At 68.5% G+C, this 55,008-nt stretch carries 57 protein-coding genes and 1 pseudogene (1 of these 58 only partly in view); 26 read left to right on the forward strand and 32 right to left on the reverse strand.

Features of this window, described 5'->3' with window-relative positions; all coding sequences use genetic code 11:
• On the reverse strand, window positions 1-936 hold the 5' portion of the coding sequence (locus tag QOM21_RS01310) for a molybdopterin-dependent oxidoreductase (protein WP_407555543.1). It extends 357 nt beyond the left edge of the window; 936 of the gene's 1,293 nt are visible here — the first part of the coding sequence; the start codon lies at window positions 934-936; the stop codon falls past the left edge of the window.
• Window positions 937-1,386: 450 nt separating this feature from the next.
• On the opposite strand from QOM21_RS01310, the gene QOM21_RS01315 reads away from it, so the two are divergent.
• From QOM21_RS01315 to QOM21_RS01335, 5 genes are all read left to right on the forward strand, one after another.
• Window positions 1,387-1,770, forward strand: a complete 384-nt coding sequence (locus QOM21_RS01315) for a VOC family protein (RefSeq protein WP_407547634.1) — start codon at window positions 1,387-1,389, stop codon at window positions 1,768-1,770.
• Window positions 1,771-1,856: 86 nt separating this feature from the next.
• On the forward strand, window positions 1,857-2,582 hold the full coding sequence (locus tag QOM21_RS01320; RefSeq protein ID WP_407547635.1) for a dienelactone hydrolase family protein: 726 nt from the start codon (window positions 1,857-1,859) through the stop codon (window positions 2,580-2,582).
• Window positions 2,583-2,814: 232 nt separating this feature from the next.
• Window positions 2,815-3,375, forward strand: coding sequence for a hypothetical protein (locus QOM21_RS01325; protein WP_407547636.1), 561 nt, complete (start codon window positions 2,815-2,817; stop codon window positions 3,373-3,375).
• 440 nt (window positions 3,376-3,815) lie between these two features.
• Window positions 3,816-3,938, forward strand: coding sequence for a hypothetical protein (locus QOM21_RS01330; RefSeq protein WP_407547637.1), 123 nt, complete (start codon window positions 3,816-3,818; stop codon window positions 3,936-3,938).
• Window positions 3,939-3,942: 4 nt separating this feature from the next.
• Window positions 3,943-5,241, forward strand: coding sequence for a YcaO-like family protein (locus tag QOM21_RS01335; RefSeq protein ID WP_407547638.1), 1,299 nt, complete (start codon window positions 3,943-3,945; stop codon window positions 5,239-5,241).
• 80 nt (window positions 5,242-5,321) lie between these two features.
• Here the strand turns inward: QOM21_RS01335 and QOM21_RS01340 are convergent, their stop codons facing one another.
• The gene (locus QOM21_RS01340; RefSeq protein WP_407547639.1) at window positions 5,322-5,792 is read right to left on the reverse strand and encodes an HIT family protein; all 471 of its coding nucleotides are present in this window, start codon (window positions 5,790-5,792) and stop codon (window positions 5,322-5,324) included.
• A 192-nt stretch (window positions 5,793-5,984) separates the two neighbouring features.
• Between QOM21_RS01340 and QOM21_RS01345 the strand changes: the two genes are divergently transcribed.
• Complete coding sequence (locus QOM21_RS01345) at window positions 5,985-6,884, forward strand: phenylalanine 4-monooxygenase (protein WP_407547640.1); 900 nt, start codon at window positions 5,985-5,987, stop codon at window positions 6,882-6,884.
• Between the two features lie 158 nt (window positions 6,885-7,042).
• On the opposite strand, the gene QOM21_RS01350 is transcribed toward QOM21_RS01345, so the two are convergent.
• Window positions 7,043-8,305: an MFS transporter gene (locus QOM21_RS01350; RefSeq protein ID WP_407547641.1), complete on the reverse strand. Its 1,263-nt coding sequence runs from the start codon at window positions 8,303-8,305 to the stop codon at window positions 7,043-7,045.
• Between the two features lie 511 nt (window positions 8,306-8,816).
• On the opposite strand from QOM21_RS01350, the gene QOM21_RS01355 reads away from it, so the two are divergent.
• Window positions 8,817-9,578: a GNAT family N-acetyltransferase gene (locus tag QOM21_RS01355; RefSeq protein ID WP_407547642.1), complete on the forward strand. Its 762-nt coding sequence runs from the start codon at window positions 8,817-8,819 to the stop codon at window positions 9,576-9,578.
• Window positions 9,579-9,634: 56 nt separating this feature from the next.
• Here QOM21_RS01355 and QOM21_RS01360 read toward each other — a convergent pair whose 3' ends face one another.
• The 7 genes from QOM21_RS01360 to QOM21_RS01390 all read right to left on the reverse strand — a co-directional run bounded on the left by QOM21_RS01360 (window position 9,635) and on the right by QOM21_RS01390 (window position 16,380).
• Entirely contained in the window at window positions 9,635-11,008 is a 1,374-nt protein-coding gene (locus QOM21_RS01360; protein WP_407547643.1) for a phenylacetate--CoA ligase family protein, read from the reverse strand.
• On the reverse strand, window positions 11,005-11,661 hold the full coding sequence (locus QOM21_RS01365) for a TetR/AcrR family transcriptional regulator (RefSeq protein WP_407547644.1): 657 nt from the start codon (window positions 11,659-11,661) through the stop codon (window positions 11,005-11,007). Before QOM21_RS01365 ends, QOM21_RS01360 begins: the two co-directional genes overlap by 4 nt.
• A 161-nt stretch (window positions 11,662-11,822) precedes the next feature.
• On the reverse strand, window positions 11,823-12,986 hold the full coding sequence (locus QOM21_RS01370) for an oxygenase MpaB family protein (RefSeq protein ID WP_407547645.1): 1,164 nt from the start codon (window positions 12,984-12,986) through the stop codon (window positions 11,823-11,825).
• A gap of 25 nt (window positions 12,987-13,011) precedes the next feature.
• Window positions 13,012-14,064: a polyprenyl synthetase family protein gene (locus QOM21_RS01375; protein WP_407547646.1), complete on the reverse strand. Its 1,053-nt coding sequence runs from the start codon at window positions 14,062-14,064 to the stop codon at window positions 13,012-13,014.
• The gene (locus tag QOM21_RS01380) at window positions 14,057-14,296 is read right to left on the reverse strand and encodes a polyprenyl synthetase (RefSeq protein ID WP_407547647.1); all 240 of its coding nucleotides are present in this window, start codon (window positions 14,294-14,296) and stop codon (window positions 14,057-14,059) included. The genes QOM21_RS01375 and QOM21_RS01380 overlap by 8 nt, the downstream gene beginning before the upstream one ends.
• A gap of 547 nt (window positions 14,297-14,843) precedes the next feature.
• On the reverse strand, window positions 14,844-15,545 hold the full coding sequence (locus QOM21_RS01385) for a 2-phosphosulfolactate phosphatase (protein ID WP_407555544.1): 702 nt from the start codon (window positions 15,543-15,545) through the stop codon (window positions 14,844-14,846).
• An 88-nt stretch (window positions 15,546-15,633) separates the two neighbouring features.
• Window positions 15,634-16,380 carry a phosphotransferase family protein gene (locus tag QOM21_RS01390; protein ID WP_407547648.1) on the reverse strand — a complete coding sequence of 249 codons (747 nt, stop codon included), beginning with the start codon at window positions 16,378-16,380 and terminating at the stop codon, window positions 15,634-15,636.
• 284 nt (window positions 16,381-16,664) lie between these two features.
• Between QOM21_RS01390 and QOM21_RS01395 the strand changes: the two genes are divergently transcribed.
• On the forward strand, window positions 16,665-17,336 hold the full coding sequence (locus tag QOM21_RS01395; RefSeq protein ID WP_407555545.1) for a HEAT repeat domain-containing protein: 672 nt from the start codon (window positions 16,665-16,667) through the stop codon (window positions 17,334-17,336).
• Between the two features lie 23 nt (window positions 17,337-17,359).
• Window positions 17,360-18,364 carry a MerR family transcriptional regulator gene (locus QOM21_RS01400; protein ID WP_407547649.1) on the forward strand — a complete coding sequence of 335 codons (1,005 nt, stop codon included), beginning with the start codon at window positions 17,360-17,362 and terminating at the stop codon, window positions 18,362-18,364.
• A gap of 367 nt (window positions 18,365-18,731) precedes the next feature.
• On the opposite strand, the gene rph is transcribed toward QOM21_RS01400, so the two are convergent.
• The 7 genes from rph to QOM21_RS01435 all read right to left on the reverse strand — a co-directional run bounded on the left by rph (window position 18,732) and on the right by QOM21_RS01435 (window position 26,178).
• Window positions 18,732-21,341, reverse strand: a complete 2,610-nt coding sequence (gene rph / locus QOM21_RS01405) for a rifamycin-inactivating phosphotransferase (RefSeq protein WP_407547650.1) — start codon at window positions 21,339-21,341, stop codon at window positions 18,732-18,734.
• 899 nt (window positions 21,342-22,240) lie between these two features.
• Window positions 22,241-22,978 (reverse strand): VOC family protein, encoded by a 738-nt coding sequence (locus QOM21_RS01410; RefSeq protein ID WP_407547651.1) that lies wholly within the window; start codon window positions 22,976-22,978, stop codon window positions 22,241-22,243.
• 166 nt (window positions 22,979-23,144) lie between these two features.
• Window positions 23,145-23,795, reverse strand: coding sequence for a LysE family translocator (locus tag QOM21_RS01415; RefSeq protein WP_407547652.1), 651 nt, complete (start codon window positions 23,793-23,795; stop codon window positions 23,145-23,147).
• A 243-nt stretch (window positions 23,796-24,038) separates the two neighbouring features.
• Entirely contained in the window at window positions 24,039-24,707 is a 669-nt protein-coding gene (locus tag QOM21_RS01420) for a class I SAM-dependent methyltransferase (RefSeq protein WP_407555546.1), read from the reverse strand.
• Between the two features lie 267 nt (window positions 24,708-24,974).
• Complete coding sequence (locus tag QOM21_RS01425; RefSeq protein ID WP_407547653.1) at window positions 24,975-25,517, reverse strand: GNAT family N-acetyltransferase; 543 nt, start codon at window positions 25,515-25,517, stop codon at window positions 24,975-24,977.
• Window positions 25,510-25,941 (reverse strand): RidA family protein, encoded by a 432-nt coding sequence (locus QOM21_RS01430; protein WP_407547654.1) that lies wholly within the window; start codon window positions 25,939-25,941, stop codon window positions 25,510-25,512. Before QOM21_RS01430 ends, QOM21_RS01425 begins: the two co-directional genes overlap by 8 nt.
• Before the next feature lie 33 nt (window positions 25,942-25,974).
• Window positions 25,975-26,178 (reverse strand): hypothetical protein, encoded by a 204-nt coding sequence (locus tag QOM21_RS01435; protein WP_407556024.1) that lies wholly within the window; start codon window positions 26,176-26,178, stop codon window positions 25,975-25,977.
• Between QOM21_RS01435 and QOM21_RS01440 the strand changes: the two genes are divergently transcribed.
• Complete coding sequence (locus QOM21_RS01440) at window positions 26,149-26,352, forward strand: hypothetical protein (protein ID WP_407555547.1); 204 nt, start codon at window positions 26,149-26,151, stop codon at window positions 26,350-26,352. The genes QOM21_RS01435 and QOM21_RS01440 overlap by 30 nt on opposite strands.
• Complete coding sequence (locus QOM21_RS01445; protein WP_407547655.1) at window positions 26,277-26,603, forward strand: LysR substrate-binding domain-containing protein; 327 nt, start codon at window positions 26,277-26,279, stop codon at window positions 26,601-26,603. The genes QOM21_RS01440 and QOM21_RS01445 overlap by 76 nt, the downstream gene beginning before the upstream one ends.
• Window positions 26,604-26,872: 269 nt before the next feature.
• Here QOM21_RS01445 and QOM21_RS01450 read toward each other — a convergent pair whose 3' ends face one another.
• The gene (locus tag QOM21_RS01450) at window positions 26,873-28,090 is read right to left on the reverse strand and encodes an erythromycin esterase family protein (RefSeq protein ID WP_407547656.1); all 1,218 of its coding nucleotides are present in this window, start codon (window positions 28,088-28,090) and stop codon (window positions 26,873-26,875) included.
• Window positions 28,091-28,148: 58 nt separating this feature from the next.
• On the opposite strand from QOM21_RS01450, the gene QOM21_RS01455 reads away from it, so the two are divergent.
• Both QOM21_RS01455 and QOM21_RS01460 read left to right on the forward strand, forming a co-directional pair.
• Entirely contained in the window at window positions 28,149-28,892 is a 744-nt protein-coding gene (locus QOM21_RS01455; protein WP_407547657.1) for a TioE family transcriptional regulator, read from the forward strand.
• A 355-nt stretch (window positions 28,893-29,247) separates the two neighbouring features.
• Window positions 29,248-29,853, forward strand: coding sequence for a lipoprotein (locus tag QOM21_RS01460; RefSeq protein WP_407547658.1), 606 nt, complete (start codon window positions 29,248-29,250; stop codon window positions 29,851-29,853).
• 234 nt (window positions 29,854-30,087) lie between these two features.
• On the opposite strand, the gene QOM21_RS01465 is transcribed toward QOM21_RS01460, so the two are convergent.
• Entirely contained in the window at window positions 30,088-30,549 is a 462-nt protein-coding gene (locus tag QOM21_RS01465) for a MarR family winged helix-turn-helix transcriptional regulator (RefSeq protein WP_407547659.1), read from the reverse strand.
• Between the two features lie 102 nt (window positions 30,550-30,651).
• On the opposite strand from QOM21_RS01465, the gene QOM21_RS01470 reads away from it, so the two are divergent.
• The 3 genes from QOM21_RS01470 to QOM21_RS01480 all read left to right on the forward strand — a co-directional run bounded on the left by QOM21_RS01470 (window position 30,652) and on the right by QOM21_RS01480 (window position 32,717).
• Window positions 30,652-31,500: an SDR family oxidoreductase gene (locus tag QOM21_RS01470; protein WP_407547660.1), complete on the forward strand. Its 849-nt coding sequence runs from the start codon at window positions 30,652-30,654 to the stop codon at window positions 31,498-31,500.
• 372 nt (window positions 31,501-31,872) lie between these two features.
• Window positions 31,873-32,208, forward strand: a complete 336-nt coding sequence (locus QOM21_RS01475; RefSeq protein ID WP_407547661.1) for a hypothetical protein — start codon at window positions 31,873-31,875, stop codon at window positions 32,206-32,208.
• A complete protein-coding gene (locus QOM21_RS01480) occupies window positions 32,205-32,717 on the forward strand; it encodes a MerR family transcriptional regulator (RefSeq protein ID WP_407547662.1) in 513 nt (170 codons plus the stop codon). The genes QOM21_RS01475 and QOM21_RS01480 overlap by 4 nt, the downstream gene beginning before the upstream one ends.
• 91 nt (window positions 32,718-32,808) lie before the next feature.
• On the opposite strand, the gene QOM21_RS01485 is transcribed toward QOM21_RS01480, so the two are convergent.
• Window positions 32,809-33,924 carry a MerR family transcriptional regulator gene (locus QOM21_RS01485; RefSeq protein ID WP_407547663.1) on the reverse strand — a complete coding sequence of 372 codons (1,116 nt, stop codon included), beginning with the start codon at window positions 33,922-33,924 and terminating at the stop codon, window positions 32,809-32,811.
• A gap of 568 nt (window positions 33,925-34,492) precedes the next feature.
• Here QOM21_RS01485 and QOM21_RS01490 point away from each other — a divergent pair.
• Both QOM21_RS01490 and QOM21_RS01495 read left to right on the forward strand, forming a co-directional pair.
• Window positions 34,493-35,203, forward strand: coding sequence for a hypothetical protein (locus tag QOM21_RS01490; protein ID WP_407555548.1), 711 nt, complete (start codon window positions 34,493-34,495; stop codon window positions 35,201-35,203).
• Between the two features lie 21 nt (window positions 35,204-35,224).
• Window positions 35,225-35,614, forward strand: coding sequence for a VOC family protein (locus QOM21_RS01495; protein ID WP_407547664.1), 390 nt, complete (start codon window positions 35,225-35,227; stop codon window positions 35,612-35,614).
• Here the strand turns inward: QOM21_RS01495 and QOM21_RS01500 are convergent.
• Entirely contained in the window at window positions 35,607-37,151 is a 1,545-nt protein-coding gene (locus QOM21_RS01500; RefSeq protein WP_407547665.1) for a flavin-containing monooxygenase, read from the reverse strand. The two genes, QOM21_RS01495 and QOM21_RS01500, sit on opposite strands and share 8 nt — an antisense overlap.
• 125 nt (window positions 37,152-37,276) lie before the next feature.
• Between QOM21_RS01500 and QOM21_RS01505 the strand changes: the two genes are divergently transcribed.
• Window positions 37,277-38,497 (forward strand): PucR family transcriptional regulator, encoded by a 1,221-nt coding sequence (locus tag QOM21_RS01505; RefSeq protein ID WP_407547666.1) that lies wholly within the window; start codon window positions 37,277-37,279, stop codon window positions 38,495-38,497.
• Here QOM21_RS01505 and QOM21_RS01510 read toward each other — a convergent pair.
• The 3 genes from QOM21_RS01510 to QOM21_RS01520 all read right to left on the reverse strand — a co-directional run bounded on the left by QOM21_RS01510 (window position 38,476) and on the right by QOM21_RS01520 (window position 40,709).
• On the reverse strand, window positions 38,476-39,063 hold the full coding sequence (locus QOM21_RS01510; RefSeq protein WP_407555549.1) for a MepB family protein: 588 nt from the start codon (window positions 39,061-39,063) through the stop codon (window positions 38,476-38,478). The genes QOM21_RS01505 and QOM21_RS01510 overlap by 22 nt on opposite strands.
• Before the next feature lie 106 nt (window positions 39,064-39,169).
• Complete coding sequence (locus tag QOM21_RS01515) at window positions 39,170-40,093, reverse strand: RNA polymerase sigma-70 factor (protein ID WP_407547667.1); 924 nt, start codon at window positions 40,091-40,093, stop codon at window positions 39,170-39,172.
• A 142-nt stretch (window positions 40,094-40,235) separates the two neighbouring features.
• Window positions 40,236-40,709, reverse strand: a complete 474-nt coding sequence (locus QOM21_RS01520; RefSeq protein ID WP_407547668.1) for a carboxymuconolactone decarboxylase family protein — start codon at window positions 40,707-40,709, stop codon at window positions 40,236-40,238.
• Between the two features lie 75 nt (window positions 40,710-40,784).
• Between QOM21_RS01520 and QOM21_RS01525 the strand changes: the two genes are divergently transcribed.
• On the forward strand, window positions 40,785-41,138 hold the full coding sequence (locus QOM21_RS01525; RefSeq protein ID WP_407547669.1) for a hypothetical protein: 354 nt from the start codon (window positions 40,785-40,787) through the stop codon (window positions 41,136-41,138).
• Window positions 41,139-41,160: 22 nt separating this feature from the next.
• Window positions 41,161-41,592 (forward strand): cytidine deaminase, encoded by a 432-nt coding sequence (locus QOM21_RS01530; RefSeq protein WP_407547670.1) that lies wholly within the window; start codon window positions 41,161-41,163, stop codon window positions 41,590-41,592.
• A 468-nt stretch (window positions 41,593-42,060) separates the two neighbouring features.
• Here the strand turns inward: QOM21_RS01530 and QOM21_RS01535 are convergent, their stop codons facing one another.
• The 6 genes and pseudogenes from QOM21_RS01535 to QOM21_RS01560 form a co-directional block, all read right to left on the reverse strand.
• Entirely contained in the window at window positions 42,061-42,624 is a 564-nt protein-coding gene (locus tag QOM21_RS01535) for a hypothetical protein (protein ID WP_407547671.1), read from the reverse strand.
• Window positions 42,625-43,019: 395 nt separating this feature from the next.
• Window positions 43,020-43,490: a pyridoxamine 5'-phosphate oxidase family protein gene (locus QOM21_RS01540; RefSeq protein ID WP_407547672.1), complete on the reverse strand. Its 471-nt coding sequence runs from the start codon at window positions 43,488-43,490 to the stop codon at window positions 43,020-43,022.
• A 362-nt stretch (window positions 43,491-43,852) separates the two neighbouring features.
• Entirely contained in the window at window positions 43,853-45,259 is a 1,407-nt protein-coding gene (locus QOM21_RS01545) for a peptide MFS transporter (protein ID WP_407547673.1), read from the reverse strand.
• A 98-nt stretch (window positions 45,260-45,357) separates the two neighbouring features.
• A pseudogene (locus tag QOM21_RS01550) lies at window positions 45,358-46,635 on the reverse strand (NAD(P)/FAD-dependent oxidoreductase); the annotation flags it as partial.
• Window positions 46,636-46,647: 12 nt separating this feature from the next.
• Window positions 46,648-46,800, reverse strand: a complete 153-nt coding sequence (locus tag QOM21_RS01555) for a hypothetical protein (protein ID WP_407547674.1) — start codon at window positions 46,798-46,800, stop codon at window positions 46,648-46,650.
• Between the two features lie 70 nt (window positions 46,801-46,870).
• Window positions 46,871-47,443: an XRE family transcriptional regulator gene (locus QOM21_RS01560; RefSeq protein ID WP_407547675.1), complete on the reverse strand. Its 573-nt coding sequence runs from the start codon at window positions 47,441-47,443 to the stop codon at window positions 46,871-46,873.
• A gap of 227 nt (window positions 47,444-47,670) precedes the next feature.
• On the opposite strand from QOM21_RS01560, the gene QOM21_RS01565 reads away from it, so the two are divergent.
• A complete protein-coding gene (locus QOM21_RS01565; protein WP_407555550.1) occupies window positions 47,671-48,792 on the forward strand; it encodes a serine hydrolase domain-containing protein in 1,122 nt (373 codons plus the stop codon).
• A gap of 161 nt (window positions 48,793-48,953) precedes the next feature.
• Window positions 48,954-49,733 carry a MerR family transcriptional regulator gene (locus tag QOM21_RS01570; RefSeq protein WP_407547676.1) on the forward strand — a complete coding sequence of 260 codons (780 nt, stop codon included), beginning with the start codon at window positions 48,954-48,956 and terminating at the stop codon, window positions 49,731-49,733.
• A gap of 82 nt (window positions 49,734-49,815) precedes the next feature.
• Here QOM21_RS01570 and QOM21_RS01575 read toward each other — a convergent pair whose 3' ends face one another.
• Window positions 49,816-51,201, reverse strand: a complete 1,386-nt coding sequence (locus QOM21_RS01575; protein WP_407547677.1) for an NAD(P)/FAD-dependent oxidoreductase — start codon at window positions 51,199-51,201, stop codon at window positions 49,816-49,818.
• A 64-nt stretch (window positions 51,202-51,265) separates the two neighbouring features.
• Between QOM21_RS01575 and QOM21_RS01580 the strand changes: the two genes are divergently transcribed.
• From QOM21_RS01580 to QOM21_RS01590, 3 genes are all read left to right on the forward strand, one after another.
• Window positions 51,266-52,462 carry a glutamate--cysteine ligase gene (locus tag QOM21_RS01580; RefSeq protein ID WP_407547678.1) on the forward strand — a complete coding sequence of 399 codons (1,197 nt, stop codon included), beginning with the start codon at window positions 51,266-51,268 and terminating at the stop codon, window positions 52,460-52,462.
• A 231-nt stretch (window positions 52,463-52,693) separates the two neighbouring features.
• Window positions 52,694-53,443: an SAM-dependent methyltransferase gene (locus QOM21_RS01585; RefSeq protein ID WP_407547679.1), complete on the forward strand. Its 750-nt coding sequence runs from the start codon at window positions 52,694-52,696 to the stop codon at window positions 53,441-53,443.
• 338 nt (window positions 53,444-53,781) lie between these two features.
• The gene (locus QOM21_RS01590; RefSeq protein ID WP_407547680.1) at window positions 53,782-54,021 is read left to right on the forward strand and encodes a hypothetical protein; all 240 of its coding nucleotides are present in this window, start codon (window positions 53,782-53,784) and stop codon (window positions 54,019-54,021) included.
• Between the two features lie 109 nt (window positions 54,022-54,130).
• On the opposite strand, the gene QOM21_RS01595 is transcribed toward QOM21_RS01590, so the two are convergent.
• Window positions 54,131-54,802 (reverse strand): GPP34 family phosphoprotein, encoded by a 672-nt coding sequence (locus tag QOM21_RS01595; protein WP_407547681.1) that lies wholly within the window; start codon window positions 54,800-54,802, stop codon window positions 54,131-54,133.
• Window positions 54,803-55,008 lie beyond the last annotated feature (206 nt).

Here is a 55,008-nt window from a genome sequence, read left to right on the forward strand (position 1 = left end):
CAGCACCTGTTCGCGGGTGTAGGTCACTTCCCGGCCGTCACCGCGTACGACGAGCCGCCAGTCGTGGCCGATGTCGCGGGCGCTGATGCCGACGCCTGCGGCGGTCTTGTTGACCTGGAAGCCGTTGGGTCCCGTGCCGGGCTCCTGCCCGTGCGGGGCCAGCAGCGCGGTCGGGCGGAGGGAGCCACCGATGCTCTGGCCCGCCGTCACGATGAGCAGTCCGAGCGAGCCGGCCCCCACCAGGCCCAGCGCACCGCGCCGCGACATGGTCGGCTGCGCCGGATTCGGGGTCACCAGCCCGGTGTCGTCGGCAGGTTCGGACCGGGTACGGCCAATCGGCGTACGCAGCTCGGTACGCCAGCGGCGGCTGCGCAGGGCCCTGTACATGACGGGAATGCGGAAGGCGATGTGCACGATGAAGGCGCCGATGAACACCCAGGCGCCGTAGAAATGGAGGGTGTAGAAGGACCCGGGAAAGATGTAGTGCAGCTGGATGTTCAGCACCCCGGTGACGAACTCGAACAGCGCACCGCCCACGAGCAGCAGCAGCGAGAGCCGCTCCAACGCCTGGCTCGGCGAGCGCAGCGGTGGCCAGGAGAACAGCTTCGGAATCACCGACCACAGCTTCGCCAGCAGGATCGGGATCAGCACCACGCCGAGCGTGACGTGCACCCCTTGGGTGAGGCGGTAGAGCCAGTAGGGGCTGGTGGGCCAGGAGAAGAGGTAGAAGCCGAGCCAGCCCTTGTCCGGCGTGTGGTCGTTGCCCGGCGCCAGGTTGGGGTTGTAGGCGGCGTAGGACAGCAGACCGGTCACGAACAGCACCGTGATGCCGCCCAGTAGGATCAGCCCGAACACCGACGTCAACCAGGGCCCGCGCAGCGGACTTCGCCAGAACGCGGGGCGTGTCGGGCCGGGTGGCGGTGGACCACCCGGCAGACCGGGCAGACGCCGGTGGCCGCCCTCCTGGACTGCGGAAGCGCCGTGAGGCGGGGCTCCTCTGTTTGTGGGTTCGGGCTCGGGGACTCCTGCGCGCGGCGGCCCGCTCGGCTTCGCCTTGTCAGGCCGCGGAGCGGCGGGAGGGCTTGGCTCGTTGCCGCTGTCGTTGGGCTCCATCCCGATCCCTTCACCGTGCCCACGGCGACCGGTCCGCCGGGCGGGGACAACGGTATGCGTCGACGGGAGGATTTCGGGTGAACCTGGATAAACAGGATTACCATCCGGCCGCGAGAATTACGAGTTTCCGAGGCCGCGAAAGCGCGAGGTCCGCCAGGCCGGACCGGCGGTGCGTGGCAAAATATCGACGCTGCGGCCAGGCACCCGAGCTGTGTGCGATGAATGAGCGCAACTCGGTGGCGGCTGGAAGGGAATTGAGGGAAGCTCGCGCGCATGGTTTCAGTGGTGCAGAACGTGGCGATCGACTGTGCGGATGCCTACGAGCTGGCCCGGTTCTGGAGCAGGGTTACTGGCCGTCCGGTGAATCCGGAGGACAAACCGGGTGACCGGGAGACGCAGGTGCAGCTGGCGGAGGGCCCAGCGCTGTACTTCAACCAGGTCCCCGAGTCCAAGAAGGTGAAGAACCGGATCCATCTGTGTTTGCGCCCCGAGACCGCGCGTGAGCGGGAAGTGGAACGGCTGCTGGGACTCGGTGCCACCTTGGTCACCGACCACCGGAATTCCGATGGCTCTGGCTGGGCAGTCCTTGCCGACCCCGAAGGCAACGAGTTCTGCGTGCTTCGCAGCGAGTCCGACCGCGCCGCGATGAATTCCTGACACTCGCGGGCTGTCCGCAGCCGTGCTGTTCCGCCGGCGGTGAACGCCGGCCCGACCGGGCTCAACCATCCCTACAGTCCAGTCGCATGACGACGATCACCACGCGCACGATCGAGTATCCGGCGGACGGCCTGACGATGATCGGGCACCTCGCGCTCCCGGGCGGTGTCGGCCGCCGGCCCGCGGTGCTGCTCGGCCCGGAGGGCATGGGGCTCAGCGACGTCGAACGCCGCCGGGCCGATGCTCTCGCCGAGCTGGGATACGTGGCGCTGGCCTTCGACATTCACGGCGGGAGCTATTTGGGCGACCCCGAGGAGATGCTGGACCGCTGCATGCCGCTGCTCGCCGACCCCGACCGGATGCGGGGCATCGGCCACGCGGCACTGGACGTCTTGCGCGCCGAACCGCGGACCGACCCCGACCGGATCGCCGCCGTCGGCTACGGCACCGGAGGCGCAATCGCGTTGGAACTCGGGCGCGACGGCGTCAACCTGCGCGCGATCGGGACAGTCAACGCAACTACCACGGGCCGACCGGGCGAGGCGGCACGCATTCGCTGCCCGGTGTGGGCCGGAGTCGGGTCGGAAGACCCGATCATGCCGCCCGCGCAACGGGACGCGTTCACCGCCGAGATGCAGGCCGCGGGCGTCGACTGGCGTCTCGTGGTCTACGGCGGCGCCTTGCACGCCTTCCACCACCCGCCGGTCGACCACACCGTGCTCCCCGGCGTCGGCCACCACCCACAGCACGCGCAGCGGGCCTGGCGCGACATCGTCGACCTGCTCGCCGAATGTCTGGCCGTAGCGGAGTGAGCTGGTCGGCAAGCTCGATCGCGGGCCGCGAACCAGGCCGGTCGACCGCCACCCGCTGCGGTTGTTGAGGCATCACCGCAGCTCAGCCTTCAGCGCACGGGGCCTCGCGCAGCAGCACACACGGACTCGGGGCCTCTATGAAGCCCCCACCCCCCTGGGCCGGCCCGGGAACCGTTTCCCCGGATCCTGCGTGACCTCTTGACGAGTTGTCGGCTGGCGGTGAGGGGACCACATGAGAGCGCGGACTTTGATGAGCGTGGCGGTAATGGGCTGTGTGGCGCTGCTGGCGTCCGCGTGCGGTCCTGCCAAAGCAGAGGAGGACGCGGACGCGAAGAATTCGCAGCCGTCCGCGTCCAAGCGGGCCGAAGAGCCATCGGCTACGCCGTCCACAGCGCCTCCGACCGAGAAGCCTTCGGCCGAGCCACCCGGCGACCGACCCGCGCCCAGGACGAAGGAGGGCGCGATCCAGCGGTACGAGCAGTACCTCCACGCCCTGGGCCGGGAGGACATCGACACGGTCTGCGAAGTGGCCGGGCCCGCCGCGAAGAAGGCAGAGGACCAAGGGATCGGCCCGTGCACATCGACGTACGCCACCGTGTTCCAGATGATCTCGCCCGCGCAGAAGCAGGCACTGAAAACCGCGACGGTCGACCCGCAGCGCGTCAACGTGCGCACGCCCGACAAGATCGAGATGCCGGTCCAAGCGGTCAATGCCTCCGCCACCTTCTCCGAGAGCGACCTCGGCAGCTACACCTTGGAGTACCTCAAGAACGATTGGTTCATCACCGACTGAACCCGGCACGTCGCACGTGGAGCCGCCCGACGGACGGCTCCACCCGCACCGCCACCCGGCGGTCGACCGCCGACCACGAAGCTGGTGTTCTGGGGCACCGTCCACCACCCTCAGGCCCATCCCGCATTCCGAGGCCGCTGCGTCGGCTCTGCGCTGATGCGCCCGCTGCCGCAGCCGGCCCACGGCGAACTGGTGCTCGATCAGCTCCATTCGCGCCCTTGGGCGAAGCGGGGCGGAAGGACGTCTACAGCCGGCTCGGATGGCGCAACGTCGGGCCAACCGACCTGGGGCCCTCCGCCTCGCGCCCAACGATCCCCGGGACGAGATCCTGAGGCTCCTTGATTCCCACTTTCACCCCTGGACCTGTCCGTTTGCGTCGGGCCTGCCGGCATCCCACACTCGAAAAAACCCAAAACCGCCGATAGCAGGAGGTATATGTCATGGGTTCGAGTACTGGAGACATGGCTGTCGCCGGTCAGCCTGAGGACGTGGAGCTGACCGACGAAGAGGCGTTCTTGGCAGGTGAGTTGGGCATTGCCGAGCCGTCCGACGAGGACGAGTAACGGCGTGCGCCCGGCGGAGGAGGGCGAGGGCAGCGGCCAGTTCCGGTTGGCCGATGCACCCACACTCCCCCCGCCGGGCCCCACTGTTTCTCCAGGAGCAGCGCGAGCGCTGGAACTCGCCGCGCACGACTTAGGGCTACGTCCTGTCTGGCAGAAGCAAGCCGAAGCGCCCGGCATCGTATCCATCTGGAGATGCGAGCTCTCAGAGCGCGGCGACACCTCCCCGCATCCGACTGCGGGCATCGGTAAGGCGCAACACTCTTCGGAAGCGCGCTTGCGGGCCCTCAGTGAAGCTCTGGAACGATTCCTCACCGGTCCGGTGAGCCTGGAGAACACACAGATCCATTTCGCCCCCGCCCGAGAACTGGCGACAGGGATCCTCGCCGACGAGGCGAGCGCCCCGCTTCTGGAAACGCTCGCGCACAGCGAGCTCGCCTGTAGCCCCTACCAGTCGCTTCACCCCGGCCGGGACGAAGTGAATATTCCGCTCTACCTGGGTGCGCCGTGGTACGCCGCGCCGAACGGAGAAGCGCACCGCGACCGGGTCGGTGATGAGACGGACTACCGCGCTCTCTCCCGGTACTCCGTCAGCTCCGGATACGGGCTGGCGCCCACGGATGACCTGGCCACCGTGCACGCCCTGTTGGAAACCGTCGAACGGGACGCCTGCTCCCTTCTGACGCTTCGTGTCCTCGCCTCCGGCAGGCCACTGTCCGTCGTAGACCCGGACTTGCTGCCGGGGCACCTCGCACTCCTTCGCGCCCACGCCGAGAGAGAAGCCGGGGTCCGCATCCATCTGCTGGACGCCACCAGCGATCTGGGCATTCCCACCGTCCTCGCTTACTGCCCTCCGCGCGATGGCGTGGCGTACCTACGTGGACAAGCCGCCGCCTTCACATTCCACCAGGCCGTAGCGGGCGCCGTGACCGAGCTCCTCGAAACCGCCGTCGCCCGGCGACACACCCCGCCCGAACCGATCCCGCTCTCCTCTCTGGAGCCATACCCGGTACTGCACCGTTGCGCGCGCTTCGACCTCACCGACGCCCTACGAACAGCGCGCCGCACCCCCTTCCTGAACTCCATCTCCCCGCCCCCACCTGGCGAGGAGCTTTCAGTGCTCATCGCCCGCCTGGAAGCCCACGGATTTCGCGCTCACCGACGCAGCATGATGCCGCCGCCCCGTGCAGGGACGCCGACAACCGGCCTGAGTCTCGTGCACACGGTGGTCCCGGGTCTGGAACGGTTCTTCGCGATCCTGAAGGGCGCCCTGATCGTCCCCGGCCCTCGGGGGCGGTGCCACTAGGGATCGCTGAACAAACCTGCCTCGAAGCGCTGCATTGCGGCTGTCGAGTCTCGTTTCTGGCTCAGATTCCGTGATGCGGGCTACGGAGCAGCGTTCGGGTACCCATGAAGTCGAGCCCGGAGGGAGTGGGCTACTTCGTCTGCCTGATCAGCCGTTACCCGCTCCTGCTCCGGTCGCCGGAGCAGCTCGAAAATACCCGTCCCACGATGCTCTGGTTGCAGATCTGCCATGCGCGGAACGATGTGGAAGTGCACGTGCGCGAAACCTTCGGCTTCTGCGAATTGGACGACGTAGGTCTTGGCGCAACCGGTCACGTTCCGAAGGGCACGGGAGAGCTTGACCTGCCACACCCCCAGGGCCGATGCCTCAGCGTCGGTGAGGTCATGCACCGCGGCAACGTGGCGGCGAGGCAGCAGCACCAGCCAGCCCGGCACCGCGGTGTTGAAGTCGTGAACCACCCGCCAGTGCTGGTCATACGCCACGCACTCGCGTGGCGGAAGGTTGTCGAACTCTGCTTCCTTGCCGCATGCGTAGCAGTCGGGAGTCGTCATGAACGGAGATCGTAGAACCGCTCGCTGCGAAACGCCTGTCGGCCTCGGACACCAGTCACGCCAGGAGAAGTCCCTTCCTCAGGAGTGAGCCGGAATCTCCCCGGACGGTCCACACGCGCCCGGGTGAGGGGGCGCGTGTGAACCGTCCGGGGAGCCAGGTGACGGTCCACGATGTTGTTCATGATCGATTGGATGAGTCTGACCCCGCTCGACGCGGGCGGGACCACGGTGGGCCGTGCCGAGGAGCACCCCGGCTTCGCGGATCCGGACTACGTGCGCCGCAGGAATCTGATTGCTGACCGCGCGGAGGGCCGCCAGGTGGGCGAGCCGTCACCCGAGGTCCACTACACCGAGGCCGAGCACGCCACCTGGCGCGCCGTACACAAGGCGCTGTGGCGAGCCCAGGACCACTGGGCCTGCCGGGAAGTGCTGCGGGCCCGGGAATCCGCGCCGATCCCTGCCGACGGCGTCCCGCAGCACGAGGAGGTGTCCGACCGGCTCGAAGCACTGACGGGATTCCGGTTCACGCCGGCGGGCGGGATCGTGCCGAACAAGCGCTTCCTGGGTGCGATGGTCGATGGATATTTCCACGCCGTTCAGTACGTGCGGCATCCCGCTATGCCCCTGTACACGCCGGAGCCGGATGTCCTGCACGACGTGTTCGGGCACGGCATCCACCTCGCGGATCCGTTCTTCGCCGACCTGTACCGCACGGTGGGTCGTGCCGCGGCCCGGGTGGATACGGCAGACGCGCTGGATCTGATCAGCCGTGTTTACTGGTTCACCCTCGAATACGGCGTCACCCTCGAAGAACGGCTGCCGGGAGCATACGGAGCGGCGCTGCTGTCATCCTTCGGCGAACTCGGGCGCTTCGCTCATGCCGACCTGCGGCCGTTCGACCTCGCCGAGATGGCCCGCCTGCCGTATCAGGTAGCCGGTTACCAGCCGGTCCTCTTCACGGTCGACTCCCTGGCCCACCTCGCCGAGCTCCTCCATGGCTTCCTCGACGACTTCGACGAGACCACCCAAGAGCGCTACCGCCTTCCCGTCCTGTCCGAGCGCGGTTTCATGGCGCGTCCCAGCGGCCGATGACGGCGAGCGGCCGCAATGCCGCTCTCGTGGACCCCGGAGTTCGGCAGCGGTCGCGGTTTGAGGGATGCGGCGCTCCGCCCTGGCACTCCCCCGGCCAGCCGGCGTCGCCGTCCGGGCTACCTACGGCTGCCACCACCGCAATGCGGGGACACGGCGAGCTACCCCACGTTCTTTTCGCTGATCGGCGCCGTTTCGGCGATGGCGGGCAGAGCGGCGTTCTCCGTCGGGTGACCGGGGCGGTCTTCTCGGATGGCGAGCATCGTCAGCATGCCGAGCAGCGGGCCGACGGCCAGTGTCGCGAACGCGGCGAAGAACGAGTGTGTCGCCTGGAACACCACACCGAGCACTACAGGCACCACGGTGCTGCCCAGCTGCCAGAACGCGTTCGTGGCGCCGGCCGCCGATCCGGCCAGGCGTACCCCGGACAGCTGTGGGATGAGAGCGACCATCAGCGGGCTGTAAACGTAGGCGGCGATCCCGAGGAACGGCGCTGTCCACAGGTACGCGGTAAGACTGTCCGCCGTCCCGAACAGCAGCAGCGTCACCACGAACGAGCCGAGCACGAGCACTGTGGGCACCTTGCGCCGCCCGCCGAACAGATCGGTCACCAGACCGATGAAGGGCTTGGCGGCAACGGCTGCGACGGCGAAGATCGCCACGACACCGCCCGCCTGCACCGGCGAGAGGCCGCTGCCCTTGGTCATCAGCGCATTGGCCCAGGTGATGAAGCCGTAGGTGCCCCACAGACCACCGAAGCCGGCAAGGCCGAGCAGGAGCAGATCGCGGTTGCGCACGAGCGGCCCGACCTTCGGCAACCGCCTCGGCTCACGTTCGGCACCGGTCCCGTTGCGCAGGAAAACGAAGCACAGGACTGCGACGGCCATCGAGGCCGTACCGAAGACGTGGTACGAAGCGCGCCATCCGGAGGATGCGATGAGACTCGGCACGACTGCGTTGGCGATCACCGTGCCGAGCGATGTGGCCGTCATGAAGACGCCCATCGCGAATCCTCGGTCCTGGGACCGGAACCACTGGGAGATGAGCTTGACCCCGGCCGAGTAGTCACAGCCCGCGAAGAAGCCGATGCATGCCTGGAATGTGATGCCGAGAGCGGCCGACGTGCTCTCCCCGAAAAGGATCATGAAGCCGCCGGCGGCGAACAGTGTGCCGGAAATGACCACGCGCCCGCCGAGCCAGTCGGTCAGCACACCACCGCAGGCATTGGAGATCACATAGCCGATGTAGTAGCCGGTGGCGAACACGCCGAGCCCTGCTATGGAGACGCCCAGGTGCTCGCCGACGGCGACCGATGCGGGCCCCCACGTCGATCGGTCGACGGCTGTCATGGTGAAAGCCGCCCATGACAGCAGCAGCACCGCCCAGCGATACGGGCGGCGCGCAGCCATCGAGGTGGAACCCACGATCACGCACTCCATTCCTGCGGACAGGTCCGCTCAACACGGGCCTGTCCCCGTCTGCCGTCGCCGCAGCGAACCGAGAAGGCCGCGATGAAGCCTCTTGGCCGGCCACCCGCCACAACACGACTCCCCACAGGAGGGAAGTCTCCCCTGCGGTCCGTCGATCACGGAAGTTCCCCTCGCAGCGCAGCTGCCCCCGGCCAGTTGCCGCCCTGGCCCACGACCTGCCTGAACGGTTTCGCATCGCATCGAGCACCTGGCGCGCCCCACGCCGCGGCAATGGCTCGGCGGGGCGCTCCATGGTCCGCGACGCCATGGACATAGGGCGCGCGGGCCCCGAATTTGCCCTCCGGCAGGGGCCCTGTGCCACAGTGGATCGTCCGGTCGGCCGGAGCGCGCCGTGTGCGCAGCCGCAGCCTCAGCCGGGCTCCCCATATTCCAGACGGATGGTTCGCGTCGCGCGCCCCTGCGCGCGTCCGGCCGCCCTTCCCCCTTACGTCCCCTTCAGAGAGCGATGCAGGCAACGACTCTTGCCCCCAGGGCCACAGACATGTTCCACCAGAACCTGGAGTTCCGGGCTGGTTCCGCCCTGCTGCGCTTCGGCGCGGCTCGGCAGCGTACGGCCGACCGGATCAGCTGGTCCGGTGACGGTGCCGCCGCCTGGCTCGACGACGCCCGCGGCCATGTGTGGAGTGTGGGCGAGCCCGAGTCCGCCGCCGGCCTCGTTCTGCGTGCCGCCCATGGGCTGCCGGGCCGGGTGCGGGAGTTCACCGGTCCCCGAGGCACCGAAGTGCTGGCCGGCCGCCATCTGCCGGTGACCGATGCCGTCGAGTGGGTCTTCCGCTGGACGCTGGAGGAACCGGCGGTCCAACGGGCCGAGGAGCGGGTGACCGAGCTGGACGAGAGCCGGCACGAAGAGCTGCGAGCCTTTCTCGACACCCACAGTCCGGGGCACTCGACCGGTCCCGGTTCCGCCGGCGTCAGCGTGTGGGCCGGGATCCGTGACGCCGACGGCCACTTGGTGGCCTGCGGTGCCCTGAGCAGCCTGCGGGACAGCGGCGCACCACTGATGGCCTCCGTGGCGACGGATGCCCGTCTGCGTGGCCAGGGATTCGGTGCGGCGCTGACCTCGTGGCTCACCCGGTACGCCGTTCGCCGGTACGGGTTCTGCACGCTGTGGCAGCTCGCCGAAAACGCCCCGGCCGAACGGCTCTACAACCGACTCGGGTACCGCAACGAGGACCCCTGCGTGGCCGCGCGCATCGGCACGCACTGACCCCAGGCGGGAAGGGTCGGACGCAGCGTCATGCGAAGGGGCCCTGGTCAGGTGCCCTATCGGTCGAAGGGGATGACCGTTCGGTATTTGCCGCCGGCCGCCTGATGGGGTGGCTCCTCGGCACGCTGGACCGTGATGTGGTCGAGTTTGTTGTCGGTGAGGAGGCGGGTCAGCTCCTGGTGCGCGGTCCGCCACACGTGGTCCGGGTCGGCGTCGGCGGCCGGCAGCAGACGTACGCGCAGCGTCGACGGGGCGGTCTGCTCGACCTGGAACAGCTCGACCCCGGGAGTGCGGTCGAAGAGGGTGCCGAAGGCCAGGGGCGCCAGCTGCACGGAGGCACCACCGTTGGCGGGAAAGGTGAGGATGTCGCCTGAGCGTCCCTGCACGCGAATCGCGGGCAGCGGGTTGCCGCACGGGCACGGTTCGGGCCGGAGCAGGACGCTGTCACCGAGGTCGTAGCGCAGGAACGGCTGCACGCGGTTGGCAAGGTTGCTGACCAGCACGGTGTGCGAGAACTGGCCCGGCGGGGTGGGCCGGTGATCGGCGTCGACCGGTTCGAGCACGGCCCAGTCACTGTTGACGTGGTACCAGCCGTGGGCGCAGCTGTGGCTGAGGTAGGTGCACTCGGTCGCGCCGTACATCGCGCGGACCGTGGTGCGGAAGGCGCGGGCGATCCGGTCGGAGTCGTCCGTGGTCATCGTCTCGCCGGCCGGCTGGATCAGCACCGGGTTGATCCGCAGACGGCCGGCTTCCTGCTCGGCGGTGAGCAGCATGATCGTGCTGGCGTAGCCGATCACGAAGGCGGGGCGGTAGTCGTTGAGCTCGGCCACCAGCTGCGGCATCGGTGTGTGCACCGGGAACGCCCGCAGCAGCTTGCTGCGCCACCCGCCCGCTTGCTGAGTGCGGGAGTACGCGGCGAAGCCGACGTAGTGCCCACCGGTGGCGACGAGTTGGGCGAAGCGCCCGCCCTGAGCCGTTGCCCGGAGGAGGCCGGCAGGACCCAGATTCGAGGCGAGCGCGCGGGAGGTCAGCGCGGCGCCCACTTCCATGTACCGGTCGTCGAGGACGAAGAGGCCCCGCCGGCCGCTGGTGCCCGAGGTGGTGGCCACCATGTGCTTCCCGAGGAACCGCTGCCCGATGCTGTCGGGGTCGTCGCTGAAGGCGCGCACTTTCTCGTACGTGATGGCACGGTCGGTCGCCCAGTCGTCGAAGTTCCCCATCAGGCTCTCCTTGTTGGTGACCGGCAGCAGCGCCGGGTCCTCCACCCGCTCGGGCAGACCGCGGTAGAGACTGCGGTAGTACGGGGAGGTGGCCCGGGCGTGGGCGACCATGTCGGCCAGCCGGTCGCGCTGCCGTCGCGTGACGGCGGGTATCCCCTCCTTGCGGGCCCTGCGGACGTCCCGTCCAAGCCACGCCGTGTTCTCGGTCATCGTGCGGTCCTCCTTCGAGGTACGGGGGCGGTCGACAGCCCGACCTGTCCCAGGACGGCGAGGAAATAGGCTTTGACCTCTTCCGGGCCGGTGGTGTCGGGGTGCGCGGCGAGGTGTTGCAGGGCCAGGCCACTGAGCATCTGCTGGAGGATTTCCGGGTCGCTGTCCGGGGGAAGCTGCCCCGCCGCGCGAGCCCGCTCCAGGGTGGTGCGTACCGCGAGACTGCGGTGGCTGCCGTGCGCCAGGTGGTAGGCGCGCAGCAGGTCGGGGAGGTCGTCGACCGTGCTGTAGAGGCGGCGGATCAGCTTGCGTGCGCGGGGCTTGCCGAGGTGGTCGGCCCAGGCCGTGACCATGCTGTCGATGTCCGGCCAGTCCATCGAGCCAGGGTTCATGTCCCGGTATTCCCACTCGACCGCGCGCACCAACAGGTCGGTCAGGGTCGGGAAGCGGCGGTACACCGTGGCACGGGTGACTCCGGCGCGGCGCGCCACCTGCTCAATACTTGCCGAGCCGACGCCTCGCTCGATGAGCAGATCGAGCGCCGCCGCGAGGATCGCCTCGTCCGCCTCCTGACTGCGTGGCCGGCCGGGAGCCCTCGTGGACGGGGCCGACTCGGCGATGGCGGGCCCTTGGGGATCATTGTCACGCTTCACGACCAATACAATACAGTACAGCTCTGTATTGTATTGAGGAACGGCTCAAACCCGCACCGGTTCCCGGCGGCAAGCCGCCCGTAGGCGGCTTCACCTCTTCCCCACGCCGGAGCCAAGGGAAGAGGTGGGGAGCAGCAACGTCGAGTCAGTGACTGCCGTTCCTACCCGCTGACGGTTGCCGGGGGCGGGGTCCAGCGGCTTGCGGACGGCACGGCGCTGCTGACCCCGAAGTCCTTCTTGAGCTGTTCAGGAATGGCGTAGTGCATGACGCGGCCACGGGTCAGGGAGCTGAGTTCGAAGAGGGTGGTGAAGTGGCCGATTCGGTCCAGCGCCCACGCTCCGAACGGAGACTTGTCCTCGATCGTCTCGAAGATGTTGAGCAGGGCGGGAGCGGCTTTGACGGCGGTGTCCCAGGGGCTGCGGGGCACTTGGAGCCAGTCGGCGCAGGTGTCGCCGATGAGGTAGCGGATGAGGGCGCCGACGACGGGGTCGAACAAGGTGCCGGGGACGACTTCCTCGTAGAGGTCGATGAGCTGGCGCGTGAGATGAGCGCCTTCCTCGCTCGGCCCCATGTGTCGGGTCATGTACAGGTCGGAGAACTCACGGGCGGCCTGGAGGTTCTGGGGGACATGGTTCTGGTCTACGCCGAGCATGGCACCGACGACCCGCCAGGCGTAGTAGTACGCCTCGGCGCCCTGGGTGCTCATGTGGATGCCGAGGCGGTGCAGGGCGTCCAGGACCTGGATGGAGAACATCATCTGCCCGCCGATCATGTCCTCCTGACAGATCGGCGTACCCAGGTCGGCGGCGTCCCACCGGTTCTCGCGTGTGAGGTGGTGGCGGATGGAAGCGTGCAGCAGGCGGACCTTCTGGGCGGCCGGGAGGAAGCGGCCGCCGGCCTCGAAAGCGTCGGGCTGCATGAGGTAGACGGTGAACTGCCCGGTCTCCGCCATCCGCTTGGACGGGTACTTCAGCGAATGGGTGGCCGACAGCAACTTCGCGATGTGCGGCACGACATAGCAGGCGGGCATGGAGGCGAAGGACAGGGCGGTGGAGATGTGCACGTTGTTGTCGATGAAGAACAGCCGAGCCCTCTCCATCTCCTCCCAGTCCACCCAGGCAGGAGGAGCGCTGGTCTCGTGCAGGTATTCCCGGGCGACTTCCGGCAGGCCCTCGGGCAGTTCCTGGCCGACGGTGGAGACGTAGCGCATGAGGGTGTTGAATTTGCCCACCTCCCCGCGCTCGAACAGGGTTGCCACGGTTGCGTCGGCCAGCTCGTCGCCTGCCGACCGCAGCGCGTTCATGGATGCTTGGGTGTAGACCATCGGTGTCGCTCCCAGAATGCGGTGGTCAGTGGTGGCGGGCGGTGGCGGACGTCGCCAGGCCGGACAGGGCACCGCGCGCTTCGGCGGCCAGGTCGGCGTCTGCCAGGGCCTCGTGTGCTGCACGCAGCCGGGCGGTGATCATGTCTTCGACGCGGGCGACGGCTCCGGTGCGGCGAGCGATCGCCCGCGCCCGTTCCACCTGCTGCTCGCTCGGGTTTGCGTGTCCCAGCAGATGGCGCAGTTCGCGGCGCTCCCCCGGGGCGGCGGATTGCAGGGTGTGGGCCATGAGGGCGGTGGGGCGGTTGCCGGCAAGGTCGTCGGCCGGGTTCTTTCCGGTGCGTGCCGGGTCACCGAACAAGCCCAGTAGGTCATCGCGCAGTTGGAATGCCTCACCCAGAGGCAGGCCATAGCCGCTGTAGGCCTCAAGCAGCCTCGGCGGGGCGCCCGCCAGGAGCGCGCCGATGTGCAGGGGATGTTCGACGGTGTACTTGGCCGTCTTGTAGCGGATCACCTTCACCGAGGTCTCCGGGTCCGGCTCGGCGCCGGTGCGCAGGATCTCCAGGCACTCCCCCGCCACCAGTTCGCGGGCCAGCACTCCCCACAGGGGCCGAGCCCTGCTCAGGTAGGCGCTGGGCAGGCCGCATGTGACGAACAGCTGGCCGGCCAGCGATATCAGCAGATCGCCCGTCAGCATGGCCAGAGCCCGGGCACCGGCCTTGGGCCGCGCGTGGTGGGTGAGTACGTCGCGCAGGGCGATGTGCGCGGTGGGCCGGCCGTGCCGCGTACGGCTGCGGTCGATCAGGTCGTCATGGAGGACGGCGGCTGCGTGCACCAGCTCGATCGCACAGGCGGCGCGCACCAGCGCCGCACTGTCGGGCTGACCCGCCCCGCGCCAGCCCCAGTAACAAAACGCCGCCCGGAACCGTTTGCCCTGCTCCGTCGCCACACGTAACTGATCAGCGACCGGCGCCAGGGAGGCATCGATGTCCTCCATCGCCTGCGCTTCGGCGGTAACGAACTCGTCGAGGACTCCATCAATGCGGCTTTTCAGTGCGGCGTGCTCATCCAGTTCAGCCACCGCTGCTCTCCGTCTGGCCGCGACCGGTGACAGTTCGGGCAAGCACCTCCAGGTGAGCCGGCGACGCAGCCGCATACCGGTCCAGGACCAGGCGTCCACGCGCCTTGGTCTCCTCCTGCCCCTCGGTCAGCAGATCCCCGAGGTCAGCTCGGCGCAGTAGGCCGCTCACTCCGCTCAGCGTGCTGCTCAGCCCCGACACGGCCAGATCGGCAAGGCCGGCTACCAGAGCCACAGCATCCCCGGTCAGGCCCGGTCCGCGGCCATCGTGATGTGTCACAGCGTGTCCCCCCTGCATGACAAGTCCGCCCGGACTCCGGCCGGTTGGCGCAGAGCGGCTCAGGCAGCTTCGGCGAAATCCGATTCGAGTGTGACCGCCGATCCACTACCACGCGACCCTTATGCACTATCGAGTGATCTTTCTATAAAGATCCCAAGATTTGGTACCAGAATGAGAACAATGCAGCCCTGCCAAGGCGTGGGCGCCTTCATGTGGAGATCGGCTTCAACAAGGGCGGTGGCCTGGGAGTTTGAGCTTCGCGCGAGCCGTGTGGAGTTCCAGCGTCGGCGGCTCGTGATCCTGAGTTTCTTCTCGCCCGGGGCTGGGATTCCTGAGACGGCGAGGATCTGCCGTTGATCCCCGAGGGAGTGCCCAACGGGGCGCCCGCGCCTCCTCGTGGGAGCGCGCCGCCACTCCCAACCATCGTCATGGGACGTGCAATTGGTGGCACATAACCGGAGACCGCGGCTCTCGCATGGCGAGAGTTGGACGTCACCAGCGATCAGATCGAAGCCTCGCCGGTCAGCGAAGGCACGGCGCACGGACGGAGGACCATGAGCGAGTCCTCCGAGGTCGCCACCATGGCAAACGGGAACCGGTCGAGCTCAAGACAGAGTGCGACGTCTTCAGGATGGGCTCCTTGGCGCACGCCCTCCGCCAGTTCGGCGGCGGCGCGCGACTCGGCAGCGCGGCGGAGGAACTCAGCTGCGTCCTTCACATCCCCGGTGACCCTCCGAGCTATGTAGTGAGCGCACGCCAGATCTTCCTCGGCCTGCCCCTCCTCCCCCGTGACCACGAACGTGACACTGTCACTCCTGCGCGTCCGCAGGAGCCGAGCCGTTGCCTCCGCCACCACGAAGCCGGCGCACAGCACCAGCGGCGCCTCCTTGACCGCAAGGGCGCCGACCGTCCCTGCCGTGGTCTTCTGCACCACGGTCCGTCCGCCCAGGTCAATGGACCGCAGCAGGCCCGGGGAGTTGACGGTGTCGAACCCGGGCGCGGGCGGACCGTCCTTGAGCGCCACCCAATCCGGGTGGCGAGCCTTGAGCGCCAGCGCGTCGTCCAGCGACTCGGCAAGAACGATCTTTTCCGCCCCCTGGGCAAAGGCCCAGGCAGCCACGGTGAAGGCACGCATGACGTCGACCACGACCGCCACGGAAGGGACTTCGGCCAGCTCAGCGATGCCAAGGAAACGAGCGTCCATCCGGTCATGATCGCGCATGCCCGCCCCTGGCCGCCCAGAGAGTGGTGCGCATCACGACGACGTTCTCGGGCATTCGGGCCCGCGCTCCTCACATCCGAGATCTCAGCACGTCGACCTCACAGCCCGGCGCGGACGGGTCGAAGCCGTGCTCGATCAGCCAGCGGACCCCCAGCAGACTTCGCAACGACCACCATGCGCGGATCACGTCGAGGTCGACGGCGGTGCCGTAGCCGGCGATGACGTCGCCGAGGTGCTCCTCGTGTCCTAACGTGAGGGTGGCGAGGTCGTACAGGGCATCGCCCCGGCCCGCCTCGGACCAGTCGATGATGCCCGTGACCTCGTCGCCGTCGACGAACACGTGAGCGATCTGCAGATCGCCGTGCGTGAACGCCGGAGGCCACGGTCGGAGCGCGGCCTGGGCGATCTGGCGATTGCGGGTGACCAGGTCGGCGGGCAGGTAGCCGTCCTCCACCAGCTGCGCGCACTCGCCGTCGAGTTCCGCCGCCAGCTCGTCGAGGTCCCGGCCGGCCCGGCCCGGGCGGGGCGGCAACGGCGCGTCGTGCAGCTTCCGGATGGCGGCGCCGGCCGCGGCCCATGCCGCCGGGGACGCGGTCGACGGCTCGCCGAGGCGGCCGAGCGCCGTCCCCGGGACCTCGGCGATCGCGAGCACGGGCGGCTTGCGCCACAGGATCTTCGGGGTCGGGACCGGCGCCAGGGCCATCGCGTCGACCTCGACGTCGATGCGCGCCTGATCGGCGTCCACCTTCAAGAACACATCGCCGACGCGCAGGGTCGCGCGCTCGGAATGGGCGACGACAACCTTGACCTCATCCATGGCGATCAGTATCCCGAGATGGCCAATCGATGTCGCCGGAGTTATCGCGTGCGAGCGCGTGGCTGAGCACGTCCCGCTGCTCGGCGGCCTCGGGCACGACACCGATGGCCGGCCAGGTCAAGCCACCACTTTTTGTCAGGAGTTCTCGGTACTTCCTCGCCTCACGAGCATCGAAAGGGCTGGCTCGGCGCTCCCCAGCCAGGCAGCAGGTGCCCGACAAGCAGGTTCTGTTTGACCTTGACACAGTGACAAGGCATTCACTGCGTGCCAAGGAGGTGGTCTCAATGACGATCACGACACAGGACACGGATGCGATGCGCGCGATCCAAGGGTTGAAGGACGCCAGTTCGTCGGTGAGACTGCGGGCGGCTCTGGCGGTCGGCACGACGCCTGACCCGCGCTTTGTCGACCCGCTCATCGAGCGCTGCGCGATCGAGCCCGAGTTTTTCGTCCGCGACATGCTGACCTGGGCCCTCACCCGCCACCCGGTGTCCATGACGCTCCCCGAGCTGCTCCGCGAAGTCCGCTCGGAGCGTGCGCAGGCACGGAGCCAGGCGCTGCACACGCTGTCCAAGATCGGGGACCGGCAGGCGTGGCCGGCGATCACACGGGCGCTCCTGTCCGACGCCGATGACGAGGTGGCGCGGAGCGCCTGGCGGACGGCGGTCGTGCTCGTGCCGGAAGGCGAGGAGCCCGCGTTGGCCACGGTGTTGGTGACGCAGCTCGGGCGCGGTGGGCGGGAGACGCAGCTGAGTCTCAGCCGGGCGCTGGTCGCGCTGGGCGAAGTGATGGTGCCGGCTCTGCTGGCCGGGACGACGGCGCCTGACCCGCGCGTGCGCACGCACGCGCTCGCCACCCAACGGCTGCTGCGCGACCCGGACGCCGGATTCGAGTTCGCGATCGAGGAGGCGAAGCGCGCCGTGGCTCTCGGCGAGTCCGGCAAGGAGGGACGATAGGACGTCAGGAGGGACGATACGAAGTGTTGATCGGTGAGGTTGCGCGGCGGTCCGGGGTCAGTGCCCGCATGCTCCGGCACTACGAGTCGCTCGGTCTGGTGCGGCCCTCGGCCCGTACGGGTTCCGGCTATCGGGAGTACTCCGGGGAGGACATCCAGCGGATCTTCCATATCGAGAGCCTGCGGTCGCTCGGGCTGTCGCTGCGTGAGATCGGACGCGCGCTCGACGACCCCGGCTTCAAGCCCTCGGCGCTCGTCGACGACCTCATCCGTCAGTCGCGCGAACGCATCGCTGCGGAGACCGAGCTGCTCACGCGGCTGCGCCGGATCGATGCCGCGGACCCCGCCGGCTGGGAGGACGTCCTCCAGGTCGTCACGCTCCTCCAAGCCCTGGGGTCGAACAGCCCCGACGCGCGCCAGCGCGCTGCCCTCTCCACGGCCGACGTGGTTCCGGTGCCGGTGGAGGCCCTGGTCGAGGCGGCCCTCAGCGAGACGGAGCCGAACGTCGCCGGTGCCCTTCGCTGGGCGCTGGCGCGGTCGGGCGACGGCGTCACGGCGCTGCTGGCGGACGGCCTCGGCTCACCGGTGGCCGCGGTGCGGGAACGTGCCGTTCAGGCCCTCGCCGAGATGCCCGGTGGTGCGGCTACCGCGCAGCTGCGGGATGCCCTCGCGAACCCCGACGTCGTCGTCCGCGGGTATGCGGCTTTGGCGCTCGGGACACGTGGGGTGGCCGATGCGGTCCCGATGCTCATCGACATGATCGTGGACGGAAGGAACGACACCGATGCAGCCGATGCACTGAGCGTGCTGGCGAGCGACACCGCGACTGCGGATCAGATCGCGACCAGGCTCGTCGACCGCCTCGCCCACGACACCACCAATGCCCCTGGACGCGGGCGGCTGACGCAGGCGCTGGCTGACATCCCGGGGACGACGGCGTCACGCGCACTCGTGGAGCTGTCCCAGGACGGGGACCGTGCCGTTGCGCTGACTGCGAGGTACCTCCTTCAACTACGCGACGCACGGTGACGGATCCCCCTCTCACGTCCACTTCAGGATGCTGCGCCGGCGCCCATGGCAACGGGACGTCGTCATCTCAGAGCCAATCGCAACCTTCAGCCGGGCCAACTCGGGCTCAAGCACCGGACTTTCACGAGGAGTGCTGTCCGGTCCGGCGCGCGATCGAGAACGTAGAAAGTGCCTCTCCGCTGCAACGACAGGACCCGCTGAGGGTCCGGCACGTGGCAGCAAAAGAGGCACTTCCCAGGTGAGACCGTTACGCGTCGTATCCGGGCGTCCGCGCGGGCCGCGTTGCGGGCGGCGGTCGCGAGGTGGTCATCAACTGCTCGGCGTTGTTCCGTCGGAAGCTACGGACGGGGCTTCTCGGTGGGGTCGGTCAGGACAGGATCTCGATGTACCCGTCCGTTCCGTGCACGCGGATCCGCTGGCCGTCCCGGATCAGGCGGGTGGCCTGCTCCACACCCACAACGGCCGGCAGGCCGTACTCCCGGGCGATCACCGCGCCATGGGTCATCAGGCCGCCCACCTCCGTCACCAGTCCCGCGATTCCGACGAACAGCGGCGACCAGCTGGGGTCCGTGAACGCCGTGACCAGGATGTCGCCCGCTTCGAGATCGGCGTCCGCCATGTCAAGGACGACGCGGGCCCGTCCCTCGATGGTCCCGGCGGAAACCGGCAGGCCGATCAGGGCGCCGGCCGGCGCGTCGTCGCGCCGGTACGCCCCGGTGAGGGCCTCGCCATCCGAGGTGAGGACCCGGGGCGGTGTGAGCGCGTGGTACGCCCGGAACGCGTCCTTGCGCTGCTGGATGAGCTCGTCATCCAGCACCTGCTCCGAGCGCACGAGATCGTGGAGCTCCTGGAACGTGAGATAGAAGATGTCGTCCTTCTCGGGAAGCACGCCTGCCCGCACGAGACGCTCGGCCTCCTCCAGCAGGGCCTGCTTGTAGACGAAGTAGCGGCTGACGATGCCGTACTTCGGGTACTCCCGGTACCCGATGAAGGTTCTGACCCGGTCGATCATCCGCTTGGCCTCGTCGGCTTTCCGGTCCCCGTCCGGCAGGGCCCGCAAGCGTGACAGCACGTCCTGTTCCTTCTTCTCCGCCTTCTGCCGCCCTTGTTCGAAGCGCCGCTCGGCGGCTCCCGGCTCGAAGTTCCTGACGTTGTCGAGGATCACGGGCACGAGCGTGGTGGGACGCTCGCCCCACCGTGGCCTCGTGATGTCGATCTCGCCGACGCAGCGCATGCCGTACCGGTCGAGGTAGGCCCCGATGGCGTCGCGGGCTTCGGTCCCGCCCGGGATCTTCGCCAGCTCGTCCAGGAACGATTCGTCCTCGACGGACTCGACGCCTTGCAGGAACGCCACCACCTCCGACTGCGGACGGATCACGTCCGCGACGTCGAGCAGCGCCAGTCCCATCTCCGACGTGACGTTGTCCGGCGCGGACAGCGTCAGCGTGTCAGCCGCGTTCTTCTCGCCCAGCCACTCCAGCAGCTGCTCATTGAGCCACCACGTGGCCTCCATCCCCGCCATGATCGCCTGAATGTTCAGTGGATCGCTGAGGACTCGTTTGTGCTCCTCGAAGGCCTCCAGCAGGAAGTCGAAGAGCGCCGGTCCGGTCTTCGTCCGGATGTCGCGCTCCAGCGCGGCGATGGATGCCTCGCTGCGCTCGATCAGCTCGGCGACGATGCCCGGATCGGGCTCGCTCGGGGCGGGCGGGCCGCCGACCGGCGGCCCGCCGGGACCCGCGTCCGGGAGCGACGGGACGAAACCGTCGTGGTCCAGGACGGTCTCCAGGGCATCCCTGACCAGCGGATCCCCCTTCCCCATGAGGTCCAGGAGGCCGGCGCGGCTCGCGGGCGAGCCCAGGCGTCGGGTGACGTCGACGAACAGCCGCCCGCCTGCCTCATGCATCGGCACCATGGCCGTCCGCTGCCACATGGAGAACCCCAGGGGCTTCATGGGATCGGTCATCATCTGCTGATGACCGACGGAGACATAGACGTGATTCTCCTGGTCGTCGGCCTCGGGGATGGGAAAGAGCGTGGTGATCGGCCGGCTCTGAACGATCCGGAAGCCGTCATCGGACAGGCACCATTCGATGTCCTGCGGGCGGCCGAAGTGTGCTTCGATCTGCCGACCCAGCCGCACGAGCTGCACGACCTGCGCATCCGTCAGAGCCGGCTGCTCCTGCCGCTGCGAGTCGATCGCCACTTCCTGCGTACCGCCGGCCGGCAGGGCGTGAACAGCACGCTGCTTGGCGGCGATCGTCCTGGCGACGACTTCGCCGTCTCGCACCTTGAAGACGTCCGGGTTCACCAGGCCGGAGACCAGGGCCTCGCCGAGGCCGAAGCCGGCGTCCACGGTGGCGACCTTCCGATTGCCCGTGACGGGGTCGGCCGTGAACAGGATGCCGGCCGCATGAGGGAGGACCATCTGCTGCACGACCACGGCCATGTGGACCGTGCGGTGATCGATACCGTTCCGCTGGCGGTAGGTCACTGCCCGCTCGGTGAACAGCGAGGCCCAGCACCGGCTGATGTGCTGGAGGATCGCGGTCGGCCCCACGACGTTCAGGTACGTGTCCTGCTGGCCGGCGAAGGAGGCCGTCGGCAGGTCCTCTGCCGTCGCGCTGGACCGGACGGCGTAGGCGGCTCGGTCGCCGAGCTGGGCGAGCGCGCCGGTGATCGCCGCCGCGAGATCGTCCGGGAGGGCAATCCCTTCGATGGTCCGGCGAATCTGCGCGCTGAGCGTGCGGATCGCCTCCCGGTCGTCCGGGTTCAGGCGCGACAGCTGATCGAGTGGATCGGCGATCGACGGCGCTTCCGCCATGATCCGCCGGAAGGCGTCCGTCGTCACGCAAAAGCCGTCCGGCACGCGGATGCCCTCGATCCGCGACAGCCCGCCCAGGTGCGCGCCCTTGCCGCCAACGACCGCGACCTGTGTCTCATCAACCTCTTGAAGATCCAACACGTACTGCTCGGTCATCGCGATACCTCCGAGGCAGCCGTGTTCCGTTCCACTGCGGTGGCCGGTCGAATCACCGGCACCTCCCACTCTTCCGAACCTCTTGTCGAGCACGCCTTCATCCCTGGTTGCCGTCCCCCTGACGAGTCGGCCGTCCGCTCCGCCCGGCCGGGCGTGCACCCCCGCACCTTCACGCCGAGCAGTCGCAACCCCACCGCCGGTCCCCCCACTGGTTCGACGTCACCACGTCCCCCATACGTCGACAACAACACACGCACGTCGTGCCCTCATTTCGGCAGGTAGTGGCATCGGCCGATGATTCTGCGCCGTGACCGGGGCCTTGCCGCAAGCCCCCCACCACGCTATAAATTAAGAGTGGCAAGGAGAGTGCTCTCCTTGCCTTTAGCTTTTGTCGCCCAATGGAATGGAACCGACAACCTTCTCGCGAAGCGGTGGCACGCCGCGGACGGGTACGCGTCGGCGTCGGCCCGGGCATCGAGCGCGCCACCGTCGCCCCGGAGGTCGTCGTGCCACACGAGTGCTGGGCCAAGCTCGCCGAGCGGACCCTTGACGGTCGCCGTGGCTCACATCGGCCGGCACCCAAGCGAACGGCCCCACGCCCACGCTCCCGACGGCCCAGATAGCGGCCCGACTCGCCCTACTGTCCCGGCGCAGCGACGTGATCCTGCTCCTGCGTGCCACTTTGCTCACGCTTTCGCCGGGCTCGGCGTTCGGCAAGTGCTCAGGTATCCGAAAGCGCCTCTGACCAGCAGGAATGAGGATGATCGAGGTCTCGTTCCTGCCCCGGCCGGAGGCGCTTCCCGGGCGAGTGACGAAGGGAATCGGTTGATACCCGCCGGCCGGGGCCCCGACGCCACGCACTGCCCGCACCGCCATGAGGGCGCGGACGGAGTTTCGCGTCAGCCCCGGCCGAGGACGCAGAACTCGTTGCCCTCCGGGTCGGCCAGGACGACCCAGGAGACATCCCCCTGACCCACGTCGGCCCGTTTCGCGCCGAGGCCTTCGAGCCGGGCGACCTCCCTGGCCTGGTCCTCGACGGGGTCGGACATCACGTCGAGATGGACGCGGTTGCACACGACCGCCTCGTCGGGCGTGCGACGGAACTCCAGGTACGGCCCGACGCCCTCGACGGAGCGCAGCAGGGCGCGGTCGTCGGTCAGCTCGTGGACGGTCCAGTCGATCGCCTCGCCCCAGAACCGGACCATGGCCCGAGGGTCGGCGCAGCTTACGACCACAGCAGCTATCGGCCCGGTGTCCCGGTAGAGCTCCCGGGGCTCCAGGACGCTGAACACGTTGCCCTCCGGGTCGGCCATCACCGTCCACGGCGCGTCGCCCTGGCCCACATCGGCGGGCGTCGCCCCGAGCTCCTTCAGACGTGCGACCAGCGCGGTCCGATGGGCGTCGGAGGTGGTGGCGAGTTCGATGTGCACGCGGTATTTCACCGTCTCCGGGTCCGGGACGCGGACGAGATCGATGCAGACGGCGGACGGGTCCGGCCAGTCGAAGCCCACGGGTTCCAGGTTGGTGACGCCGGGCCCTTCGCTGGAAACACCCCAGTCGAGCGCCTCCGCCCAGAACTGGCCGAGCGCCGAGTCGTCCCGAGCCTTGAAGTTCACCTGAACAAGTTGCAGCGTCATGCCGCACACCTTAAGTGACCTCTCCTCGGGCGGGCGTGCGAATTCAAGTGCGTGCCCGCCCCGTTCTGCCGCGGAAGGAGGTCTACCAGCAAGCCGCCACCCAGCAGTTGGTTACGTGAGGGTGGGTGCCCTCAGCACCCAGGTGCCAGCCGTCGGCTGCCATCTGTCAGCGCACGGCGACCATCGGGCCCGTCCGTTCGGTGGCGATCTTGATGGCGAAGCCCGCCAGCGCGGTGCCCATCACATAGCGGTGCAGGCGCTGCCAGAGCGGGTGCCGGGCGAAGAACCCGGCGACGGAGCCGGCCGTGACGATGAAGAACGCGTTACCCGCAACCCCCACCGCGATCTGGGTCAGCCCCAACAGCAGCCCCTGCAGGCCGACATGGCCGCGCTCCGGGTCGACGAACTGCGGCAGCAGCGAGATGTAGAGGATGGCGACCTTGGGATTGAGCAGGCAGGTGAGGAAGCCCATCAGGAAGAGCTTGCGGGGCCGGTCCTGCACCAACTCCTGGGTCGCGACCGCAGATCGTCCGCCCGGGCGGACGGCCTTCCAGGCCAGCCAGAGCAGGTAACCCGCTCCGGCCAGCTTGATCGCCAGGTAGATCTCCGGCACCAGCGCGAAGACCGTGGCGATACCGGCGGACACCGCGAAGAGGTAGACCAGGAAGCCGAGGCCTACCCCGGCCAGCGAGATCAGCCCCGCCCGGCGGCCCTGGGCGATCGAGCGGGAGACCAGGTAGATCATGTTCGGCCCCGGCGTCAGCACCATGCCGAGCTCCACCAGTGCGATTCCCGCTACTGCTCCCAGCCCGATCACAGCACTCCCCCCGTACACGCGTTCACCTGGACGCAACCTAGCAGGCCACGGCCATGTGCGGCTCGGTGTGCCGAGCCGAGACGGCTGTCACCTCGCCACGCCAACTGTCACCAGGATCGAGACCGGCGAAGTCGCGGCACGGGTCGACCCTCACACAGAGACAGACGCGCCATGGAGAACGCCGGCTGCGAGGAGGAGCTGCCCATGTCCGTTCCCTGCCGGGACTGTTGGGCGCGAAGGGGCTCAGCGCAGTCGGCGCGCGCGCAGCACCACGTCGTCCGTGTGGTGCGCGCCGGCGCCACCGTCGGGGGCCACGCGTGGCCGCTGCTCGTCCACCTCCACCTCCCAGTCGTCGTTGAACAGAGTGGCGACCATCGAGGGCCAGACGTAGTCAGCCGGGTCGAACTCGCTGTCGTGCGCGTGCTCGGTGTCCATCCCCGCGTGGTGTACGAGCAGCAGTACGCCACCGGGAGCGACGGCCGCGAGCAGCGCTCGCTCGGCTGCGGCGTCGGGGGTGCGCAGAAGGGCTGGGTACTGTGCGGAGACCAGGTCGAACGAGGCCGGCGGGAGCACCGCCTCCGTCAGCTCGGCGTGTACCCAGCCAACGGTGAGGCCGGCGTCCCGCGCGTGCCCCGCCGCCCGCTCCAGCGCCACGCCCGAGACCTCGAGCGCGGTCACGTCCCAGCCGCCGCGCGCGAGCCAAACGGCGTCGGCGCCTTCGCCGCAGCCGACGTCGAGCGCCCTCCCGGGGGTGAGATCGGCGACCTCGGCCACGAGCGCGCCGTTGGGCCGGCCGCTCCACAGCTGCTGTCGGTCGGCATATCGGTTGTCCCACTCCGCCCGCACGGCGGGGTCTCCGACGTATCCGTCGGCAGACGAGGAGGTGTCGGACGCGGTTGATCCTGGTGTCATGTTGTCAGTCACGGATCCACCGTCGCCCACCGCGTCCCGATCACGCCACCTTTGTTGCCGTACCGGCAAAATGGCGTCCATGGGGCGAGGGGCTGTCGGGCGTGTCGTGCTGAGCGTCATCCAGGCAGGCTCAACCGCCTGCCTGGCCGCCGAGCCGGGCTTCAGCCCGGGGACGGGAGCTGATGCGACGCCTTCCCCACCAGGTACCGCTTCCCCACCAGGTACCGCCGGGCTCGACCTGCCATCCCCTCGTGCCCGAGGCTGGGATCAAGGGCGGTTGAGGCCCCACGTCTCCAGGGCGAAGGGCCTCCCCTTCTCCTCGCCCTTGATCAACGGCACTTCGAGCAGGCTGAAGCCCGCCTTCGTGGCCACGGCGACGCTGGCGGCGTTCTCCGCCTCCAGCTCCAGGATCACCTGCTCCACGCCCAGTTGCTCGAAGGCGTACGCGGCCATCAGCCGCACTGCGCGCGCCGCCAGCCCCTGGCCGCGGTGCGCCGGGCCGACCGCGTATCCGAGTTCCGTGCCTTCGGGGGCGCACCTCAGCATCACCTCGCCCAGCGGGGCGCCGCCGTCGACGGTGATGGCGAGAAGGATGGTGGTGCCCTCCGCCCGCAGCTGCCGGTCCCGGTCCAACCGTGCACGGGCGGCCGCTTCGTCGAAGGGCGAGACGATCGGTGTCCAGTACGCGATGTCCGGGTGGTCGAACAGCTCCGGCATCGCGGCCAGGTCCGCCTCCGTCCAGTCTCGAAGGACGAGCCCTTCCCCGGTGAGCTCGATGTGCTCGGGGAAGGACGGCTTGGTGTTACTCATGGTGAGAGGCCTCCCTGGCGTGTTCAGGACGAGGCAGAATAGCGGCCCGCCGCGCGTACACCTCGATCTCGATCTTCATGCGGGGGTCGGCGAGGCCGCACATGAGCATCGTGGCGGCCGGCTGGACCTCGCCGAAAGTGCGGCGCAGAGCCGGCCAGCAGGGCTCGAAGTCGGCCCGGTCGGGCAGCAGGTAGCGCACCCGCACCACATCGGCGAAGGTGCAATTCGCCTCGTTCAGTGCGGCCTCGATATTGCGCAAGCACTGCTCTGCCTGCTCCACCACGTCGTCGGAGATCGTCATGGTGGCGTAGTCGACTCCGGTCGTGCCGGACACGTGCACCCAGTCGCCGTCGACCACGGCTCGGGCATAGCCGATCTGCTCCTCGAACGTCGAGCCGCTGAGAATTGCACGTCGCTCTGTCATCTGCCGAACGCTAAGTGACCATTTCAGATACGTCTAACAGAACTTCAGACATGGTCTGATATCTCTTCGCGTATGCAGCGCCCTGAACTTCCCGTCCAGCAGTTGCACGCCGACTTCGTCCTGCCAGCCGAGGAACTCCACTGGGACCCAACTTTCGGCCATGCCGCCACACGCCTGGGCATCGCGCAGCCGCCGCTGAGTCAGCAAATCCGCCGCCTGGAAAACAAGGTCGGCCATGCACTGTTCCACCGCGCACCGGGACACATCACCCTCAACCGGCAGGCCGGGAACTCCTGCCCGCCGCTCAGCGTGCCCTCACCGACCTCACCGACGGCTTGGCCGCGGCCCGAGGGTTCGGTGAGGGGCGGGTCGGCCGCCTACGGATTGACTTCGCGGCGTCCCTCGCACTGACCGTCCTGCCCCGCCTGCTGGGCACATTCCGGGAACGGTTGCCCAAGGTACGTCTGGACATCCACGAGATGACCGCCACCTCACTGCAACTCGACGCTCTCCGCGGCCAGTCCATCCATATCGGCCTGCTGCGCGAGCCGCCGGCCGACGAAGCGGAACTCGGATTCAAGACCGTACTCACCGAGCCCGCCGTTGCCGTATCTCCCTCTGCACACCCGCTCGCGACCCAACGAATTGTCAAGGTTGCGTAGTTGAGGGATTCGCCCTTCGTGCTTCTTCCTCGAACTGTCGGGCCGCGCCCAGTGGAATGGCAGACCGTCTGCGTCCTGGTGGATACCGGCCCGGGCGTGTCACTAGCCCCGGCCGGCATCCGGCACATCCGCCTCAAAGGCGTTGCTTCCCGCAGGGCCGAGGCCACCGACAACCACACGCGAGTCTCCGTCGCCTGGCGCAGGCACGACCGAAACCCCTGGTCGCACGCCTCCTGTCGACTGTCGTCAAGGTCCGCCGGACAGGGGCCCTAGCTCTGCGGGACGTCCTTGACGAACACCATGCCGTCACTGTTCGCCAGGTGGGCCGGGTCAAGAGGGGCGTAGCCGAACCAGGGGGATACGCGGAGCGCGGGCCGCGTACCGCCCAGGGCAGTGGCCAGCCGCGGGGCGTCGATGACGCAGCGGTCCTCCGGGAGCGCGTACAGGAGCCCTTCGACCGTGTCCGGGGGCGGGGTGTCGACTCCCTGGTGCCGGATCGTGCCGAGGGCCGTGGCCACGAAGGCGTACTCCTCGCCGAGTTGGGCGCTCACGAGCGCACCGGCGCTCCACCATTCCACCGGCCCCTCCCACATCTGCATCGTGCTCTTCTCCCGTTGGAGATGGGAGTTGTGGGCGTGGATGAATGCCGGGCCCCGAGCGGCGACGGCAAGGAGGTTGCGGGCCATCATCAAATCTCGCAGGGCGCACAGCCGCGCCATGCGGGCCGGCGAGGTGTCGGCCATCCAGTGGTGGTAGCGCAGGAGGCCGGTTGCGGTACGCCCGTACAGGCATGCTCGGTCCCAGTCGTCCCGCGAAGTCTCCGCCAGCAGGTGCGGCGTCTGTGCGTCGAGCAGTGCCACCAGGTCGTCGGCGAGCAGCCGAAGGCGGCCGGCCTCGGCCGACTGCCCCACGGACTGGGACGGGTCCATCATCGCGGCGGGATTGGTCCACCGGTCGTCGACTCCGAGCAGGCGGTCGAGGGTTTCCCCGGTGCAGGGAAGCAGGTCCGCGTCCACCCGGGCCGCGAGGTAGCCGTGGAGTGCGGTGAGGGCCTGCCGTGGGCTCGCGGCGTGGGTTATCTCCAGCGGACCGTCGAAACCGGCGAAGCGGAGCCGCTCGGATTCGGGCCGGCCGTCGTTGTCGGCGCGGACGTTGTGGGCGCGCATCCAGCGCACGAGCTCGCGGTTGGCCGCGGAGGTGCCCCAGCCGTGGCTGATTCCCTGCTCCATGACCTCGTCGAGAGTGCCCGTGCCCGAGGTGACGTAGTCGTCCACGACCAGGCCCATCATGCAGTCGCTCTCGATCGCGATCGTCCGGTACCCCTCCCGCTCGACAAGCTGACGGAAGAGCTCGTTGCGCAGGTCGAGCAGAGCGTCCTCGCCATGGGTGGGCTCGCCCAGGGCGAGCAGCCGAGGCCGGGCCGGGAGCAGTCCCATGACCGCGGCAGCCTCGACGGCGTGGACGGTGTCCTTGATGTCGGTAGCCATGGCTTCAACGGTATCGTTGAACCTCCGGTTGAAACTTTTACGCGATACTCTCGCCGGTATGGGGAGAAACCTTCAAAACGGTGATCGGCTCAGGCCGGTTGACCTGGCCCGTGGGCACGGTCTGTCGACGCAGGCGGTCAGGAATTACGAGGAGGCCGGCATCCTTCCGGCCGCCGGTCGCACACCGCACGGCTACCGCACCTACACCTCTTTGCACGCTGGGGCACTGCGCGCGTTCCTTGCCCTGGTGCCCGGCCACGGCCACCAGACGGCGACGTCGATCCTGCGGGCCGTGAACGAGAACGCGGCCGATGAGGCGTTCCGTCTCATCGACGAGAGCCACGCCCAGCTCCTCGACGACCGGCGGACCCTCCAGACCGTGGAGAGCGCCCTGGGCGACCTGGAACCCGCCCGCGCGCCCGGTGTGGAGTCCGTACCGGCCGTGGTGTCCGGGCCCGGCGACACCTTCATCGGGCCTCTTGCAGACAGACTCGGGATCCGGCCCGCGACGCTGCGCAAATGGGAGCGCGCCGGGCTGGTGCACCCGCGCCGCGACCCGATCACCGGGTACCGCGTCTACGGCGAGGCCGACGTACGGGATGCCCGACTGGCCCACCAGCTCAGGCGGGGCGGCTACCTGCTGGAGCAGATCGCCCCGCTGATCGCCCAAGTGCGGGCGGCCGGCGGTCTTGAGCCGCTGGAGGCCGCACTGCGCGACTGGCACGGTCGACTGTCCTCACGCGGGCGGGCGATGCTGAACGGGGCCGCAGAGCTGGAGACGTACCTCCGCCAGCGCGGATGAGGATTCGGCCGCCCAGCCGAAGAGAGGACGCAACCCCGCAGCAGTGATCCGCTCGCTGCGCCTCGCGGCCCAGCAGCGACGACGCCCTCGCGCGGAGCAAATTTTGCGTACCGGCCCCAAGTCCCCTCCGTGTGCTGCCCTTTCACCGATAGCAGCAGATCCTCATAAGCAGCACCGGAATGCCCGACCGAGCCGCGTAGTGACGAAAGGCAGCCGGCGGTCAGACCTCCGAGCGCCGACAGTCGGTAGATGCCCAGCTGCGACCGGGAGACCACGCCAACGGTGGCGACTCCACTTGTCATATAAGCTTCGGCGACTTTCGTGACTACATGCTCAAAGGTGGGGGATTTCCGGAATGCCCAAGGTGTCACAGGCCGTTGTGGGTGTGGTGGTGGCGATGGGCATACTCAACGGCTGCTCGTTCAGCTGGGGAGGCGACGAGAAGAAGGTCGCCGAGAAGATGCTCGGCGACAAGGGCACAGCCTGCGAACTGCCGGTGCACTTCACGCTCGCGACGTCCTGGAAGGCGGAAGCCATCACGCAGGCGACCGTGGACCAGATGGGCCCGCTCGGCCATCAGGGTCCGCTCACCCCCGCCTGCGAGCTCGACGCCAAGTCTGCCGGGCACACCGGCTTCCTCATCGTGTGGTCCGGCACGAAAGGCGCCGCCGCGCCCGGCAGCACATCGCGCACACTCATGAAGGCGTTCGTCACCGCCGAGAACTTCGCGAGCAACGTCAAGTTTCGCCAGGTCAAGGCCCATAACCTGTCCGCCACCGAGGCCACGTACACCGTCACCGACCTTTCCGCCGGCGAGATCAGGCCCGAGCGCGCACTTGCCGTGATGACCAAGCACGGTGGCGTTGTCATGCATCTCGGCGGGCTCAATGCAGACGAACACAAGGCGATGCTCCCGGCGTTCGAGTTGGCGAAAGAGACCCTCGGCCTTACTGCGAAGTGACGGAGCGATGCCGCCGCGTCCACGGAACTCTCCCTTGGGGCGCGGCCCGCGCACGTGAACCACAGTGCAGACCGATGTTCCGGAGCACTCTCCCGCCCGCCCTGGAGCCTTGTGGTTGTCAGCGCTTCAGCGCGGGGGGGGGCGGCCGATCCGGCAGTTGCCGCCTCACGCCCGGGTGGCCGCCGGATCATTGCAAGGAGGAGCGGGCGCCCGCCCCGATCCGAACGAATCGCCCTACGCGTCCTTGTTGGCCTTGAGCTTTGTCCACACCGTGCTGAGTGCCTGCAGATCGTCCTGGTCGAGGAGGTCGGTGAAGACGGGGGCGAGGCACTCGCGGCGGGTGGCGTCGGCCGCCTCGAAGAGCTGATGGCCCTCGGGGGTGAGAGAAACCTCGACGGACCGGGCGTCGCTGGGCGAGGGCGTGCGGGTGACCAGCCCGCGGCTCTGGAGGGCGTCGACGACGCGCGAGACCTGGCTGCGGCTGAGCATGGTGCTGTTGCCCAGGACCGAGGCCGGAACGGGGTCGGGGCTCGACGCCAGCCAGAGCAGGACCTCGAACCAGGAAACCGGTAGGTCGTGCGCCTTGCTCAGGGCGCGGTCCACGCGGTCCGTCATGACGGTCCCGGCCCAGACCAGCCCGTAGAAGGCGTGGTCGGCCACCGGCATCTCCGCCTGAGTGAGCTTCTTCTTCGGCATGTCATCAGCTTAGCGGTTGCGTGTACGCGCACATAAACCTATGGTGTGTGTACACGCACTTAAACGTGCTGACATCACTCTGCGCTACGAAAGGCCTCACCCATGTCTCCCCAGTCCCCCAAGGTCGCGCTGATCACCGGCACCTCCTCCGGCATCGGCCTCGCCGCCGCTGTCTCCGCCGCACGCGCCGGCTGGACGACGGTCGCCACGCTGCGTGACCTCGGCCGCTCCGACGCCCTGCGCAAGGCAGCCGCCGAGGCGGGCGTGGAACTCGACATCCGCCGGCTCGACGTCACCGACGAGGCTTCGATCACGTCCGTCATCGACGGCGTGCTCGCGGACTACGGGCGCCTGGACGCCCTCGTCAACAACGCGGGCGCCGGTCACCTCGGCACCCTGGAGAACGAGTCCGTGGCTGACGTACGCAAGGTCATGGAGGTCAACTTCTTCGGCGTGCTCAACGTTTCTAAGGCAGCCATGCCCCACCTGCGCGCCTCCGGCGGCCGTCTGATCACCGTCACCAGCGTCGGCGGCGTCATCGGACAGCCCTTCAACGAGGCTTACTGCGCGGCCAAGTTCGCCGTCGAGGGATACATGGAGAGCCTGGCCCCCGTGGCCGCGGCTCACGGCGTGTCCGTCTCCGTGATCGAGCCCGGCGCCGTGGCGACCGAGTTCGTCGCCAATGCCGGCGTCGATCTGGAAACGGTCGTTGCCGATGCCGGGGCGTACGCACCCCAGCTGAGCGCCTACCTGAACCGCATGACCGCTCAGTTCCTCGACGGCGCGCAGACCGCCGAGTCAGCCGCCGAGTCGGTGATCGAGGCTCTGACCGCGGACGAGCCCGCCTTCCGCCTCCAGACCACCGACTGGGCCCGGGGCTTCGTAGGCACCAAGCTCACCGACCTCGACGGCTCCGCGGTCCTGGGCCTCACCAACGGCTGGGTCGCCTGACCGCACCCACCCGGCGAGGGGTCCAGAACGTTGCCATCCCCTCGTCGGTCACGCCGCGGCACACGAGGTACAGACTCTCGGACACCCCCTGAGACCAGTTGTGACCTGGCATTTCAAGGCCATCGGTCGTGCCGGGTGCGGGCGGTGTTCGGCACCGGACATATCGCAGCCCCCGAGCCCCATCCAGCCGCTCCTATTCCGTCGAGATGACTTGGCGGGGCAGGTCTCCCCTGGGCGAAGCACCGGCGCTGATCCGTCGGGCGAAGCACCAGCGTTGCTCCATAGGCGAGCCGGCCTTGCACCCGGTACCCAGGTACAGGTTTACCGTCGGAGGTGTCCCCACTTCGGGGGCGTGATGAGGGGGTGAGCGCTATGAAGGACCTGGCGTGGGTGCCGCAGTCCTGCACACTGCCCATGCAGGAGCTGCCCTTGCGGGTCGCGGAGTGGGATGCGCTGTTCTCCGATCGGCTGACCTCACTGTCGAGGCCCCATCCCCTCCACCTGCGGCTTTACCTTGCAGGCGGGCCAGGCGTCGAAGACCTCGTCCGAGACTTGGTGGGGCGGGAGAGCGGCTGCTGCTCGTTCTTCACCTTCACCACCGCCCCCGGCGAGGAGTTGATCCGTCTGGACATCTCCGTGGACCAGGCACACGAGACGGTCCTGGAAACCCTCGCCTCCCGGGCTGCTGCCGTCGGGGGCCGGCCGTGAGCACGAGCCTGCGCAGTGGGCAGGTCGCCGAAGCTGCCGGGGTGAACATCCAGACGCTGCGCCACTACGAGCGGCGCGGCCTGCTGGCCGAGCCGGAGCGCACCCATGGCGGTCACCGCCTCTATGGCGAGGAGGCGGTGACCGCACTACGAGTGATCAAGGCTGCCCAGCGCCTGGGCTTCACCCTGGCGGAGGTCGCCGAGCTCCTGGAGGCCGGCCGTCACCGGCACGGCCGCCCCGTGGCGGGTCTACAGGACCGGGCCGCGGCCAAGCTCGCCGAGGTCGACGCGAAGATCGCCGACCTCACCACCATCCGCACCACCCTGGCCGCCGCCGTCGACGTGGGCTGCCACGACCTGGCCAACTGCGCCTCCAGCGACTGCTGCCCCCTCCCCTTCACCGACCTCGCCGACAACGACCGGGCCTCCGTCACCCAGGCGCTGTCCGGCCGATCATGTGCGGAGCCAGGTGACCCGAGCAGCGCTGCAGCGGTGGGCGTACCGCGGTAGACGTAGCGCGCTCTAGAGGCCAAGTGTCGCCGCGGCAACATCTACTGATTCCGGCTGGTCAACCCCTTAGCGCCTTCTCGCGCACGATGGTTCAGGCAATGAGCAGGCGGAGGCCGAGCTCCGCCGCGTCGAGGGCGACGAGGTCGCGGTTGCGCTCGGCCCATCGGCCTGAGGACAGGTCGTCACGGAGTCTGTCGACCGCCCGCTGCTCGGCCTCCGGCCCAACCCTGGTCCACACCGATACCGCGCGGCGCACATGTTCATCCAGGTACGCCTCGGGCCGGCGCCAGTGTGCCTCGAAGAAACCGTCAGCGCAGTCCCACGGGATGAGCACCGGCTCGGCGCGACCCCCGATTGCGCGGGTCAGGTCGGCCAGGGACGGCCAGTCGACGAGCAGGTCAGCAAATTCCGGCAGGTAGTCGCGCGTGAGCCAGAACCGCTGAAGCCACCCGGTAGTACTCGCGTCGTAGGTGAACACCACCACGCGGCGGGCCACGCGCCGCATCTCCCGCAGGCCCGCGATCGGATCCTGCCAGTGGTGCACGGTGCTGAAGGCCATCGCGGCGTCGAAGGACTGGTCCTCGAACGGGAGGCTTTCCGCAGCGGCGGCCACACACGTCGCTGCGCCCGCAGGACGCTGCGCCCGCATGACCGCCGACGGTTCCACCGCGGTGACTTCGCGGCCGGGGGGCTCGTAGGAGCCGGTGCCGGCCCCGACGTTCAGTACCGTCCGTGCATCCCCGAGCGCATGCCAGACCCTCGCGGCGATCCGCGGCTCGGTGCGCCGCGTCGCCGGGTATGCGGACCCGATGGCGTCGTACAACTGCGCGCCGAACACCTTCAGTTGCTCCTCCGGCGTCGTCCTGACCCCCATTGACCGTGCCTCCAGTTCCCTGTCCAGGGCCGTCACCATGGCAGCAGCGCGGTCGCGCTGTTCCAGCAGCAGGCCGCGCAGCCGGTGCAGGTGCGCGACGGCGTCGGTGGCCGGGTCGTCAACCAGATCCGCGATCTCGCGCAATCCGAAGCCCAGTCGCCGGTAGGCGAGCACCTCGCGCAGCCGCTCCACGTCGCCCGCCGAGTAGGCCCGGTACCCGGCCGAGGTCCGCGCGGACGGCCGCACGAGGCCGATCCCGTCATAGTGATGCAGCGTGCGGACGCTCACGCCGGCCAGCTCGGCCACGCGCCCCACGGTCAGGTGTTCCTCCACGCCACCGACAATGCGGCATGACGCGACGTGAGGGTCAAGCGCTTCGCTCCTGTTACCGCGCGTGGCTCCACGACTGTGCCGGGCCGGCGGCTTCAGACTGTCGAGGGGTCATGACCACAGCCAAGGCCGTCCGTCTCGTGAGCCCTCGTGCAGGCGAGCGGCCCAGCTCTCTCCCCAGGGGGTGTTCTATGAGGTCGGTGACTCACTGAACAGCCCCGAGCGGTTGCCGGCCTACCCGAGCTGCCTCGGTTCGCCTCCCCCATCCGCCCCCGTGCGTCGACTTGCGGACTCACCAAATGGCATGGCGGTGCAGAGAATCTCGGCGGTAAGGTCCGGCCCGAAGACATGAGGTCCAGTCAGGCTTGGCCATCGATTCGGCTGATCATGAGAGGAACGTTCCGTGGAGGGTTTCGATCCCAAGGCCGGCTTCGGATACGAAGTGTCCAAGCGGTACGACGACGAGCCACGCGGCGACGAGGCCGAGACCGTGGCCTTCCTGGCCAGACTCGCAGGACAGCAGAACGCCCTGGAACTCGCCGTGGGCACAGGTCGGGTCGCGTTGCCCCTGATGCAGGCGGGGGTACGGGCCGTGGACGGGATCGAGCTGTCGCAGGACATGGTCGATCGGATGCGCGAGAAGCCAGGTGGCGATCAAGTCGGCGTGACCATGGGCGACATGTCCCGCGTCACCACCGGCCGCACCTACGGGCTTGCCTACCTGGTCTTCAACACCATCGGCAACCTGCTCACCCAAGAAGACCAGGTCCGATGCTTCCAGAACGCCGCCGGCCATCTCACGGACGACGGCGTGTTCGTCCTCGAATGCCGCATCCCCACCGCGCCCTCGCGCCCTGGTCATCAGTACCTCGACACCGAACAGGTGGGCCTCGACCACGTCGACCCTCGATGCCGGGCAGTACGACCCGCTGACCCAAGTGCTCGACCTGAACCACATCCGCATCAGCAGCGGGGGCATCAGGCTCTCCCCCATCAGGCTCCGCCTGGCCCACCCACCCGAGTTCGACCTCATGGCCCGCATCGCCGGCCTCCGGCTACGCGAACGGTGGGGCGGGTGGAACGGCGAGCCGTTCACCGCGCAAAGCTGGCGCCACATCAGCGTCTACGAACGCACAGACAGCACTGCGTAACAAGCGCCCAGCCAGACACCGCACCCCCACGTCCGCAACAACCAGCCCCCTCTGCCGAGGCGAAAGAGCAACGCGCGCCCGTCGTCCACGATCATGTCGGCGCAGGCTGCGGAGTCATTGAGCGGCCTTGAGCGCACTGGGAGGATCAGGGCATGGCGGACTCACCCATGCGGATCAATGCCCTCATCGTCGATGCCACCGACCCCGCTCGGCTTGCCGCGTTCTGGTCGGAGCTGCTGGGGAGGCCAGTCGTGGACCGTACGGGCCCGTACGTATGGCTGCGGCGCGAGAACGGCCTGGGCCTGGGGTTTCAGCAGATCTCCGAGCCCAAGTCGGGCAAGAACCGCATGCACTTCGACATCAGCTCGCCTGAGCCGGCCGCCGAGCAGCAGCGGGTCGAGGCGCTGGGCGGGCGCAGACTTGAGCAGTACGCCGATGGTGGGTTCCTGGTGATGGCCGACCCCGAGGGCAATGAGTTCTGCATCATCCCGGAAGGCCCGGTCGGGCTCGACGACGAGGGACGGGCGCATTACCTCAGCTGACCGACCTTCGCGGTCGCCCCGTGCGCGAGGGCGTGACCGTCGCCGTCGCATGGGAGGACTCCACCCGGGCGAAATGCAGTTCCGGGTCGGCGACGCTTTCGGCGCGCAGCAGCTTGACGTCCGAGTGGTAGTCCATCGAGGTCAGCCATGGCATCCGGTCGCCCTGCCGGGGCAGCTGGTCGACCGCGCGCTGGATGTAACCGGCGCCGAAGTCGAGGAACGGCCTGGTCGGCATGGCCGGATCGGCCACCTCGGGACGGCAGATGTCGTGGCCGTGGGCGTCCATGTGGGCCAGCAGCCGGCAGAAGTGCTCGCACAGCAGACCCACCTTCAGCGTCCAGGAGCTGTTGGTGTAGCCGATCGAGTAGGCGAGGTTGGGCACTCCGGAGAGCATCATGCCCTTGTAGGCGACGGTGTCGGACAGGCGGATCTCCTCGCCGTCGACGGTGACCTGGACGCCGCCGAACGCCTGCACGTTCAGTCCGGTGGCGGTGACGACGACATCGGCGTCGAGTTCGCGGCCGGATTCGAGCGCCACTCCGTTTTCGGTGAACGTGGTGATCCGGTCGGTGACCACCGACGCCTTTCCTGCGCGGATGGTCTTGAACAGATCTCCGTCGGGAACGGCACACAGGCGCTGGTCCCACGGGTCGTACGGCGGGTTGAAGTGCTCGTCGACCGGATAGCCGTCGGGCAACTGCTTGGCGTTGGCCCACCGGATGATCCGGCGTGCGGCCTTCGGGTACCGCTGGCAGAAAGCCCAGATGAAGCGCTGCTGGGCGATGTTCTTGCGCCGGGTCAGCGCGTAGCCCCGCTCCGGCCCGAGGTACTTCTTCAAGGCGTTGGCGATGGCGTCCTTTTTCGGTACCGGGAGGATGTACGACGGGGTCCGCTGCAGCATCGTGACGTGTGCGGCGGTGTCGGCCATCGCGGGCAGCAGCGTGACCGCTGTGGCACCGCTGCCGATCACCACCACCCGCTTGCCGGTGTAGTCCAGGTCCTCGGGCCATTGCTGCGGGTGCACGATCGTGCCGCCGAAGCGCTCCCGGCCCTCGAAGTGCGGGGTGAACCCCTGGTCGTAGCGGTAGTAGCCACCGGCGCAGAACAGCCAGGCGCAGGTCAGCGTGGTCCGCTCGCCGGTATCGGCGCGCTCGATGTGCACCGTCCACCGCGCCCGGTCGGTCGACCAGGACACGGAGAGCACCTTGTTGTGGTAGCGGATGTGGCTGTCCAGGCCGTTCTCGGTCGCGGTCTCGCGCAGGTACGTGAGGATGCGCGGCGCCGAGGCGATGGATTCCTCATCCCGCCACGGCTTGAACTCGTAACCGAAGGTGTGCAGGTCGGAGTCGGACCTGATGCCCGGATAGCGGAACAGGTCCCAGGTCCCGCCGGAGGCGGCCCGTGCCTCCAGGATCGCGAAGGTCTTCGACGGCAGTTCGGTCTTGAGGTAGCGACCGGCCCCGATACCGGATATTCCGGCGCCGATGATCAGAACGTCGAGATGTTCGACGGCGGGCGAAGCTGAGGCAGCAGACATGGGCGACGACTCCAGACGATGACGTGCGGCTCGCCCATGGTGCAGGGTGGGCATCCCGGAGAACAGGCACAGTGTGCACCGGATCGACACCTGCGTGGTGCAATGTGCACCACTACAGTCGTCGCATGCCGCTGTGGAAAACGCCGTCACCCCGCATCCGGGAACTGATCCGCCAGGGCGCCGAGATCGCACTCGACCCTCGCCCCGAGTGGCTCGCCGAACTCGACGCGGTCACGCTGTCCGGCCAAACGAAGCAGCAGGTAGCGGCAGACCCCGTCCTCGCCGCAGGGACGCGTCGGACCAACCGGTCCAACCTGCTGTTCTGGGCGGCCTCCAACATCCGCGCACCCGGTGAACCGGTGCCCGCGAACGAGGGGGACGCACCCCTGGCCATCGCCCGCGACCTCGTGCGGCGTGGCCTCGACGAATCCGCGCTCGACTCCTACCGGGTCGGCCAGGGTGTCGCGGTGCGGGTGTGGACACAGATCGCGTGCTCGCTCACCAGCGACACCGATGAACTGAGCGAACTGCTGGATGTGTCACTGCGATCCATTTCCGCATTCGTCGACGACACCGTCGCCGCCATCGCGGCGCGCATGCGCATCGAGCGCGGCGAACTCACCCGCGGCACCCACGCCGAACGTCGAGAGATCGTGACCCTGCTGCTCGACGGCGCGCCGATCACCCCCCAGCGCGCCCAGGCACGACTGGGCTACGCCCTGGACGCGACGCACACCGCGGCCGTCGCCTGGACCGACGATCCCGATGCCGACCTCCATCAACTCGACCGTGCCGCGGATGCCCTCGCCGCGGCGGCAGGCCGGGGAGCACCGTTGAGCGTCCTTGCCAGTGCCGCGACCCGCTGGGTCTGGGTCCATGGCCGCCCCGACGCAGTCCACGTCCACGCCGCCATGGACCAGCTGCCCGACGTGCGCATCGCGCTCGGTTCGCCCGCACCCGGCGTGGACGGCTTCCGCCGCAGTCATCTCGACGCCCTCACCACGCAGCAGATGCTGGCCCGCCTGCATTCCACCCAGCGCCTGGCCTCGTACGACGAGGTCGAACTCGTCGCGCTCCTCACCCAGGACCCCGAACACGCCGACCGCTTCGTCAAACGCGTCCTCGGCGACCTGGCGGGAGCGCCGGTGGAGATCACCGAAGCGGTACGCGTCTTCATCGCCGAACAGTGCAACGCCTCCCGAGCCGCCACCCGCCTCTTCACCCACCGCAACACCCTGCTCCGGCGCCTCGCCCGCGCCGACGAGCTGCTGCCGGTTCCGCTGGCCGCCCATACCCTCGATGTCGCGGCCGCTCTCGAAGTCCTCTATTGGCGCGGACGCAACTGATTCCGGTCACGGGGGTGAAAGAGAGCCTGGGCACGGGAAATGTCGACGGGCTCGTCCGCGGGCAGTGGGAGGAAGTGTTCCAGCTGCCAGGTCTGCGTATTGCCGGCTTGGCGGTTGGTGGTGGTCACCCACGGCGGATAGACGCGGAATGCGCGTTTCCCGCCGGAACCATTCGTCGACACGATGCCCCGCTCACGGAGCACATCCCTCGGGAACACGAACTGCCCGAATCGTTCGTCCTCGCGGGTGCTGATCACGAAGAAATCAACGGGATCCTCGGCATCGAAGGGCTGGATCGGACCATCCTCGGACCTCTTCCACACCGTGACGAACTGACCGACCTTCGTCGGGGTCGTCTTGGCCACGCGGAACCTGACCGCGAGGCCGTCCAACGTGAATTCGCACGCCCCGTACTCGGCACTCTCCGCTTCGGGCACCGGCGCCGAGCAGGTGAACCCACTCGGCTCGTAAGCCAACGTTTTCGCCCGTAGGAAGTCGCCAGGGATCCCTCGTGCGCGTGCCCCAGGATCATGGGCGCCGAATTCCGAGGAGACTTCACGTGCCATCGCCATTCCGCCATCGTGCCACACTTCGAACACGCGAACGAATTCACGCCGCCGGGCCGGCCGCCCACTCGGCCACCCCCTCACCCTGGCTGTGCCGACACCGGGCTCACTTCGCCTGTCGCCGGATCTGTCTCACTTCGCCATCGATGGCCCAGGCGTCGGCCACCGGTCCGAGGTGACCGAGCTTGTCAGGGTTGATCACCGAGCGGATGGTCTGGATCTGCGCGTCGAGCACATCGAGGACGAGAGCATGGAGGACCTTGCCGTCCCGGTCGCGGAAGATCGCGCCGGGCTGTCCGTTGACCTCCTGCGGCTCGAACGTCACATCGACCCGGGCCAGCAGCGGGAAGAAGGCGGCCAACAGCCGGGCCACCTTTTCGGACCCGACGACAGCCCTCGCCAGCTGCGGGGCCTTACCACCGCCGTCCCCGACCATCTGCACATCCGCGGCAAGCAGATCCTGCAGGCCGGCGACATCGCCGTCGCGGAGGGCATCGAAGAACCGCGTCGCCAGCTCCTGCCGCTTGTGACGGTCCGCATCGAACCGCGGCCGCCCGGCCTGCATGTGCCGCCGCGCCCGTACCAGCAACTGCCGGCATGCCGCCTCCGAACGCCCCACCGCCGAGGCGATCTCGTCGAACCCGAAGCCGAACGCCTCCCGCAACACGAACACCGACCGCTCCAACGGGCTCAGCCGCTCCAGCAACAGCAGCGCCGCCATCGACACCGAGTCGGCCAACTCCGCCGAGCGCTCCGGATCCTGATAGGGGTCGCTGAGCAGCGGCTCGGGGAACCACGGGCCCACGTACTCCTCCCGCCGCACCCGCGCGGAGCGCAGTACGTCGATCGAGATCCGCGTGACCGTAGCGGACAGAAACGCCTTGACCGACGTGGGCAGGGTCGCCGAGCCGTCGTAGCGCAGCCAGGTCTCCTGCACAGCGTCCTCGGCCTCGCTCACGCTGCCCAGAATCCGGTAGGCGATCGAGAACAGCAGTGGCCGCAGCTCCTCGAACTCCTCGACCTTGCTCACGACGTATCTCCCTTGAGGCTTCCGCCCGACCGCGTTTCCGGCGCGGGCACATTCCGGTGATCTTGTGGTCCGTCGACGGGCTGTGCAACGCCCCCACGCCCGGGGCCTGCGTCAGCGCCCCGGGCGGTTCATCGGTGGCCGTTCAGTGGAACTGCCCGGCCACGTAGTCGCCGGCCGGCTGCTGGGCGATGATGTTCAGCCGGTTCGCCGTGTTCATGAAGGACACGAGGAGCACCAGGGCGGTGATCTCCTCCTCGTCGTAGTGCTTCGCGGCACGTGCCCAGACCTCGTCGCTGACCCCGCCCGCCGCGTCCGCGACCCGGGTCCCCTCCTCCGCCAGTTCCAGCGCTGCACGCTCGGCCTCGGTGAAGACCGTCGCCTCCCGCCACGCCGCGACCAGGTGCAGCCGCACCGAGGTCTCGCCGGCAGCTGCGGCCTCCTTGGTGTGCATATCGATGCAGACGGCGCAGCCGTTGATCTGGCTCACGCGCAGCGCCACCAGCTCCTGCGTCGCGGCCGACAGCGGCGACTCCTTCAGCACCTTGCCCAACGACATGAAGTACTTGAACGCCTTGCCGGCGGTCGGGCTGGCGAAGTAGTTCAGACGCGCATCCATGGTGTGCTCCTCCGTCGTCTCAATGGCTACACCCCTTGAGACGAGACAGCCCGCCCCCCTGTGACACGGACGAATGTGACCTGCATCTCTGCACAGACAGCACACGTCAGCGTCGGCCGCCTGAGCCTCACCGTTCACGATCAGCGCGGCAACCTGCGAAGGGACGCGTCCCGACCAGAGCACGGCTTCCTTCGCCCCAAGGCGGGCTGCACACGCCCCACCACCAAGCCCGAAGGATGCGGCCAGGCGACCGTCACCGTCAGGCAGTCGCAGCCGGTCAACTCCTCGACGGGTGCCGCGAAGGACGCTCGGGCAGCCAACTGGACCAAAACACAGACCAACATGATCCACCGCCAAATCCATTGGCGGAGTTGGCGCATCTCCGATATCCACTTGCTCGGCGTCGCCGCTCCGGGGAACGTCGCCTGAACACCGCACGAAGGCAGGGACGATGACCACACAGGCCCACCACGTCGACCACGAACTCATTGAGGCCGCGGCGCATGTCGCGCGTACGCGTTGCCGGGGCGACAACCACACCATGGCAGCCGCGGCCCGAGCCCGGGACGGCCGGATCATCACCGCCGTGAATGCGTACCACTTCACCGGCGGCCCCTGCGCCGAGCTGATCCTCATCGGCGCAGCAGCTGCCCAGGGCGCCTACGAACTGGCCACGATCGTCGCCGTGGGTGACCGCGACCGGGGCGTTGTTCCTCCGTGCGGCCGGTGCCGTCAGGTCCTCCTCGACTACTTCCCGGCCCTGAAGGTCATCGTCGGCTCGGACGACCACATCCGAACCGTCCTCATCACCGACTTGCTCCCCGAAACCTACGTCTGGGCCGACCACCAGCTCGACGCTGAGCAGAGTGCGTCACCCAGCTAGGGCTAACGCCCGCCCCTCCGGCGACCACACGGAGAGCGGCCATCTGATGCTGCGCCGGCGGCCCGTAGCCAGGCCCCGCCATCCACCCCATTCGGCCCAGGAGCCATTACGGATCGTGCGCCCGGACGTTGGCATCGATATGACGAGCACCAAGATCACTGCCCTTCGCCGCGCGGCCGCGAGCAGGGCCGCCCAGGCTGCCAGCGACCGCGCGGCCGCCGAAGCCGCGACGCGAAAGACGGTGCCGCAGCCGCGTCCCACGACGGGTTCCTCCACCCAGCCGCAGTCATCGACGAGGAGCAGTTGACGCCGCGCGGCAGCTACGGCGCCCCGATGACGGCCTTCCGCCGTACTCGGTAGCCGCCAGGACTGCTGCCCAGGGTGCACGTAGGCGCGGGCGGCGTCGCTCAACGGCGTGCCTCCGCCGTTGTCCATACCGAACTCTTCGAACGTCTCGTATGCGCAGGGTCAGAACAGCCAGGCCAGGTAGGCAGAGATGGCAATTCCCGCGACGGAGGTGAGCGCCAAGCGCTTGGCGATCCAGGCAAGCCGGGTGCTGCGTACCGCTGTGAAGAGGTCCTGCCCCGCGCCCCTTCGCGGCAAGACGCCGCTCGCCGCTACGGGTAGCGCTGCTGAGCCGATCAACAGCCCCAGGAAGGCGAAGGCGATGCGGACCCAAGCCGAGCCCATGCCGGCGACGACATAGCCGCCGCTGCCGTTGCGGACCTGGAGCGTGTCGCCGGGGGCAGCGTCCCGGGTGTTCACTCGGGCGTGCGGATCGTTCGCCAGGCGGCCATCGCTGTCCTCGGCCTCGGCCGGGCGGAAGGTGCCGTAGCAGTGGCGTGTGCCTCCGCGGCCGGCACCTCCGCTGTGACAGTCGCTGACCGTCAGCTTGCCGGCAGTGCCCACGAGGCCGCTCGCGACGGCGGCCTGGGATATGGATACGCCGCAGATGCCGAGGGCCACCAGCAGGCCGATGACGCCGGCGGCGCGACCTGTGATGGTGGGCCGCAGCGCACTTGTGGTTGGCATGGACAGAGCCTATGGCAGCTCCCGCGGGGAGAAACGCCCCGAGGCTCCCTCCGCCCGCTACGACGAGCGGCGCGTCAGCGGGGACGGAGCAGGGCTCCCGCCCGGCCGACCAGGCCCCGACGGTTCCCGCGCAGGTGGTGGGCCCAGGTGGTAGACACCCTCGGTGAGGTATCGCCCTCTCACCTTGAATCACACCCGCATCGAGGATCAGTCTTGACCCCGTACTCCCTGGCGTTCTACGTGGACGTCGTCACCACCGCCCCGATGGGCGCCGAGGAAGTGGAGTGGCGCGCGACCAGGCTCGGTTAACGACGGCACGAGCCCAGGGCCTGCCGCATTCATGCAACTTCCGGGAGTCCCCAGAACAAGTGGCGATGCCCAGTTAGAAATACGCCCTAGAGCAGCCACTTCCCGTCGCGCATCAAGGTCCGCCCGGCCATCTCGGGTACTGTTCCCCACGCCTGCAGCACCTGCGGGGTGACCTGGAAGAAGACGTACGACGGGTGGTCCTTGCGCGGGTCCCAGCCGTCCTTGGCGGCGAAGGCGTCGCCCACCCCGGTCGGAAGCTCCTCCCGGGTCAGCATGCGTGCGGTGCCGTGGACCAGGACCACGTCCCGGGTGTGGCCGAAGGAGAGCCGAACCCGGCCTGAGGCGCACAGGTTTCGTCCGGTCGGGTTGGTGTCGCGAGTGGCCAGCCACACCGCCTCGCCATCCCACCAGAAGGCAAGCGGAACGAGGCAGGGCTCGCCGGCCGCGTCGGCCGTGGCGACCCATACGTCGTTGTCCCGCACGAGCCGTTCCAGCGCCTCGCGCTTGCGCTGCTCCGGGCTGCGGGGGCCGCTGGGACGAGAGTCAGCTGATGTCATGTGGCGAGGTTATGACGTGAAGCGCCAGGCCACATCCGGCGGCGGAACTAGGGCGCAAGGCGGAGAGCGTCCTCATACTGGGCGTAGTCAGCGCAGCCGCACAATGCCGCAGCGGGCGAACAACAGGGCAACAGGGCAACAGGGCAACCGTTGTCTTGTTGTCGGCCCGGCGCAAGCAACTGCTCCTAGCCCACGCCCCGTTGGCGCCAACCGCACATGCACCCATGGCGGCCAGGGTGCCTCCGGAGCGCCTGCTCCGCCGGGTGGCCGTCGCCTCACCGTCCAACCGGCAGGGGGGAGCGGCACTCAGGTGCTGAAGCGACGCCCCGGGCGGCCAGAGCCAGTGCCGGGACGTCGCCCGCTCAGCGCTCCAGCCCCGCATCCAGCAGACGTCCCACGGGCCGGCGCACGGCGAACAGGGTCAGGCCGATGCCGATGCCGCACACGGCGGTAAGGGTGAAGTAGGAGGCGTTGTCGATCTCGGTGAACAGCTGCCCGAGCAGGCCCGCCAGGGACGAACCGAGGGCCAGGGTGAGGAAGTTCAGGCCGACCATCTGGGAGCGGAACTTCGCCGGGCCGATCCGCGTGGCCAAGGACAGCCCGATCGGCCCGACGAACACTTCGGAGGAGCCGGCCGCCATCATGAACAGGAGGATGAGGGCCAGCGGGATATCCGCCTTACCCGTGGCCTCGGAAATGATGAGCAGGAACAGGTAGGCGCAGCCGATCTGGGTGAGTCCGATGGCGACCTTCGCCACGGTCCCGGGCTGGCGCTCCCCCAGGCTGTTCCAGACCTTGGCGATCAGAGGGGTGATGAGGACGGCCGCCAGCGGACTGACGGTCGTGATCCAGGCGACCGGGAACGTCCAGCCGCCGATCTGCAGATCGATGCGTTCGGTGATGAGGATGGAGATCGCGGTGAACTTCTGGAACAGGAAGCCGAAGTACACCCCGGACGCCAGAAAGAGGGGGAGGTATCCGAGGATGCGCCGGCGCTCGTCGCGGCTGACTGCCGACGACGTGGTCATGGTGAGGAAGTAGATGGCAGCCGCCACCAGTGCGGCGACGGTGACCACGGTGGACAGGTTCGCCGCCCGGAGCAGGCCGGTGGCAACGGCAATACCGATGGCGGCGACGCACGCGATGGCCGTCAGGGAAACGAGCGGACGGCGGTTGGCGGGGAGGGGGTTGTTGATGGTGCGGGCGCGCTCGGGGAGCTGCTTCATCGAGGCGACGTACTGGACGAGCGCCGCTCCCATGCCGATGGCCGCCAGCCCGAATCCGTAGTGGAACCCGAGTTCGTTCTGGGCGAGGCCGGTGGTGAGCGGTCCGACCACCGCACCGATGTTGATGGCCATATAGAAGTAGGAAAAGCTGGCATCCCGGTGGCGCTCGTCCTGGCTCTGGTCCAGGACGAAGCCGAAGATCGAGGTGATGTTCGTCTTCAGCGCACCGGTGCCGAGGACGATGCACGTCAGTCCGACGCCCAGCCCGGCCAGACCGGGCGCGAAGGCGAGCACCACATGTCCGCCCGTGATGACGACGGCGCCGTACAGCACCATGTTCTGTGGGCTGACGAGCCGGTCACCGAGCCAGGCGCCGAGGATCTGCGACAGGTAGACGGCGCCGCCGTAGGCTCCGACGATGCCTGCTGCTGCGGCGGGGTCCAGGGCAAGACCGCCGTCGGACAGCGCGTAGAGCAGGTAGAAGGAGAGGATTCCCTGGAGGCCATAGAAGGAGTAGCGCTCCCACAGTTCGGTGAAGGCCATGCTCCACAGGCTGCGTCGGGAGAATCTTCCGGACTCCTCAACCGGTGTGTCGCCGGTCTTGCTGTCAACTGCAGTGGCCGTCTTGTGCGGTGTCTCTCTCATTCGCTGAGTCCTGCCAGTCGTGAGCCGAAGCGGGCGATGAGGGAGGTGTTCTGGGAGTGCCTGCTCTCCTCCCACCGGTCGGCGACGCCGAAGAGCCGGTACATGGTGTGGACGCCGAGCCAGCGAAGGGGTTCGGGCTCCCAGCGTCCGGAGTCGTGGTCGTTCCACGGCAGTTGGGTCAGCGCGGTGCTGCGTCCGGCGGCCCGGTCCAGGAGCGTCCGCGCGGCGAGGTGGGTGGCGGTCACGCCGTGACCGGCGAATCCACGCGCGACGCCGATCCCGGTGGCGGGGTCGAAGGTGATCCCGGCGCACCAGTCGCGGGTCACGCCGATGGCGCCCCGCCAGGCGTGCTCGACGGTGAACTGCACGTCGGGGAAGAACAGTCGGAGGCGGTCGGTCAGGGTGCGTACGGTGCGGGCGTCCACGCTGCCCTGGCCCGGGGTACCGGAGTTGAAGGCGTAGGGCGTGCCGCGGCCGCCGATGGCGATGCGGCCGTCGGCGGTGCGCTGCGCGTAGACGAAGGTGTGCGCGGCGTCGCCCAGGCATTCCCGGCCCTGCCAGCCGATCCGTTCCCAGACCTGCTCAGGGAGCTGGTTGGTCACGATCATCGAGGAGTTGACGGGGATGATGTCGCGTTTACCGAGGCCGCGGGCGTCACTGTCGATCTGTCCGGAGTATGCCTCAAGGCAGGTCAGGACGGTCGTGGCACGAACGGACCCGCGCTCGGTGGTCACGACCCCGGGCGCGAGGTGCGTCGCGCGTGTTCCTTCAAGGATGCGTACGCCCCTGGCTTCCACGACGGCCGCGAGGCCATGGACGAGCTTTGCGGGGTCGATGCGCACCGTGGAGCGGGTGAGCAGGCCACCCAGCGCAGGCCCGATCGCGATCCGCTTCGTCACGGCTTGGGCATCCAGGAGTTCAAGGTCCTCCGTGCGGTATCCATTGGCGAGGTCCGCAGCATGGGTCAGTTCGAGGCGTTTCATTGCGGCTGGGGTGGTGGCCACGCGCAGGTGCCCGCCCCGGTGCTGGTCCGCCTGGATCCCTTCCTCCTCAAGGACGCGGAGGATGGCGTCGATGGCGCCGGTCATCTCCCGCTGGAAGGCCGCTACGGCAGCGGCGCCGTCCTGTCCTCGCTCGCGCGCGGCCTTGGCGTACACGGCCCGGTTGCCGGGGATGAGCGGCGACAGCCAGCCGCCGTTGCGCCCGGAGGCGCCGTAGCCGACCTCTTCGGCCTCCAGGACAGTGATCTTCGCTGCGGGACGGTCCACGGCGGCGTGATAGGCGGCTCAGAGTCCGGTCAGGCCCCCACCGATGACGACGAGGTCCTGTTTCTCCTCGGGCAGACCCGCTGATCGGCGCCGCGCCTGGTCGGCGGGCTCGTCCGCGGCATGGGAGGCCGCCATCCAATGCGAGATCTCGCCGTTTCGATACGCAGTCATGAGTGTCTCCAACGATGGGCGACGCGTGGTGTCGCGGTGGTGGCCGGTGGAGCCGCCCGGGGGCGGGGCTTCAGTAGGTAGGTGGTGCCATCGCCCACAGGACCCGGGCTTCTTCCGTGCCCGTGCTCTCGACGACCCGGTGGGGTTGGCTGCTCAGGTAGTGGACCGAGTCCAGGGCGGAGAGTTGGTGGCGCTGCTCGCCGATCCACACCTCGACCTCGCCGCAGAGGACCAGGAGCAGTTCTTCGGAGCTGCCGTGGGTATAGGGCTCCACGCCGGTGGAGCCGCCCGGGGTGAAGTGGCCGAGGAGCACTTCGAGGTGGTCGAAGGCCCCGGGGGTGAGCTTGATCTTCGTGGCGCCCTCACCGAACGACATGCCGTGGGCGTCGCGGAACCGCAGCACCGGGCCGGCCACGGATCCCCCCTGGTCGAAGAGGTCGCCAACGGTCAATTTGAGCACCTCGCACACCCGCTGAAGGGTGCGCACGCTCGCATTGACCTGGTCGCGCTCGACCTGGGAGAGGTACCCCTCGGTGAGCCCGGACTGGTCGGCCAGGTCCTTGAGAGTCAGATGCAGGGCCCGCCTGCGACGGCGCAGCCGGGAACCGACGCCGGCACGTGAGTCGGCCTGTTCGTTCGACATGGGCGGGAAACTAACAAGGCTTTGGCACCACCACAATGGACAAAGCTCCCATCAAAGATTTCTTTGATGACCATGCCGACCCCTGCCTTCTGCCGTACGCCACCCGGTCGACCCTCGAAGAGGATGTGAGCCAGGTCACAGTTGAGGTTGACCTTAGGTCAGGGTGGAAGCTCCAGGCAACGGCACGACGCCGACCGGGCATCACCCATCTGAAGGAGCAAACCGCCATGTCCCTCACCCTCACCGACCAGGATCGCCCGGAGCTGCAGAAGGCCATCGAGGAGATCGTCGAGTCCGGTATCACCGGGGTGCAGATGCGCGTGCACGATGAGCGGGGGGAGTGGGTCGGCAGCGCCGGGGTGGCCGAGCTGGGCCAGGCCGCCAGGCCGCCGGCCAACGGGCACGTCCGGATCGGCAGCAACACCAAGACCTTCACCGCCACCCTCGTGCTGCAACTGGTGGCCGAGGGAAGGATCGGGCTGGACACGCCGGCAGTTGACTACCTGCCCGAGTTCGGACTGGACCGGCGCATCACGGTGCGGATGCTGCTGCAGCACACCAGCGGGGTGTTCAACTTCACCGGTGAACATAACGCCGATGGCACGGTCACACCGGGGATCCCCTGCACGATCACGGGCAAGGAATGGGTGGTCAACCGGTTCAAAAGCTACCGGCCCGAGGAGCTGGTACGGCTTGCGTTGTCCCATCCTGCTCGGTTCGAGCCGGGGACGGGCTGGAGCTACTCCAACACCAACTACGTGCTGGCCAGGCTACTGATCTCGAAGGTCACCGGCCGCTCGTGCGCCGACGAGACGAAGGAGCGGATCCTGGGGCCGCTCGGCCTGTCGGGCACCGTGGTCCCGGAAACCTCGCCGGAGATCCCCGAGCCGCACGCCCACGCGTACTACCGGTACGAGGACGAGGGCCGGCAGCAGACGGTCGACGTCACCCGTCACAACCCCTCATGGATCTCCGCCGGCGGAGACATGATCTCGACCACCCAGGACCTCCACACGTTCATCTCCGCGCTGGCGGGCGGCGAGCTTCTGCCGGCCCCGCTCCTGGCCGAGATGCGCAAGCCGCACCCCGAGAGCGGATTCGGCCTGGGGATGCGTGTGCAGGACCTGGGCCCCAACGGCGGCACCGTCCTCTTTCACAACGGCGGCGCGGCTGGCCACGCGGCGCTGATGTACAGCACGCCCGGCGGCAGCAAGACCCTGACCGCGTCGCTGAACTATGTGGACGACGCCGACCTGTCCATGGCAGCAGCATTCCTGAACGCGCAACAGAGGCTCGTGGAGGAGGTGTTCTGCGGCGGACAGACGGAGCAGGCTCAGCCGACGAGCTGAACGCTTGCGACCGTACGCCGCGAGCGTCACCCTTCCGGTCGCGCTGACCTCGAACACGAACCGGGGCCACGCCGAGCTCGACGTGGCTCGACGTGGCTCGCCCAAATGCCCGGCCGTGATGCGCGTAGCCGCCGAGCCGGAGCACAAGGCAGGCTGAGCAGATGATGAACGGAGTCACGATCGGGCAGGCGGCGGCATTCGTCGGCGTCACGGTGAAGACGGTGCGGCACTACCACAAGCTCGGCCTGGTCGAGGAGCCACAACGCGACAGCTCCGGATACCGGCGGTACGGATCGGCCGAGCTGTTGCAGCTGGTGCAGGTCCGGACGCTGGCCGCGGCCGGGGTGCCGCTGGCCGAGATCGGGCCTCTGCTCGGTGCCGACGCCACCGGGTTCGCCGCCGCGCTCGCTGACGTCGAGCAGCAGCTCACCGAACGTATCGAGGAGCTGACCGCTCGGCGCGACACGCTGCACCGGCTAGCCGATGGGAACCGGGCTCTGCTGCCCGACCGCGCTGTGGCACTGCTGGAGCGGCTGCCCGGCCTCGGCTTCACCGCGGACGAGGTGGCGGCCGCCAGGGAGGGCTGGGTGCTTGCCAAGGCCCTGGTCCCAGAAGGCTTCGACGACTACCTCGGCAATGTCGAGCACGCCCTCGAAGACACCCGGTTCATCGCCTTGATCAAGCGCGGCGCCGAGGCCGCGGCCTGGGAACCGGGCGACCCGCGCATCGCCGAGCTCGCCACCGCCTTGGCCGAGCACTACCTCGCCAACCCCGAACTGCTGAAGATCGTGACCGGCCTACAGGCCCGTACCGAGGCCGCGACCCGGTACAAGCTGATCGCCTATCACGGCGAAGAGCAGGGATCTGCCGCGGCCCGGGCGCTCGTCGAGGCCAAGCTCCGCTCCGCCGGGATCCGTATCCCCGGACCGCACTCCCGCTGACCGCGCCGCGCTCCGGTCCTTCCGGCTCGGCGACCGGCCGGGACCCGCCCACGGACACCGCCGCTGGACCGGTTGCCCGGATTCATGCGTGACGTAGATGCGGATGGGGCGCGAGGTGCAGGTAGAGCCCGGCCGATGCCTGGCCGGGGTCCGTCGGGAGGGGGACCATGTGGCTCGTGCCGTGGCCACCGAGTCCGCGGTGCGGATGCCCGGCCGGCGGGTTGGTCAGTCTCTCCTGGACCAGCCCCACCGCGTCCTGTTGGGCATCGTGCAGATCATCCGCACCGGTCACGATGTTGAGAAACGATTCATGCAGACGCAGGTCCTGCTGGTCGCGACGGCTGAGCGACTGAGCTCTACGGAAGTAGGCGTCCCGGCCGTCATGGATGCGGTAAAAGGCGCTGACGAGGATGAGGAGCCGTTCGTACGCCTGCCGGTAGGCGGTTTGGTAGAAGCGGCGGGCCGCGATCTCGTCCACGTCACCGCTCAGGACACTGGAGATGGAGGCTGCGCTGAGCAGGGCGCTGTACATCGCGAGGTGCACTCCCGTGGACAGCAAGGGATCGAGGAAGCAGGCGGCGTCCCCCGTGAGGAAGTAGCCGGGTCCACAGAAGCGGTCGGTGACGTACGAGTAGTCACTCTCCACCCTGAGTTGTGAGTCCAAGCGGGATCCTTGGAGTACACGGGTGAGGGTGGAGTTGTCGTCGAGCGCGTCGCGGTAGACGGCTTCGACCGAACCTGCCTCCGCCCGCATCCGGTTGAAGGAGCGGGTGTCGGTGACCAGCCCGACGCTGAGTGTGCCGTCGTGCAACGGGATCGCCCAGAACCAACCGTGGTCGGGAAGGGAGAAGACCCCGATGGCGCCTTCGGGTGCCTGTGGCAGGGGTGCCGCCCCACGCCAGTAGCCCCAGGTGGCCACATTGCGGAAGACGTCATGGAAGCGTCGGGTGCGCAGCTGACGGGCGCCCAGTACTCCGGCGCGGCCCGAAGCATCGATGAGGTATTGGAAGGCCGTCTCGCCTTCGCGACCGTCCTCCGTCGTCCAGGACGCTTTGGCCGCGCGGCCGTCGTGCAGTGCTACGTGCCGTACCTTGACGCCCTCGCGGACATCGGCACCCTGACTGCGTGCGTGCCGCAGCAGGAGATGGTCGAACTGCGAGCGGATGACCTGAAAGCTGTACGTGGCCGGCCTGCCCGGGTCGTCGAACGCCAGCGACCAGTCCTGCCCGCCCCAGCCGTAGAAGGCCCCCGTCTTTCGGACGAATCCGTGTCGCTCCACCAGTTCCTTCGCGCCCATGACCTCCAGGACGGGCAGGAGGGACGGCAGCAGGGATTCTCCGACGTGGTAGCGCGGGAAGCGGGATCGCTCCAGGAGCGTCACCCCGAATCCCTGCCGGGCCAGCAACGCGGCGGCCGTCGAGCCTGCGGGGCCGCCACCGACGACCAGGATCTGTGTCTCCTCCGGCATGCACAGCCTCCAGAAAATCGAGGAGCGGCCTTCGTCAGCACGACGTGCCACTCTAGGTGACACGATGGTCACCATGCAGAGCGAAATGCGGCCATCAGGCGCCGGGGCCGAGCGTCCCGCCCCAGCAGGCAGTGACTCGCATCCCCAGGACGCGCCGAGCCTCACTCCCGTCACGGTGGGCGTGGAGGAGGAGTATCTGTTGGTCGATCCCGTCTCCCGCGAGCTCAGTACGGAAGCCGGCGCAGTCGTAAAGGAAGCTGCGGCGGAACTCGGCGACCGCGTCACCACCGAACTCACGGCCTACCAGATCGAAGTACGTACCCGACCGCATCAGACCCTGGCCGGACTCGCCGATGACGTGCGCTCATTACGCGCTTCCGTGACACGTGCCGCAGCGCGCCTGGGCTTGCGGATCATCTCCAGCGGTTCTCCCGTTCTCGGCCAGCAGATGCCGCCGCCCATCACCTCCGGCCCCCGGTACGCCCGGAGCGTCTCGACGTTCCGGGCCCTCGATGACGAACAGAGTGTCTGTGCCTGCCACGTGCATGTCGGTGTTCCTGATCTGACGGCGGCCCTGGACATCAGCAATCACCTGAGGCTGTGGCTGCCCACCCTCACGGCTCTGTCTGCGAACTCGCCGTTCTGGCAGGCTCGGGACACCGGATACGCGAGCTGGCGGACGGTGACGTGGTGGCGATGGCCGATCGCGGGCCCACCCCCGTTCTTCGAGTCCCGCAGCCACTTCGAAGACCTTGTCGACAGCCTCATCACCACGGGTTCGATCATGGACAGAGGCGGTCTGTACTGGGACATTCGCCCGTCCCACCACGTGCCGACGGTAGAGGTCCGTGTTGCCGATGCCGCTTCGACCGTCAACGACACCGTGCTGCTCGCGGGAGCCGTCAAAGGGCTGGCCCTCCGTGCGCTCCAAGCCACTTCCGAGGGGAGGCCCGCACCTCGGCCACAGCAGGAGATGCTGCGCGCCGCGAGCTGGCGCGCAGCCCGGGACGGACTTGCCGGGAAAGGAGTCGACCTGACCACCGGCCACCTCGTACCCGCGATCAGCCAAGTGCGCCGTCTACTGGCCGAAGTTGAAGGGGCCCTCCCCCTGAACGAAGCCTCCTACGTACGGGCTCAAGGCTCACACCTCATGACCGGAGGCAACGGAGCCGACCGCCAGCGGGCCGCCTACGCTCGCCGCAGCTCACTCAACGACGTCGTCGACTGCCTGATCTCCGCTTCCGAGCACACCAACGGATAGCGCGACAGTGGGCCCCACATACCTGTCTGGCTTCGCGATCGCCTGCGTGAGCCACGGACCGGCCGACCAAATTCGATGGACACGTGGGCCCGGACCGCTCTAGCCTCCCTCCGTTCAAGGTCCACACGTCTGGCGGGGTGCATGTGATGACGGTTCAGGCAACGACGGTCAGCTACGGCCGGCTGTCCTACGCAACTGCCATGACCTCATCGAACCCAAGGAATCCTTCCTGTGGATCTTCCACGCTTCATCACCATCCAAGAGAGCAGCCACCGCATCCACAACCCGCTCACCGCTGACAAGCTCGCCACCCTGGGCCAGGCGCTGAGCCTTGCACCGGGGACGCACGCGCTTGATCTCGCGTGCGGATCAGGCGAGTTGATGAACACCTGGGCGCGTGACCACGGCATCACCGGGACCGGGGTGGACATCAGCACGGTGTTCACCGCGCGCGCCCGTACCCGCGCCGCCGAACTGGGTGTGGCCGATCGAGTCGACTTCATCCACGGTGATGCCGCCGGCTACGTCACCGACGAGCCGGTCGATCTCGCCTCGTGCATCGGCGCCACGTGGATCGGAGGCGGTGTGGCGGGCACGGTCGAGTTGCTCGGGCGCAGTCTTCGGCCCGGCGGCGTCATGCTGATCGGCGAGCCCTTCTGGCGTCGGGAACCGCCGAGCCAGGAGGTCATCGAAAGCTGTCATGCCGGCAGCAGGGCCGACTTCGGGCTGCTCGATGAGCTGATCGAGCAGTTCGCCGACCTCGGCTACGACCTCGTGGAAATGGTGCTGGCCGATCAGGACAGCTGGGACCGGTACCGGGCAGCACAGTGGTTCAATCTCCGCCGCTGGCTGGATCAGAATCCCGACGACGAACTGGCCGCCGAGGTGCGGACCGAGCTCGACACCGCCCCCGCCCGCTACGCACGGTATGAGCGCGAGTATCTCGGCTGGGGAGTCTTCGCACTGATGGGCCGCCGCTGACGGTTCGATCAGCGTGGGTTCGAACCCCTCGCCGGCCGAGGTCGGCGGCTCAACGGCCCACGCCGCCCCTGCGTTCGCACCGGTCCCCGAAGACCCCGGGTCACCTCGGGTCTTCGGGGACCGGTCGCACCCACAACTTTCACCGAGCTTCTGACAGCACCCATGTGTCGGAGCTACTTTTTACTTCAAGATGCCTCATACCAGAGGGGTCATGACAAGGGGGAAGAAACATGCGCAAGATCGCTTTAACCGCCGCAGGGCTGACTCTGGCTGTGGGTACGCTCGGACTCGCCGTAGCACCCAGCGCCGGCGCGGCGACTCCCTGTCCCAGCGGAGCAGTGTGTATCCGTGAGACCAACGGCAACATCCTGAGCAAGAACATCTTCTACAGCTACGGCTCCCACAACCTGTCGAACGTCACCGGCGACCGGGTGCTGGTCAACAATCAGACCGGCGGCGCGGGCTTCCAGGTCTGCTACGGCTACAACGGCGTCAACTGCTCCGTCGTGATGCGCGGTACCGGCGAGTCCGCGCCGTACAACATGACGCCGATCAACTCCGTCGTCCTCGTGAAGTAATCAACACCGAGGCCGCCAACGGCGAAGCCCCGGAGACAGCTCCCACTGTCTCCGGGGCTCTGCCTGTCTCCGGGGCTCTGCGCTGCCGGTCACCGAGCGAACGTTCGCTCTAGCTCCCGGCCGCGGTGGTCGTGGCGGTCGTGGCCACAGTCACCGCGATCATCGCCGCCTGCATGTCGCGGATGGCGGCGTGGACGCTTTCCGCTGCCCATTGTCCGTCGGCCACCTGCGCCATCCGCTCGGTGACCTGCTTGCGCGGACTGTCGGGGAAGGCCAGGCGGTGCAGCTTGGCGGAGTGGATCAGCGCGATCAGGCCCGCTGTCCGTACGTCCGGCTCGGCGCCGTCCAGTACGGCGGCCCGCAGCCGTTCCCGCAGCTCAGCCTCGACGGCACCATCGGCCTCGGGATAGCGGCGCATCGGGAACACGCCGAGTGCCTTGCGCTTCTCCTCCACGACCACTCCGCGCTCGCACAGGCTCTCAAGCGCCGCACCGACGGCCTTGCCCTGGTCCTTGGTCAGCCACTCCGTCACCCGTCGCTGCTTGCGACCGCGCAGCCAGGTCTCGATCAGCGCCGTCCGGCCGTCGAGCAGCCGGTCTCCGATCCGGGTCGTGTCCGTCAGTTCGAGGTACTTGCCCGTAACGGTTACCCGCTCGGCCAGGACGAGTTCGAGCAGGATCCCTCCTGCGACTGCCCACCCTGCGGCTTGTCGCTGCTTCGCCGACCCGGACTCGTCGTCCAGGGACAGCAGCATGATCTCCTCGGCCAGTGTGATCGCCATACCCACAACCCTCGCATACACCCATTGATCGTCTTCTCGTGGTCATACACCCGGGACGAGTACGAGGTTCCACCCCGATCCCGCGCTTGGCCACCCCGGCGTTCACGTGTCGCGACGGGCACGAGGCCGTCGCGGCCCGGCAGACGTGACCGTCGCCCGCGACGCCGGCCGGCTGAAGTCTCCGGCGCTCCCGCCACAAGGCGGAC

Source organism: Streptomyces sp. Pv4-95 (assembly GCF_045782725.1).
Taxonomy (GTDB): Bacteria; Actinomycetota; Actinomycetes; order Streptomycetales; family Streptomycetaceae; genus Streptomyces.

What these genes read in the sequence shown, in the direction of transcription:
- QOM21_RS01315 (WP_407547634.1), top strand. Translation starts at nt 1,387, where the DNA reads ATGGTTTCAGTGGTGCAGAACGTGGCGATCGACTGTGCGGATGCCTAC.
- QOM21_RS01320 (WP_407547635.1), top strand. Translation starts at nt 1,857, where the DNA reads ATGACGACGATCACCACGCGCACGATCGAGTATCCGGCGGACGGCCTG.
- QOM21_RS01325 (WP_407547636.1), top strand. Translation starts at nt 2,815, where the DNA reads ATGAGAGCGCGGACTTTGATGAGCGTGGCGGTAATGGGCTGTGTGGCG.
- QOM21_RS01330 (WP_407547637.1), top strand. Translation starts at nt 3,816, where the DNA reads ATGGGTTCGAGTACTGGAGACATGGCTGTCGCCGGTCAGCCTGAGGAC.
- QOM21_RS01340 (WP_407547639.1), bottom strand. Translation starts at nt 5,792, where the DNA reads ATGACGACTCCCGACTGCTACGCATGCGGCAAGGAAGCAGAGTTCGAC.
- QOM21_RS01345 (WP_407547640.1), top strand. Translation starts at nt 5,985, where the DNA reads ATGAGTCTGACCCCGCTCGACGCGGGCGGGACCACGGTGGGCCGTGCC.
- QOM21_RS01355 (WP_407547642.1), top strand. Translation starts at nt 8,817, where the DNA reads ATGCAGGCAACGACTCTTGCCCCCAGGGCCACAGACATGTTCCACCAG.
- QOM21_RS01360 (WP_407547643.1), bottom strand. Translation starts at nt 11,008, where the DNA reads ATGACCGAGAACACGGCGTGGCTTGGACGGGACGTCCGCAGGGCCCGC.
- QOM21_RS01370 (WP_407547645.1), bottom strand. Translation starts at nt 12,986, where the DNA reads ATGGTCTACACCCAAGCATCCATGAACGCGCTGCGGTCGGCAGGCGAC.
- QOM21_RS01385 (WP_407555544.1), bottom strand. Translation starts at nt 15,545, where the DNA reads ATGGACGCTCGTTTCCTTGGCATCGCTGAGCTGGCCGAAGTCCCTTCC.
- QOM21_RS01390 (WP_407547648.1), bottom strand. Translation starts at nt 16,380, where the DNA reads ATGGATGAGGTCAAGGTTGTCGTCGCCCATTCCGAGCGCGCGACCCTG.
- QOM21_RS01395 (WP_407555545.1), top strand. Translation starts at nt 16,665, where the DNA reads ATGACGATCACGACACAGGACACGGATGCGATGCGCGCGATCCAAGGG.
- rph (WP_407547650.1), bottom strand. Translation starts at nt 21,341, where the DNA reads ATGACCGAGCAGTACGTGTTGGATCTTCAAGAGGTTGATGAGACACAG.
- QOM21_RS01410 (WP_407547651.1), bottom strand. Translation starts at nt 22,978, where the DNA reads ATGACGCTGCAACTTGTTCAGGTGAACTTCAAGGCTCGGGACGACTCG.
- QOM21_RS01420 (WP_407555546.1), bottom strand. Translation starts at nt 24,707, where the DNA reads ATGACACCAGGATCAACCGCGTCCGACACCTCCTCGTCTGCCGACGGA.
- QOM21_RS01425 (WP_407547653.1), bottom strand. Translation starts at nt 25,517, where the DNA reads ATGAGTAACACCAAGCCGTCCTTCCCCGAGCACATCGAGCTCACCGGG.
- QOM21_RS01430 (WP_407547654.1), bottom strand. Translation starts at nt 25,941, where the DNA reads ATGACAGAGCGACGTGCAATTCTCAGCGGCTCGACGTTCGAGGAGCAG.
- QOM21_RS01435 (WP_407556024.1), bottom strand. Translation starts at nt 26,178, where the DNA reads ATGGCCGACCTTGTTTTCCAGGCGGCGGATTTGCTGACTCAGCGGCGG.
- QOM21_RS01450 (WP_407547656.1), bottom strand. Translation starts at nt 28,090, where the DNA reads ATGGCTACCGACATCAAGGACACCGTCCACGCCGTCGAGGCTGCCGCG.
- QOM21_RS01455 (WP_407547657.1), top strand. Translation starts at nt 28,149, where the DNA reads ATGGGGAGAAACCTTCAAAACGGTGATCGGCTCAGGCCGGTTGACCTG.
- QOM21_RS01460 (WP_407547658.1), top strand. Translation starts at nt 29,248, where the DNA reads ATGCCCAAGGTGTCACAGGCCGTTGTGGGTGTGGTGGTGGCGATGGGC.
- QOM21_RS01465 (WP_407547659.1), bottom strand. Translation starts at nt 30,549, where the DNA reads ATGCCGAAGAAGAAGCTCACTCAGGCGGAGATGCCGGTGGCCGACCAC.
- QOM21_RS01470 (WP_407547660.1), top strand. Translation starts at nt 30,652, where the DNA reads ATGTCTCCCCAGTCCCCCAAGGTCGCGCTGATCACCGGCACCTCCTCC.
- QOM21_RS01475 (WP_407547661.1), top strand. Translation starts at nt 31,873, where the DNA reads ATGAAGGACCTGGCGTGGGTGCCGCAGTCCTGCACACTGCCCATGCAG.
- QOM21_RS01490 (WP_407555548.1), top strand. Translation starts at nt 34,493, where the DNA reads ATGCAGGCGGGGGTACGGGCCGTGGACGGGATCGAGCTGTCGCAGGAC.
- QOM21_RS01495 (WP_407547664.1), top strand. Translation starts at nt 35,225, where the DNA reads ATGGCGGACTCACCCATGCGGATCAATGCCCTCATCGTCGATGCCACC.
- QOM21_RS01500 (WP_407547665.1), bottom strand. Translation starts at nt 37,151, where the DNA reads ATGTCTGCTGCCTCAGCTTCGCCCGCCGTCGAACATCTCGACGTTCTG.
- QOM21_RS01505 (WP_407547666.1), top strand. Translation starts at nt 37,277, where the DNA reads ATGCCGCTGTGGAAAACGCCGTCACCCCGCATCCGGGAACTGATCCGC.
- QOM21_RS01510 (WP_407555549.1), bottom strand. Translation starts at nt 39,063, where the DNA reads ATGGCACGTGAAGTCTCCTCGGAATTCGGCGCCCATGATCCTGGGGCA.
- QOM21_RS01520 (WP_407547668.1), bottom strand. Translation starts at nt 40,709, where the DNA reads ATGGATGCGCGTCTGAACTACTTCGCCAGCCCGACCGCCGGCAAGGCG.
- QOM21_RS01530 (WP_407547670.1), top strand. Translation starts at nt 41,161, where the DNA reads ATGACCACACAGGCCCACCACGTCGACCACGAACTCATTGAGGCCGCG.
- QOM21_RS01535 (WP_407547671.1), bottom strand. Translation starts at nt 42,624, where the DNA reads ATGCCAACCACAAGTGCGCTGCGGCCCACCATCACAGGTCGCGCCGCC.
- QOM21_RS01540 (WP_407547672.1), bottom strand. Translation starts at nt 43,490, where the DNA reads ATGACATCAGCTGACTCTCGTCCCAGCGGCCCCCGCAGCCCGGAGCAG.
- QOM21_RS01545 (WP_407547673.1), bottom strand. Translation starts at nt 45,259, where the DNA reads ATGGCCTTCACCGAACTGTGGGAGCGCTACTCCTTCTATGGCCTCCAG.
- QOM21_RS01555 (WP_407547674.1), bottom strand. Translation starts at nt 46,800, where the DNA reads ATGACTGCGTATCGAAACGGCGAGATCTCGCATTGGATGGCGGCCTCC.
- QOM21_RS01560 (WP_407547675.1), bottom strand. Translation starts at nt 47,443, where the DNA reads ATGTCGAACGAACAGGCCGACTCACGTGCCGGCGTCGGTTCCCGGCTG.
- QOM21_RS01565 (WP_407555550.1), top strand. Translation starts at nt 47,671, where the DNA reads ATGTCCCTCACCCTCACCGACCAGGATCGCCCGGAGCTGCAGAAGGCC.
- QOM21_RS01570 (WP_407547676.1), top strand. Translation starts at nt 48,954, where the DNA reads ATGATGAACGGAGTCACGATCGGGCAGGCGGCGGCATTCGTCGGCGTC.
- QOM21_RS01575 (WP_407547677.1), bottom strand. Translation starts at nt 51,201, where the DNA reads ATGCCGGAGGAGACACAGATCCTGGTCGTCGGTGGCGGCCCCGCAGGC.
- QOM21_RS01580 (WP_407547678.1), top strand. Translation starts at nt 51,266, where the DNA reads ATGGTCACCATGCAGAGCGAAATGCGGCCATCAGGCGCCGGGGCCGAG.
- QOM21_RS01595 (WP_407547681.1), bottom strand. Translation starts at nt 54,802, where the DNA reads ATGGCGATCACACTGGCCGAGGAGATCATGCTGCTGTCCCTGGACGAC.